Raw genomic sequence first — 57,082 nt, forward strand, 5'->3', positions numbered from 1 at the left:
GGCTGACCCCCGGCTAATGCGCGAACGAGGCGGCGGCGTCGCTGGCGAGCTGGAGCACGTTCACGTCGGCCATCTGCAGCAGGGCGGAGAGGCCGGGGAGCGCGTCGTGCGGGAGCAGGCCGAGCAGGAGCACGGCGGCGGCGCAGGCGCACAGGGCCAGGCCCTCGAAGAAGGTGGCCTTGCCGGGCTGGGCGTCGTCGCGCGGCGGGTAGAAGTACATGGTGGCGGGGATGCGCAGGTAGTAGCCGAGCGAGATGGCGGAGTTCAGCACCGCGATCACGACCAGCCAGACCAGCGACGAGCTTCCGGTGGCCAGGCCGCTCTGCACCGCGGCGCTGAAGACCAGGAACTTGCCGATGAAGCCGGCGGTGCCGGGCATGCCGAGCAGCGAGAACATGCAGATCGACATGGCGGCCGCGAGCGCGGGGCGGGTCTGCGCCAGGCCCGAGAGATCGTCGATGCGATCGAGCTCCGCGCCGTCGCGCGTCAGCACCGAGACCACCGTGAACGCGCCGATCGTCATGAACGTGTAGGTCAGCAGGTAGACCAGCACGGACTGCACGCCCGGCTCGCCGCCCGCGATCACGCCCACCAGCAGGTAGCCGGCGTGCGCGATGCTCGAGTACGCGAGCATGCGCTTGGTGTTGCGCTGGATCAGCGCCATCACGTTCCCGACCGTCATCGAGAGCGCGGCGAGCACCCAGAGCACGCCGTAGACCGACTCGGAGACGGGCGCGAGCCCGACGTTCAGCACGCGGAGCAGCGCGCCGAACGCGGCGACCTTGACGGCCGTCGCCATGAAGGCGGAGACCGTCGTGGGCGCGCCCTCGTAGGTGTCGGGCGCCCACTGGTGGAACGGCACCGACGAGATCTTGAAGCCGAGCCCGATCAGCACCAGGCCCGCGCCGACCAGGTCGAGCGCGTTCTCGGGATCGAAGCTGGTGGCGATCTCGGAAAGCTCCAGCGACCCCGTCGCGCCGTAGAGCAGCGACGAGCCGTAGAGCAGGATGCCGGACGCGAACGAGCCTATCAGGAAGTACTTCACCGCCGATTCGTTCGAGCGCAGCGACGCGCGCCGGAAGCCGGCGAGCGCGTAGACCGGAATGCTCATCAGCTCGAGCGCCAGGAACAGCATGATCAGGTCGCTGGCCGCGACCAGGAACATCATCCCCGTCACCGACGAGAGCACGAGCACGTAGAACTCGCCCCAGTTGGAGTGGATGTGCTCGAGGTACCGCGCGGATGCGAGCACCGTGAGCATGCCGCCGATCAGCACGATCGACATCAGGAACAGCGCCACGCCGTCCATCTTCACCATCTCGAAGTCGGGATTGAAGACGCGCGGCGGAGCCGAGAAGGCGTTCAGCGTGAGCAGGAGCGACGCGGCCAGGAACAGGACGCTCGCGCTGGCCAGGTAGGTGCCGCGGCGCGCGGCCGAGACGCGCTGGCCGAGCAGCTCGGGCGTGGCGCGGAGCGCGGTGTCGAGCATGGGAAGGCAGAGCACGCCCAGCGCCACCGGGATCATCGGCGCGACGGCGGCAACGTCGATCGCGGGAATCATCGCGACGTCTCCAGCTCGGCTTCGGCCGCGAGTCTCGGCTCGTCGGCCGCGTCCCTGCCCTGCCACGCCGCCAGGTCCGCGCCGCGCCGGGTCATGGTCTCGAGCAGCTCGGTCACCGCGCGGTCCATCGGGTTGGTGAACGTGGACGGGTGCACGCCGATCCAGATCATCGGGATCACCAGCGCCACCGCGACCAGCTTCTCGCGCAGGCCCAGGTCGACCAGCGTCTTGTTCGCCTCGTTCGCGAGCGGCCCGAAGAAGACGCGGCGCATCGCCCAGAGCATGTAGACCGCGGAGAGGATCACGCCCGAGGTCGCGATCACCGTCGCGCCGGGCAGAGTCTGGAACGCGCCGAGCAGGATCAGGAACTCGCCGACGAATCCGTTCAGGCCGGGAAGCCCGACCGAGCTGAACGTGGCGATCGCGAAGAACGCTGCAAAGACCGGCATCGCCTGCGCCAGGCCGCCGAACGCGTCGAGCTCGCGCACGTGGCGGCGCTCGTAGATCATTCCGACCAGGATGAAGAGCGCCCCGGTCGAGACGCCGTGGCTCACCATCTGCAGCACCGCGCCCGAGACGCCCTGCGGGTTCAACGCGAAGAGCCCGAGCACGATGAAGCCCATGTGCGAGACCGACGAGTACGCGACCAACTTCTTCAGGTCGCTCTGCACCCAGGCGACGAGCGCCCCGTACACGATGCCGATCACCGCGAGCCCCACGATCCAGGGCGCGAAGTCGAGCGCGGCCTGCGGGAAGAGCGGCAGCGCGTAGCGCACGAAGCCGAACGTGCCGAGCTTCAGCAGCACGCCCGCGAGCACCGCGGAGCCGGGCGTCGGAGCTTCGACGTGCGCGTCGGGTAGCCAGGTGTGGAACGGGAACATCGGCACCTTGATCGCGAACGCGAGTGCGAAGACGCCGAACAGGAAGCCCTGCCGCTGCCACCACGGACCGCCCGCGTTCGGGATCGACAGATCGAGGATGCCGGTGCCGCCGTTTGCGCCGTAGTACTCGAAGCTCGGCGAGCCGAACTGGCTCTGGTGCAGCCAGGCCAGCACGAGGATGCCGACCAGCATCAGCAGGCTGCCGACCATCGTGTAGATGAAGAACTTCAGCGTCGCGTAGATGCGCCGCGGCCCGCCCCAGATGCCGATCACGAAGTACATCGGGATCAGCATCAGCTCCCAGAACACGTAGAAGAGGAACAGGTTCAGCGCGAGGAACGCGCCGAGCATTCCGGTCTGCAGCGCGAGCATGAAGAACAGGTACGACTTCACGCGCGCGTGGATGTCGGTCCACGAGGCGAGCAGCACGACCGGCAGCAGGAAGCTCGTGAGCGCGACCAGGAGCAGCGCGATCCCGTCGATGCCGAGCGAGTAGTGGATGCCCCAGCTCGGGATCCACTCCGCGCGCTCCACCAGCTGCATTCCGCTCGACGCGGGGTCGAAGCGCTGCCAGAGCGCGAGCGCGAGCAACAGCCCCACCAGCGACGACGCGAGCGCCGTGTAGCGCCAGATCGTCTCCGGCAGGCGGAACAGGCCGTCGGCCAGCGCGAGCAGGAGCACCGTGGCCAGCGGCAGGAAGACGATCGCCGAGAGCAGGTGGTCGGCGAGAAGCGTGTCGAGGCTCGTCGCCATCAGCTTCCCCGCACCAGCCAGGCGACCAGAAGCACGCCGCCGAGAAGCATCGCGACCAGGTACGACTGCGCGAAGCCGCTCTGCAGGTACTTGAGCGCGCCGTCGGCGCTGGCGCGCACCAGCTTCGCGGTGCCGTTCACGGCCAGGCCGTCGATCAGGCCCTGGTCCACGCCGCGCGAGAGCAGGCTGCTCGAGAGCGCGCGCAGCGGGCGCACGATCGCGGCGTCGTAGAGCTCGTCGATGCGGTACTTGTCGCGCACCAGCGCGTAGAGCGGGCGGATCGCGGCGGCGAGCTTGGCCGCGAGGTCGCGGCGCCAGAAGTACATGACGGTCGCGAGCGCGATCCCGGCCAGGCCCACGCACGTGGTGAGCGCGGCGAGCCGGAACTCGGTCGCGTGCGAGATCTCGTGCTCGGCCGAGTGCACCACCGGCTGCAGGAAGTGGTGCAGGCTGTTCGAGCGCTGCACGCCGAACAGATCGCCGTACGCGTCGGGCAGGCCGAAGAAGCCGCCGATCACCGAGAAGAGCGCGAGCACGCAGAGCGGCACCAGCACCCACTTTCCCGACTCGTGGATGCTCGCCTGCGTGTGGTGATCGGCGCGGCTCTCTCCGCTCCACACCAGGAAGTAGAGCCGGAACATGTAGAACGCGGTCAGGAACGCGGTCGCCATGCCGATCGCCCAGAGCGCCTGGTGGCCCGGAATGGCGTGCGCCTGGTTCGCGGCGAGGAGGATCTCGTCCTTCGAGAAGAAGCCCGAGAACGGCGGCACGCCCGCGATCGCGATCACGCCGACCAGGAACGTCGCCCAGGTCACCGGCATGCGGCGGCGCAGCCCGCCCATCTTGGTGATGTCCTGCTGGTGGTGCATGCCGAGAATCACCGAGCCCGCGCCCAGGAAGAGCAGCGCCTTGAAGAACGCGTGCGTCATCACGTGGAAGATCGCCGCGCTGTAGGCCGCGACGCCGGCGGCCAGGAACATGTAGCCGAGCTGGCTCACGGTCGAGTACGCGAGCACCTTCTTGATGTCGGTCTGCGCGAGCCCGATCGTGGCGGCGAAGAACGCGGTGAGCGCGCCCGTCCACGCGACCGTCGCCTGCGCGCCGGGCGCGAGCGAATACGCGAACGACATGCGGCAGACCATGTACACGCCGGCCGTCACCATGGTCGCGGCGTGGATCAGCGCGGAGACGGGCGTCGGCCCGGCCATCGCGTCGGGAAGCCAGACGTAGAGGGGGATCTGCGCGGATTTTCCGCACGCGCCGACGAACAGGCACAGGCACGCGAGCGTGAGCAGCCCCCAGGTCGGGAAGCCCGGCAGGAACGAGAGCCAGCCGGGAAGCGCGACCGTGCGCTCCGCGAGCAGGCCGACGTTCGCAGACATCTCGCGGAACTCGACCGTGGGCAGGCCCGCCTGCGCGAAGGACCAGAACAGCAGGAAGATGCCGAGCAGGAAGCCGAAGTCGCCGATCCGGTTCACCACGAACGCCTTCTGGCCGGCGGCGGCATTCGCGTCGTCCAGGTACCAGAACCCGATCAGAAGATAGGAGCAGACGCCGACGCCCTCCCAGCCGACGAACATGACCAGCAGGTTGTCGCCGAGGATCAGCATCAGCATCGAGAACGTGAACAGGTTCAAGTAGGCGAAGAAGCGCTGGAAGCCGCGGTCCTCGCGGTGGTCGTCGTCCATGTAGCCGACCGAGTAGATGTGGATCAGCGAGCCGACGCCCGTGACGACAAGCACCATCACGGCCGAGAGCGGGTCGAGCAGGAACGCGAGCTCCGCGTGGAAGTCGCCCGCGGAGATCCACGTGTACAGGTTGTCGCTGTAGTACGGGGCGTCGGGCGGCAGCGCGGTCTCGAGCGCGAGCTTGAAGACCTGCACCACCGCGATCGCGAACGACGCGATCGGCGCGCCGCAGGCCAGCGCGATCACCGCCACGCGCGGCAGCGCGCGCCGGCCGAAGACGAGCCAGGCCCCGGAGAGCGCCGCCGCGATCAGCGGCAGCAGCGGGATCCAGCGAAGCGCGGTGTTCTCGTGCTCGGTCACGTCTTCCCTACCACTTCATCTGGCTGGTGTCTTCGATGTTCACGGTGTCGCGGTTGCGCACCAGGCTGATGATGATGGCCAGCCCCACGGCGACCTCGACGGCCGCCACCACCATGACGATGAACGCCAGGATCTGCCCCTGGTCGTTGCCGATCTCGCGGCTGAACGCGACCAGCGACAGGTTCGCGGCGTTCAGCATCAGCTCGATCGACATGAACATCACGATCATGTTCCGGCGCAGCATCACGCCGAGCGCGCCGATCGCGAAGATCAGCGCGGCGACGACCTGGAAGTGGAACGGCAGCACGTCGCCCATCAGTCGATCTTCTTCTTGGCCAGCACGACCGCGGCGATGATCCCCGCCAGAAGCAGCACGCCGGCGACCTGGACCGAGAGCACGTAGTCGGTGTAGAGCGCCTCGCCGATCGCGCGCGTCGTGCCGTAGGTCGGGTCGACCTCGGGCCAGGGCGCGCGGCTCGCGGCCAGCCGGCGCACGAGCCAGAGCACCGCCCCGACGGCGACGACCGCGCCCGCGGCCTTTCCGATCGGACGGCTCTCCGCGCTGCCCGCGCCGCTGCCGCGCAGGTTCAGCAGCATGATCACGAACAGGAACAGAACGACGATCGCGCCGGCGTAGACCATCACCTGGATCAGCCCGACGAACTGCGCTTCGAGCAGCACGTACAGGCCGGCGAGCGCGAGCATCGACAGGACCAGCGACAGCGCCGAGTTGATCGGGCTGCGCAGGCTGCCGACCACGCCGAGCGCCGAGCCGACCGCCATGACCGAGAAGATCCAGAACAGCGCCGTGCGCATCAGCGCGTGACCTCCTGCACGATCAGGATCCCGAACGCGGTGATCACGATGTTCGCCAGCGACAGCGGCAGCAGGATCTTCCAGCCCAGGTTCATGACCTGGTCGTAGCGGAAGCGCGGCATGCTCCAGCGGATCAGCATCTGGAACCAGATCAGGGCGACGACCTTGATCAGGAACACGTGCACCGCGAGCACCATCGCGATCAGGTTCGCCATGTTCTCGCCGAACGACGGAGTGAGCGCCGAGATCATCCCGCTCTCGGAGACCCACGGCAGCGACCAGCCGCCCAGGAACATCGCCGTGAGCAGCGCCGAGATGACCACGACCTCGATCCACTCGCCCATCATGTACAGGCCGAACTTCATGCCCGAGTACTCGATGAAGTAGCCGGCCACGATCTCCGACTCGCCCTCGGGCGTGTCGAACGGCGCGCGCTTGTTCTCGGCCATGAGCGCGGTCAGGAACATGAAGAAGGGCAGCGGCTGCAGCACGATCCCCCACATCGGGATCCGGATCCACTCGAGCCACGCGGTTCCGGCGGAGACCAGATCCAGGTGCTCGAGGAAGCCGAACAGCCGGAACGTCTCCTGCTGCATCACGCCGATCTCGGTCAGCCGCAGCGTGCCGAAGATCATGAACAGCCCGACGACGGTGATGCCCAGCGCGACCTCGTACGAGATCATCTGCGCCGAGACGCGGATCGAGCCGAGCATTCCAAAGTTGTTGTTGCCGGCCCAGCCGGCCAGCATGGAGCCATAGGTCGCGATCGAGCCGATCGCGAACACGTACAACACGCCGTAGTCCAGGTCCGCGACGCAGAGCGAGACGTTCGCGCCCCACATCTGGTACGTGCCGCCGTACGGGATCACCGCGAAGCTGATGATCGCGGGCACCACGGCGATGAACGGGCTCACCAGGTGCAGGAAGCGGTGCGCGCCCGTCGGCACCATGTCTTCCTTCATGATCATCTTGATCGCGTCGGCGAGCGGGTGGATCAGGCCGAGCGCCTTGATCCCGAACACCTCGGCGCGGTTCGCGCCGATGCGGTTCTGCATCAGCGCGCTCTGCTTGCGCTCGACCCAGGTCATGATCGGCGAGAAGACCAGCAGCACGAGCACGAACAGGAACAGCGCGACGAAGACGGTGGAGGTCTCCATCTACGCGATCCCCGCGGCCGCGGCGATCTGCGCCAGAGCGTCGGACTCGGACCAGGCCTCGATCGTGGGCTCGACGACGGCCGAGAACGACTGAACCAGCCCGCGGCTGTTCGTGAACGCGCCCGACTTCTCGAGGAACGTGCGCGCGGGCAGCGCCACCGTCGCGCGCGCCGAGAGCGCGGACTCGTGCGTGTCGATCAGCACGATGTTTCGCACGTCGCCGAAGACCTCGGCGGTGAGCGTGTGCCCGAGCACCAGCGCCAGGTCCGCGCGGCCGAGCTGCTCGTTCGACTCGACCATGCCCAGCGCGCGACAGCCGGCGGCGTTCGGCGCCTTCTCGGCCTCGATCAGGATCGCGTCCGACTCCCCGCGCGGCACCGAGAAGCGCGCCGGCCCCGCGCCGAGCGCCGCGAGCAGATCGCGAAACGCCGCGAGGTCCGCGTTCGACGCGAACGGAGACGCCACGCCGACGATCTTTCCCTTCGCATCGAGCGCCGCGCGCACGAGCTCTCCGGCGCGCTTCACCGCGTCGGTGTAGCTCGCCTCGCGCCCGTCGGCGCGCGGGGCGGTGAGGCGCCCGGTCGAGTTCTTCTTGTACGACATGCGCCCGTGGTCGCAGATCCAGGTGTCGTTCACTGCGTCGTTCCGGCGCGGCAGGAAGCGGTAGACCTTGTTGTTCGAGCGCGACGCCAGGATGTTGCAGCCGCGCGAGCACTGGTTGCAGACGCTCTCGACGTCGTCCGTGAACCAGACGCGGATCTTGAAGCGGAAGTCGCGCGTGGTGAGCGCACCCACCGGGCAGATGTCGGCCACGTTCATCGAGTAGGGGTTGTCGAGCTCGCTTCCCGGAAAGAGCTCGAGCAGCGACTCGTCGCCGCGGTTCACGACGCCTAGCTCGCCCGTCTTGGGAATCTCGCGGCAGAAGCGCACGCAGCGCCGGCACAGGATGCAGCGCTCCTGGTCGAAGACGATCGTCGGACCCAGGTCCACCGCCTTCTTCGCCGGGCGGCGCGGCTCGGTCGTGCGCGCGGCCGGCACGCCCCAGTCGAAGGCGTGGTCCTGCAGCTTGCACTCGCCGGCCTGGTCGCAGATCGGGCAGTCGAGCGGGTGGTTGATGAGCAGCAGCTCCATCACACCGCGACGCGCAGCGATCACGCGGTCGCTCTTGGTGTGGACCTTCATGCCGTTCGCGACCGGCGTGTTGCAGGCGATCTGCAGCTTCGGCACGCCCTCGATCTCGACCTGACAGAGCCGGCAGGAGCCGTCGACGCTGAGCTTGGGGTGCCAGCAGTAGTGCGGAACCTCGACGCCGTTCCCGAGCAGGCCCAGATCGTCCAGCACCTGCAGGATCGTGCGGCCCTCCGGCACCTCGTACTCGACCGAGTCGATCGCGATCTTCGGCATGGCTAGAGCTCGAAGCTTTCGGGGAACGGGCACTTCTGCTCGCGCAGGTGCGCTTCGAAGTCGTCCCGGAAGTGCCTCAGCAGGCCCTGGATCGGCCAGGCCGCGGCGTCGGCGAAGGCGCAGATCGTCTGGCCCTCCATGAGCTTGGGCACGTCGGAGAGCAGCGCGAGGTCCGCGTCGCTCGCGCGGCCGCGCTCGATCTTCTGGCAGAGCTTGTGCACCCAGGCGGTGCCCTCGCGGCACTGCGTGCACTGGCCGCAGGACTCGTCGCGGAAGAAGTACGAGACCACCGTCGCCACGCGCACCATGCAGACGCTCTCGTCCATGACCATGACGCCGCCGGTGCCCAGATGCGTTCCGCGCTGCGACAGGAACTCCTCCGCCATGGGCACCTCGAGCTCGCTCGGCGGCAGCACCGGCATCGAGAGCCCGCCCGGCATCACGCCCTTCAGTCTGCGGCCGCCGCGAACGCCGCCCGCGTGCCCGAGCACCTCGCGCAGCGGCGTGCCGAGCGGCAGCTCGAACAGGCCCGGCCGCTCGACGTGGCCGCTCACACCGAAGAGTGTCGTGCCGGGGCTCTTCTCGGTGCCGCGGCTCTTGAACCACTCGACCCCGCGATCGAGGATGAACGGCACGTGCGCGAACGTCTCGATGTTGTTCACCGTCGTCGGCAGACCGAACGCGCCGTGCTGCGCCGGGAACGGCGGCTTCTTGCGCGGCTGGCCCTTCTTTCCCTCGAGCGATTCGAGCAGGCCCGTCTCTTCGCCGCAGATGTACGCGCCGGCGCCGGAGTGGACCACGATGTCGAGGTCGAAGCCCTTCACGCCGAAGGTGCTCTTGCCCAGGCGCTTCTTGCCGTAGAGCTCCTTCACCGCGGCTTCGAGCGTGCGGATCGCCCTGGTGTACTCGCCGCGCACGTAGATGTACGCGCGTTGCGCGCCCATCGCCCACGCGCCGATGATGATCCCCTCGAGCACCTCGAAGGGGCCGCGCTCCATGATCATGCGGTCCTTGAACGAGCCCGGCTCGGACTCGTCGCCGTTCACGACGATCACCTTCATGCGCTCGTTCGTCTTGGGCATGAAGCTCCACTTCAGCCCGGTGGCGAAGCCGGCTCCGCCGCGGCCGCGCAGACCCGACGCCTTCACGATCTCGACCACCTGCTCGGGCGTCTGCGCCAGCGCCTTGCGCAGCCCCGCAAAGCCCCCCTTCGCCTCGTAGCCGGCGAGCGTCTGGAACGAATCGTCGCCGTAGTGCTCCGACAGGTAGTTCTTCACGTACGGCTCGACGTTCACGACCTACTCCAGCCCGTCGATGATGCGCCGCGCGGCTTCGAAATCGAGATTCTCGTGGTACGTGCCGTCGACGCTCATCATCGGCGCGGTTCCGCAGGAGCCCAGACACTCCTCGTGGCAGATCGTGACCCGACCGTCCGCGGTCGTTCCGCCGCCGTGCACGCCCAGGTGCGCCTCGAGCTGCCTCAGCAGAGTGCGCGAGCCGCGCAGGCTGCAGGGCAGGTTCGTGCACACGTAGACGTGATGACGACCCTGCGGCTCGGTGTAGAACATGTTGTAGAAGGACAGCACCTCCAGGACCTGGATCGGCTGCAGCTCGAAGAGCGCCGCGAGCTCGCGCGTGCCTTCGGCGTCGACGTGCCCCTTCTCTCGCTGCAACAGGTAGATCGCGGGAAGCAGCGCGCCGCGCTTCTGCGGATAGCGCTCGAAGAGCGACTCGATCTCGGCGCGGGTCTCGGCCTTCATCTCGCTAGTCCCACTCGAGGCCGCCGCGCAGCCACTCGTAGGCGAGCCCGACCACCAGGATTGCGAGGAACGGCGTCATCACCGCGAGCCCGTACCAGCCCAGATCCTTGAACACCACCGCCCACGGAAACAGGAACACCAGCTCGACGTCGAAGATGATGAAAGAGACGGCCACCATGTAGAACTTCACGCTGAAGCGCTGGTTCGGTGACACGAGCTGGTGTTCACCGCACTCGAACGGCTCCTGCTTCTCCGCGAAGACGAGCTTCGGTCCCAGCAGCGTCGTCGCTGCCAGGAACCCGATCACGGCCAGCGAGCCGAGCAGGGCGAAGAGCCCGAGACCGGCGTATTCCCCCATCGGACCCCCCGAGACTCCCCCGCGAATTCCCTCGAAACTACCCGAATTTCCTGGTAAAAGGCGGCGCAAGCGTAGAAGGCGGCCCGCGCACTGTCAACCGGATGAAGGCGCGTCTATGCTTGGCGAATGAGCGTCGAGAACCCGGTCCGCTGTGCAGTCCTCGGCGCGGGCAGCTTCGGCACCTGCCTTGCGATCCTGCTCGCCGAGAAAGGTCACCAGGTCGACCTCTGGGCGCGCGACGCCCAGCTGGTCGACGCGATCGAGAAGGCGCGGCGCAATCCGCGCTACCTGACCGACTTCACGTTGCCTGATGCGATTCGCCCCACTACGTCGCTGTCGCAGGCGCTCGACGACAAGGAGCTCGTGATCTCGGTCGTGCCGAGCCACGCGGTGCGCGAGGTCTGGGGAAAGGGGCGCGAGCTGGTCCGCCCCGACGCCCTGATCGTCTCCGCGTCGAAGGGAATCGAGGTCGGGTCGGGCAAGCTCGTCTCCGAGATCCTGATGGAGACGCTGCCGCGCGAGATGCACGACCGGCTCTGCTTCCTGTCCGGGCCGAGCTTCGCCAAGGAGATCGCCGAGCGTCGGCCGACCGCGGTTTCGCTGGCGGCGCGAAACGAGACCTACGCGATCGCGGCCCAGACTCTGATCTCGTCGCCGGAGTTCCGCTGCTACACGACCGGCGACGTGGTCGGCGTGGAGCTCGGCGGGGCGCTGAAGAACGTGATCGCGATCGCGATCGGCGTGGCCGACGGCCTGGAGGCCGGTCTGAACTCGCGCGCCGCGCTGATCACCCGCGGCCTGGCCGAGATCACCCGGCTCGGTGTGGCGATGGGCGCCAATCCGGTGACCTTTCTCGGTCTCTCTGGAGTCGGCGACTTGGTGCTCACCTGCACGGGGGATCTGTCGCGAAATCGCCGCGTCGGCCTGGAGATCGGGCGCGGCAAGACCGTCGACGAGGTCCTCGGCGGACTCACCCAGGTGGCCGAGGGCGTGCGCACCGCGCGCTCCGCCTACGAGCTGGCGCAGAAGCTCGGCGTCGACATGCCGATCACCACCGGGGTGTACCTGCTGCTCTTCGAGGGCAAGAACCCGGTCGAGGCGGGGATCGAGCTGCGCTCGCGCCAGCTGAAGAGCGAATACGAGTAGTGCGGATGACGACCCGGCCCGCGCGGCTCTGCCTGGCTCTGCTCGCGCTGGTCGCGCTCGCGGGCTGCGGGCCGAAGTTCGTGCGCGAGCGCGTCTACGACAAGCCGAACATGCGCGTCGAGCTGCGTCATCAGAAGTCGGGCGACGCGCCGGTCGCGCGCGGCTACTCCCACCCGGTCACGATCGCCGACGTGCGCATCGCGCACATCCTCGCGAGCCTGTCCTACGAGGACGACGAGGGCAACCGCAAGCCCGCGATCCGCTCGCAGTTCGTCTACGAGCTCGGCGACGCGATCTCGGCCGCGCTCGCGAAGGCCGGGCCGGACGACGAGGTCGCCGCCGCGGTCTTCCCCGAGGACCGCAGGCTGCAGATCTTCACCGACACGCGCGTCACCGCGTTCCGCCTCTTCGTGCAGGGCGAGCAGATGCGCGTCGAGTTCTACGCGCTCGAGCAGGCGCTGGAGCCCGACGCGCGGCGCGCCGGCCCGCGCGAGTACGAGATCCCGACCGCGCTGCCGACACTGGAGCCGCGCTTCAAGCTCAGCATCGGACAGGCGCAGCGGAAGCTCGGCCCGCGCGGGATCGAGGTCGCCTGGCGCGACGCGTACTTCCGAAGACCGGTGAGCCTGTCGTTCCGCCAGGGAGAGGCGCGGCGCCGCACGGTGCTGATGGAGCTTCCGCCGGAGGCGGATCCCGCCGCGTCGCCCGACGCGCCGCTCCCGGGGAATCTGTCCGACGCGCAGCTGCGCGCCCTGGACGAGCTCGACTCCAGCCGCCGCAGCGGGCTGATCACCGAGTCCGAATACCAGCGCCGCCGCAAGCTCGTGCTCGAGAACGCGCTCGACGAGGCCGGCTACGGAAGCCAGCCGAGATGAGCGAGCGCTTCGACTTCCATACTCATACCGTCGCGTCGGATGGAGCGCTCTCACCGACCGAGCTGGTGCGCCGTGCTGCCGCGAATCGCGTCACGGCCTTCGCGCTCACCGATCACGATACGATCGAAGGCATCGCCGAGGCGCAGCAGGAAGGGCTGCGGCTCGGCGTCGAAGTGATCGCCGGGATCGAGCTCTCCGTGAACGACCGCGACGGCACGCGCTCGCTGCACGTGCTCGGATTGGGGATCTCGCCCGACGACGAGCGACTGCGCGCACGGCTCGACCTGGCGCGTCATGGCCGGCAGAGCCGCGCGGCGCGAATGGTCGCCCGGCTGCGCGCGATCGGGATCGGAATCGAGTACGCGCGCGTGGACGAGATCGCCACCGGCGGCTCGGTCGGCCGGCCACACGTCGCACGCGCGCTGGTCGAGCTCGGAGTCTGCGCCGACGCGGACGAGGCGTTCGTGAAGTACCTGCGGCGCGGCCGTCCGGGCTACGAGCCGAACGACGCGCTCTCCGCGGACGAGGCGATCGATCTCGTGCACGGCGCGGGCGGAGTCGCGGTGCTCGCGCACCCGCCGCTCTCGGGCGGCGTGGATCGGCCGGGCGGGATCGAGGCCTTCGTCGAGCGCCTCCTCCCCGACGGTCTCGACGGTCTCGAGATCTGGCATCCGGGTCACCGGCCGGGTCAGATCAAGCGACTGCGCCGTCTCGCACGCGAGCATCAGCTGCTCGAGACCGGCGGCAGTGACTTCCACGGCGACGAGCGGCCCGCCATCGAGATAGGCCGGGGACGTGCCGGCGGCCTGCACATCGGCCGCCCCTTCTACGACGCCCTGATGGCTCGGCTCGAGACGAGGCGAGGCGCTCGCGAATTGAACTTCCCCGGAGCCGAGAGTAACCTCGGCCGCCCCTCATGAGCAGTGAGCGCGACAAGACCGGGCAGTCCACGCGCGCGGTCCACGCGGGTGAGCGCGGTCCGCGGCCACGCGTCGGCGATTCGATCACGGTTCCGATCGTGCAGAGCGCGACCTACTGGTTCCGCGACACCCAGGAGGTGATCGCCTACCAGGAAGGCCGGCACGCGAGCTTCGAGTACGGGCGCTACGGCAATCCCACCACGCGCGCGCTCGAGGAGAAGCTGGCCGGGCTCGAGGGCGGCGAGGACTGCGTCGTCTCGGCGTCGGGGATGAACTCCGTCACGACGCTCCTGCTCGCGCTGATGCCGCAGAACGGCCACCTCGTGACGACCCACGACTGCTACCGGCGCACGCGTCAATTCATGCAGACGCTGCTGCCGAAGATGGGCATCCGCACCACCGTCGTGGACCCGTCCGACCTGGCCGGGATCGAGCGCGCGCTCGACGCGGGCGCCACGCTGTTCTTCTCCGAGTCCCCGACCAATCCCTACCTGCGCGTCGTCGACATCCCGCGCGTGGCCGAGCTGTGTCGCGATCGCGGCGCGATCAGCGTGATCGACTCCACGTTCGCCACGCCGGTGAACCAGCAGGCGCTCTCGTTCGGCGCGGATCTGGTGCTGCACTCCGCGACGAAGTACCTCGGCGGGCACAACGACGTGCTCGGGGGCGCGCTGGTCGGACGCGCCGATCTGATCCGGACCATCCGCGACCTGCACGGCGTGCTCGGCGGCGTGATCGACCCGCACACGTCCTATCTGATCCTGCGCGGCGTCAAGACGTTGGCGCTCCGCGTCGAGCGCGCGAACCGCAATGCGGAAGCCATCTCGCGCTTTCTCGAGCAGCACCGCCGGGGGGAGCGCGTCCACTACCCGGGCCTCGAGAGCCACCGCGACCACGCGGTCGCGAAGCGCCTGATGAAGGGCTTCGGCGGCGTGATCAGCTTCGAGGTGCGCGGGTCGCTGGAGACCGCGTCGAAGTTCATCGACGCGCTGCGCATTCCGTACATCGCGCCGAGCCTGGGCGGGGTCGAGTCGCTGGTCGAGCAGCCGACGGTGGTGTCGTACTGGGACAAGACGGTGGAGGAACGCGCCGCGCTCGGCATCCGCGACAACCTGGTTCGCTACTCCTGCGGAGTCGAAGACACCGACGACCTGATCCGCGACATCGAGCAGGCGCTCGACCGCGCTTAGGATCTAGAGCAGCACGCCGGTGGAGGCGCGCTCGAGCGCGAGCAGCCGACGCTTCACGTCGAGTCCGCCCGAGAATCCGCCGAGGCGTCCCTGCGCGGCAATGACGCGGTGGCACGGGACGAGGATCGGCACGGGATTGTTCCCGGTCGCGGTACCGACGGCGCGGACCGCGCGCGGCCGACCGGCAGCGTCGGCGATTCCTCCGTAGGTGCGCATCTCGCCGTACGGGATCGCCGCGATCTCGCGCCAGACCGAGAGCTGGAATTCGGTTCCGTGCAGATCGAGCGGCACTTCGAATTCGCGACGGCGTCCGCCGAAGTACTCGATCAGCTCCTGCGAGAGCTTGTCGAGCAGCGGCAGCCAGGGCACGCGCTCGGCATCCGCGAAGGAGCTGCGCAGCCAGCCGGCGAAGCCGGGACCGCTCGAGCGCGGCAGTCCGATCCGCGCGACACCGGCTTCCGACACCGCCAGACGCAGAGCGCCGATCGGCGTCTCGACCACCGCGGTCGCGAGCTTCACCCCCATCGCCGTCGAGCCTATCACCAACCGCGCGCGCCCCGCAGCTGTATTCGTCGCCCAGAAACAGGCCTGGGGGACAGCTCGCGCTGCCCCCCAGCCTTTACGTCCAACCTCTGGACCGAGAAACGACTTCGCTAGCCGCGGCGGCGCGTGGTGCGACCCGCCTTCTTGCGAGCCGTCGCTCCGCGGCGGGTCGACTTCTTCGCGCGCGCCGTCGTCTTGCGCGCCGTGCTCCGTCGCCGGGGAGCCGCGCGTCGCGCGGTCTTCTTGCGGCGACCGGCTCCGCCTCGCCGCGCCATCTTCGTGCGGCAGACATCGCCCTTCTTGTCGATGAAGTAGAGGAAGCCGTCCTCTCGCTTCACGCCGGCCTTTGCGACTTTCTCGGGCTTGTTGCGCGCCTGGCGTCCACCGCCGCGCGCCATGGCGACGCGAGAAACGTCACCCTGCTTGTCGAGATAGTAGAGAAAGCCGGCTTCACGCTTCACGCCGACCGTTGCCACTTTGCTTGCTGCCATCGTTCCCCCCACACGTTCCGGTTACGGAACGGCGCAAGGGTATGGAACGAAATCCGAGCTTGTAAAGGCCTGAAGGCCGGAATTTGCGCTTTTTCTCGTCGCTGAGCGCTTCACGCGAGGCGGAGATTCCGACGGATTCGAGCGAGTGGCTCGTCGGTGGAGGGCACGAACTCGCGGCCGGTGATGCGCTCGAAGGTCTCGATGTAGCGGCGCGCCGCTTCGCAGCGCACGTCGTCGGGCAGCGTCGGTGGCGGACCCTCGCCGCGGTACCCCTTTTCGACGAGCCAGCGGCGCACGTACTCCTTGTCGAGAGACTTCGGATCCTCGCCGCGATCGAACGCCTCGGTGTAGCCGTCGGCGTACCAGTAGCGCGACGAGTCGGGGGTGTGGATCTCGTCGATCACCACGAGCCGGCCGTCGGAATCCAGACCCAGCTCGTACTTGGTGTCGACGAGGATCAGCCCGCGCGTCGCCGCCCAGGCTTGACCGGCCGCGAAGAGCGTGGCCGCGATCCGCGCGCCCTCGTCGTAGTGAGCCTCCGAGATCACCCCGGAGGCGATCAGCTCCTCGCGGGACGTGAGCGCGTCGTGCTCGCCGTGCTCGGCCTTCGTCGTCGGCGTCAGCAGGGCCTCGGGCAGCCGCTGGTGCTTGCGCAGCCCGTCGGGCAGGCGGTGTCCGCAGTAGAGCCGCTCACCCGCCTCGTATGCGCGCCAGATCGACGTGCTCGACACGCCGGTCAGGTAGCCGCGGTAGACGAACTCGACCGGCAGCGGGCGACACTCCCTGGCGACGGTCACGCACGGGTCGGGCACCGAGAGGACGTGGTTGGGCGCGACCGACGCCGTCTTCTCGAACCAGAACTCGGCGATCTGGTTCAGCACCTGCCCCTTGAACGGGATCGTGCCGACGACCACGTCGAAGCAGCTGATCCGGTCGCTCGCAACCAGCGTGCGGCGGCCGGCTTCGACGTAGCAGTCGCGGACCTTGCCCTCGATGCGTCGGCCGAGCCCGACGAAGTCGGTCCGGCCGAGGGTGTGCTTGCACTGCCGGGCCAGAACGACCGGATCGATTCCCATGCGCTTCATCCCCCGAGAGCGCGATGACGGCGCTCCACTGCGTCTAGAACCTGCCGCTCCAGCACCACGCCGTCGAGGCGGTTGATCTCCTGGATTCCCGTGGGGCTGGTGACGTTGACCTCGGTCAGCCAGCGCCCGATCACGTCGATTCCCGCGAAGACGATCCCGAACTCGCGCAGCATCGGTCCGATCCGCGCGCAGATCTCGCGGTCGCGCGGCGTGAGCGCCGACTTCACCGCCGTTCCGCCGACATGGAAGTTCGCGCGCGTCTCCCAGTGCAGCGGCGTGCGCAGCACCGCACCGACCGGCTCGCCCTCGACCACGATGATGCGCTTGTCGCCGTCGCGGATCTCGGGCACGTAGGCCTGCGCGATCTGGAACGTGCTCCCGTGCCGGGTGCCGAGCTCGAGGATGGCCGTGACGTTGCGGTCCTCCGCGGTCAGGTGGAAGACACCCTCGCCACCGCAGCCGTCCAGCGGCTTGATCACCATCTCGCCGCCGAGCTTGCGCCGGAACTCGAGCAGCTCGGGAATGCTCCGGCTCACCAGGCTCTCGGGGCAGAGCTCGGGAAAGCGCAGGATGAACAGCTTCTCGGTCACCTCGCGCAGCCCTCGCGGCGCGTTCACGACCAGGGTGGTCGGCGGGACGAGGTCGAGTATGTGAGTGACGAAGAAGTAGTTCAGGTCGTACGGCGGGTCCTTGCGCATCCAGACCACGTCGAACTCGCCGAGCTCGCCCGCGCCGGGAGCGCCGAGCTCGAACCAGTCGCGACCCTCGCGAACGCGCGTCTCGACCCAGCGCGCGCGCGCCCCGCCGCCGGGTCCGATCGACAGCTCCGCCACGCCGCAGGTGGCGAGCGCGTGTCCGCGCCGCGACGCCTCGCGCATGAAGGCGACGCTGGTGTCCGCGTCGGGGTTCAAACCGGGCACCGGATCGACGATAAAGAGGTGCCGCATGCGGCGGATGCTAGGGTGGTCCGTCGCGCACTGTCAAAGGAACGACCTCTGCGGTAGGTTCGGCTCCCGGCGCCGCGGCCTTCCGATTCGAATCGAGGAGCGCGCTTGAGACGCCTCGCAAAGCTGATCCTGGCACTCGGCATCCTCGCCGCGCTCGGAGTCGCCGCGGGAGCCCTGGCATTCTGGCTCTTGATCCTGCGCGATCTGCCCGAGATCAAGAGCCTGCGCGACTACCAGCCGAAGCTGATCACGCGCGTGCTCGACGTGGACGGCAACGAGGTCGCGAGCTTCGCCACCGAGCGGCGCATCATCATCCCGATCGAAGAGGTGCCGCGCCCCGTCGTCGACGCGTTCGTCGCCGCGGAAGACGCGGAGTTCTACGAGCACCAGGGTCTGGACTACCCCGGCATCGCCCGCGCCGCGTTCAAGAACCTGGTGCAGGGCCGCAAGGCACAGGGCGCGAGCACGATCACGCAGCAGGTCGCGAAGACCTTCCTGCTCAGCTCCGAGCGCAGCTACACGCGAAAGCTCAAGGACATGGTGCTCGCGCGCCGGATCGAGAAGTCGCTCTCGAAGAACGACATCCTGTACCTGTACCTGAACCAGATCTACTTCGGCGCGGGCGCCTACGGCCTCGAGGCCGCGGCGCAGACGTACTTCGGGAAGTCGGCGCGCGAGCTGCAGATCCACGAGGCGGCGGTGATCGCGGGGGTCGTGCCGCGCCCGGCCGAGTGGAATCCGCACGTCTCGCCCGAGACCGCCCGGCGCAAGCAGCTGCTCGTGCTGGAGCGGATGGCGGAGAACGGCTTCATAGACGCAGCCGCCGCCGAATCCTGGGCGGCGCAGCCGCTGGTCTACACGCACGCGACCTGGCAGGAGCGCGAGTCGGCGAGCGCCTTCTTCGTCGAGGAGGTGCGCCGCTACCTGATGACCCGGTTCGGCGGCGAGCAGGTGCTGACCGGCGGACTGACGGTGCACACGAGCCTCGACCTCGACGATCAGATCGCCGCCTGGCGCGCGCTGCGGAAGGGCCTCCGCGACCACGACCGCCGGATGGGCTACCGCGGGCCGATCCGGAACGTGCCGAAGGGCGAATGGCCCGCGGTTCTCGCCGAGATCGCCGCGAGCAACGCCGCGATCGCGCCCGCCGAGGACGCGCTGGTCCAAGGACTCGTGATCGAGGTCGACGACGACGCGCAGAAGCTCACGCTCGCGCTCGGACCCGACGAGCGCGCTTCACTCGGAATCGCCGACGTCGATTGGGCGGGGCCGCTGAACCCGGCGCGCGACGGGGTGGTCGCGCGCGTCTCGCGCGTGGGACAGGCGCTCCACGCGGGCGACCTGGTCTACCTGGAGCGCGTCGAGCCCGAAGGCGAGGCGGCACAGTTTGCGCTCTACCAGCGACCGCTGGCCGAGGGCTCGCTGATCGCGGTCGATCTCGAGAAGGCCCAGCTCAAGGCGATCGTGGGCGGCTACAGCTTCGCGCAGAGCGAGTTCAACCGAGCGCTGCAGTCGCGCCGCCAGCCCGGGTCGGCGTTCAAGCCGATCGTCTACGCGGCCGCGCTCGCGCGCGGCTACACGCCCGCGACGATCGTGCAGGACACCGCGATCGTCTACGAGGACTACTCGCGCGGCTTCGCCTGGAAGCCCGAGAACTACTCCGAGGATTTTCTCGGGCCGATCACGATGCGCACCGCGCTGGCAAAGTCGCGCAACGCCGCGACGATCCGGATCCTCTCGGACATCGGGCTGGCCCCGGTTCGCGACATGACGCGCGCGCTGGGCATCGCCTCGAAGATGGAGATGAACCTGGGGCTCGCGCTCGGCAACAGCGAGGTGACGCTCGCCGAGCTGGTTCGCGCGTACACGGCCTTCGCTTCGGGCGGGAAGCTGATCGACCCGGTGTTCATCCTCGAGGTGCGCGACCGCAGCGGGCGAGTGATCGCGCAGAACGTGCCGCTCCTGGCCAACCTCGACGGCGCCGAGGCGCCTGGCGTCGGCCAGGGGCCCGACGACGCGGCCGGCGCGGAGGAGAGCGGCGACTCGCTCGAGCGAATCATGGAGAAGATCCGCAGCGAGACCGAGGCGAAGCAGGGCGAGGAGCTTCCCTCCGACTACCAGCTCGATCCGGTGAGCGCCTACCTGATGACCGAGATGCTTCGCGCGGTCGTGCAGGAGGGCACGGGCGTGCGCGTGAAGGCGCTCGGCCGGCCGATCGCGGGCAAGACCGGCACGACGAACAACCTCCACGACGCCTGGTTCATCGGCTACTCGCCGGAGATCGCGACCGGAGTCTGGGTCGGCTACGACAGCGCGCACAGCCTGGGCACGAACGAGACCGGCGGGCGCACGTCGGCGCCGATCTTCATCGACTACATGCGCCACGCGCTTCGCGACCGGCCGGTCCAGGACTTCCCGGTGCCCGAGGGAGTGGTCTTCGCGCGCGTCGATCGCGCGTCCGGCCTGCTCGCGCGGCCCGACAGCGCGGACACGCTCTTCCTGCCGTTCCGCGAGGGAACGGCGCCGCTCGAGCTGAGCCCCGAGGCCGGCGCGCCGGGCGGCGCCCTGCGTCCGCTGCGAGTCGACTAGGGCGAGCGTGACGAGTCCGCGCGCCGAATGACACGTCGGGTGCTGATCGTCGGCGGCGGACACAACGGGCTGGTCTGCGCCGCGTATCTCTCGCGCGCGGGTCTTGCGGTCACTCTCCTCGAGCGGCGCGAGCTGCTCGGCGGTGCGTGCGTGACCGAGACGCTCTGGCCAGGCTACCGAGTGTCTCGCGCGGCCTACGTGCTGTCGCTGTTCCGACCCGCGATCTCGCGCGAGCTCGAGCTCGAGCGGCACGGGCTGCGGCTGCTGCCGCGAACGCCCGCATCGGTCACGCCGCTTGCCGACGGTCGAGCGCTGGTGCTCGGCGCGGGCACCGCGCGCGACGTCGAGCAGATCGCGCGATTCTCGCGCCGAGACGCCGAGCGCTGGCCCGAATTCGAGCGCCGGCTCGAGCGCGTCGCGGCCGCGGTCGAGCCGCTTCTCGACCATGCTCCGCCTGCGTTCGCGCGCCTCGGTCCCGCGAACCTCGCGCGCTGGGCGCGGCTCGGCCGGGCCGCGCTCCGGCTCGGCGGCTGCATTCCCGAAGCGCTCGCGCTCCTGCTCGGTCCGGCGCGCGCGGTCCTCGAGGAGTACTTCGAGAGCGAGCCGCTTCGCGCGACGCTCGCGACCGACGCGATCATCGGCGCGTTCGCCGCGCCCTCGATGCCAGGCACTGGCTACGTGCTCTTCCACCACGTGATGGGGACACTCGGCGGAAGGCGCGGCACCTGGGCCTACGTCGCGGGCGGAATGGGCGCGCTCTCCGAGGCGCTCGCGAGCGCCGCGCGCGCGGCGGGAGCAGAGCTGCGCACGAACGCGGAGGTGGTCGCGATCCGCTCTCGCGCGGGTCGAGCGAGCGGCGTCGCACTCGCGAGCGGCGAGACGCTCGACGCCGATCTCGTCGTCTCGGGGATGGACCTGCCGCGCACCGCGGCGCTGATGGACGACGCGGCGCTCGCGCGCGCGTTCCCCCGCTCGGACTCGCGCAGCCCGGTCGTGAAGCTGAACCTCGCGCTCGGCGCGCTGCCGCGGTTCGGCGCGCGGGAGGGCGAGGCGACGCCGCTCTCCGGCACGATCCACATCGGTCCGATCGACCTGGACGGGATCGAGCGCGCGTATGGCGACGCCGCGTCCGGCCGCGTCTCGGAGCTCCCCGTGGTGGAGCTGACGTTGCCGTCGACGCTCGACCCGTCGCTCGCGCCGGCGGGAAAGCACGTGGCGTCGATCTTCGCGCAGTACGCGCCGGTGCTGCCGCCCGGCGATGCGCGCTGGCCGGGCCTGCGCGACGCGATGCGCGATCGCGTGCTCGCAGCGGTGGAGAGCCTGGCGCCCGGGTTCACGGCCTCGATCGAGCAGCTCGAGGTGCTCGCGGCTCCCGACCTCGAGCGCATCTTCGGGCTCAGCGGCGGGAACATCTTCCACGGCGCGATGACGCCCGATCGCCTGCTGTTCATGCGGCCGAGCGCGGCGCTCCTGCCCTACCGCTCGCCGCTCGAGGGTCTCTGGCTCTGCGGATCCGCGACACATCCCGGTGGCGGCGTGATGGGAGCGCCGGGACGCAATGCCGCGCGCGAGATCCTGCGCTCGCTCGGCCGCACTTAGCGAAGCCCTGATCGGCTCGCCGCGAACGCAGCCTCGACTTCGGCGCGGAGCTCGGCGTCGCAGAAGAAGTCGAGCGCGGTCATCGCCAGCGCCTTCGCGCCGTCGAGCACCGCGCGATCGCCCGATTCGGAGCCAGCGAAGCGCGCGAACTCCGCGTTGTGGATCGCCACGTGCGGCGGCGAGACGGCGATCATCGGGTGGATCGACGGCACGCGGTGGCTGACGTTGCCCATGTCGGTGCTGCCCTGCACGCCGGGCGGCAGCTTCTCGTAGGGGAAGAAGCGCAGGCCCAGCGACTCCGCATTCGCCTGGTAGCTGCGCGCGAGCGGCCACGAGGTGTTGAGATCCAGGTAGTCGACGTCGCCCCAGACCAGCTCGAGCGAGGCGCCGGTCGCCTCGGCCCCGGCGCGGAAGCAGCCCTCGACGCGGGGCTTCAGCTCGGCGAGCTCGGGAGCGTTGGCAGCGCGCACGTAGAACAGACCGGCGGCGCGCTCCGGCACGATGTTGGGCGCCTGGCCGCCGTCGGTGATGATCCCGTGCAGGCGCTCGGTCGGACGGATGTGCTGGCGCAGCGCCGCGATCGCCTGATACGCGATCACCAGCGCGTCGAGCGCGTTCACGCCCCGCTCCGGCATGGCCGAGGCGTGCGAGGCCACACCGCGATAGCGGACCTCGAGCTCGGCGATCGCGATGCACGGCATGGTCGCCAGGTTCACGCCCGACGGATGCACCATCAGCGCGGCGTCGACGCCCTCGAAGGCGCCGTTTCGCGCCATGATCTCCTTGCCGCCGCCGCGCTCCTCGGCCGGCGTTCCGAGCCAGCGCACCCGACCCGGGAGCCGCGCGCCGAGCGACGCGAGACCGAGCGCCGCGCCGAGCGCGCTTGTCGCGATGATGTTGTGCCCGCAGGCGTGACCGATTCCCGGCAGCGCGTCGTACTCCGAGAGCAGCGCGACGGTCGGCGAGGCGGCCCCGATCTCGGCCAGGATCGCGGTCTCGAGCCCGAACGCGCCGAGCTCCGCGTCGAGTCCGGCCTTTCGCGCCGTGTCGGCGAGCAGGCGCGACGCTCTGTGCTCCTCGAACGCGAGCTCGGGGTACGCGTGGATCTCGCGCGAGACCGAGAGCAGCTCGAGCGCCAGCGCGTCGATCGCGTCGCGAACCTGGGCCTTCAGGCGTTCCAGCATCGAGGCAGTATACGCGGCAAACGCCGCTCAGCGGCGCACTCCTTCGATCAGCGCGACCGGCATCGTGAAGTCGTACCCGGTCGCATCCGAGAGCTCGAGCGCCTCGCGCACCTCGCGCGGCGCGGCGTCCAGGAGCGAGCGGATTCCCTCGGCGGGCGTACGCGGCGTGCCGATCCGCGCGAGCCAGGGCTCGAACTCGAGCCGAAGCCTCCACTGCGCGACCTTCTCGGCGGCGAGACCGGCCGCGGCGAAGCTCGAAAGCCACTGCGAGACGGACGCGTCGCGCACGTGCGACGGATCGCGAAGCAGCTCGAGCGCGTTCAAGTAGCTGTCCTGCACCGGGTCCTCGAGCGCGACGGAGTCCACGAGCAGGTAGCGTCCGCCCGCTCGCAGGACGCGCGCAGCCTCGCGGGTCGCGCGCGCGGGATCCGCGTAGTGGTGCGCGCAGAACCGCGACGTGACGAGGTCGAAGGCGCCGTCCGCGAAGGGCAGCTCCTCGGCGAAGCCGAGTCGGAACGAGACGTTCGCGAGCCCGCGCGCTGCGGCGAGCCGATCCGCCTCGTCGAGCATCTCGCGCGTCATGTCGAGCGCGACCACTCGAGCGACGTGGGGCGCGAAGGCGATCGCCGTGTGGCCCGCGCCGCAGCCGACGTCGAGTACGCGCACGTCGCCGCGCAGGGCCGCGCGCTCGGGCATCGCGTCCAGGTTCGGCCCGCCGGAGTGCACGCCGCTCGCGGCGTAGTTCGCGGCCGCCGCGCCGAACTGCTGCCTGATAGACTCGCCGAGATCCAGGCTCATAATTTCCTCCAGGTTATAGTTGACCATGGTTAATATCTGAGATGGCCCGGAAGCACAAGAAAGAAGATCCGCTTCATGCCGCGCTCGAGGCGCTGAAACGCGTGTCGGAGGCCTTCGCGCGCCGGCGTGCTCAGCTCGCGCGAGGCGCGGGACTCACCGAGGCCCAGTGGCGAGTGCTCGAGCAGATCGCGGCCGAGGACTTCATGCCGTCGCTCTTCGCGCGCCGACAGGAACAGACGCCGGCCGCGATCTCGAAGCTGATCCGGCAGCTCCTCGAACGGGGGCTGGTCGAGGTCTCGATCGCGACGGGCGACGCGCGCCAGCGCCGCTACGCGCTGAGCGCCGCGGGCCGCCAGGCGATGGAGATCGTGCGCAAGGATCGGCAGCGCGCGATCGATCGCATCTGGTCCGGGCTCGATCCGCGCGATCTGGCCACCTTCTCGGCCTTTGCCGCAGATCTGGCCGAGCGGATGGAGCGCTACGAGAAGTCCGAAACGAGAAGAAAAAGCGAAAATTCGCGGCCAGAAAAAACCCACCGAGGCGGGGCAGGTGTTCGAAAGTGATCGGGATTTTCTCACGGACCCGCCTCGAGCGTCAAGCGTTTTCTCGGCGTTTCGCTCCATCTCGATGAAATGGCGACGAACGGCTGAAAAACCGCCCGGAACTCCGACTTTGCGGGGCCGAACTGCCGTTCAGACGGCGCCGGACGGGGCGCCCGGCGGCGGCGCCAGCCCGGCCAGATGCGCGCTGCAGTTCAGCAGCGCGATCTCGTGCGGCGGGCGCGCGCCGATCACGGTGAGCGAGGTGTTCTCCCAGACCTCGGGGACGGCCACGCCTTCCGGCCGCACGACCAGCCGTTCGACCACGGAGCGGCAGACCAGGCCGTGGCTGATCACCGCGAGGTCGCCTTCCAGGCTCGCCGCGCGATCGCGGAGCTTCTCGAAGGCGCGCGCGACCCGCGCGTGGAACTCCGGCCAGGTCTCGCCCCCGGGTGGAGCGAAGTCCGGCGCGAAGATGTCTACGCCGATCTCCGCGTAGGACCGACCGCGAAGCTCGCCGAAGTTCCGCTCGCGCAGCTCCGGCCAGATCTCGAGCGGCGCGTTCGTGGCGGCCCGAACCTGCTCCGCGGTGTCGAGCGCGCGCGCGTAGTCGCTCGCCACGATCTGCGCGACGTCGAGCTTCGAAAGCCGGGCGGCCAGTAGCGCGGCCTGCGCTCGCCCGCGCTCCGAGAGCGGCGCATCCGGAACCTGCACCACGCGCGCGGCGTTCGAGGGCGTCTCTCCGTGTCGAACCAGCAGGATCGCCATCGCCCGAAACCTAGCAGAGGTGGTAGCTTCTGCGTCGATGCAGGCCTACCTCGAGCTGCTCCGCCACGTCCGCAGCCACGGCTTGCGCAAGCAGGACCGCACCGGCACGGGGACGCTCAGCGTCTTCGGCTGGCAGTCCCGCTACGACCTGCGCCGGGGCTTCCCCGCCGTCACCACGAAGCGGCTGCACCTGCGCTCGATCTTCCACGAGCTGCTCTGGTTCCTGCGCGGCGACACGAACGTGCGTTACCTGCACGAGAATGGCGTCTCGATCTGGGACGAGTGGGCCGACCGCGACGGAGAGCTCGGCCCGATCTACGGCGCGCAGTGGCGCGCCTGGCGCACCGCCGACGGCCGCGTGATCGACCAGCTCGCGAACGTCGAGGAGCAGATCCGACGCGATCCGGATTCGCGGCGCCTGATCGTCTCGGCCTGGAACGTGGGCGAGCTGGAGCGGATGGCGCTGCCGCCCTGCCACCTGCTGTTCCAGTTCTACGTCGCCGACGGCCGGCTCTCCTGCCAGCTCTACCAGCGCAGCGCCGACATCTTCCTCGGCGTCCCGTTCAACGTCGCGTCGTACGCGTTGCTGACGCAGATGATGGCGCAGGTGACGGGGCTCGAGCCCGGGGAGTTCGTGCACACGCTCGGCGACGCCCACCTGTACCTGAACCATCTCGAGCAGGCGGATCTGCAGCTCTCGCGCGTTCCCTACGAGCTGCCGCGGCTGGAGCTGCGGCCGGACGTGAAGTCGATCGCCGACTTCAGCTACCCCGACATCCGACTGGTCGACTATCGTGCGCACCCGGCGATCGCCGCGCCGATCGCGGTCTAGGCGCACGCCGTGCTCTCGCTGATCGTCGCCGTCGCCGAGAACCGGGTGATCGGAACGCGCGGCGGGCTGCCGTGGCGGCTCCCCGACGAGCTCGCGCATTTCAAGCGGACGACGCTCGGTAAGCCGGTGCTGATGGGCCGGCGCACCTGGGAATCCCTCGGCCGGCCGCTGCCGGGCCGCGCGAACGTGGTGCTGTCCCGCGACCCCGGGTTCACGGCGCGCGGCGCGCTGATCGCGCGCGACCTCGACGAGGCGATCGGAATGCACGCGGCCGCGCCCGAGCAGTTCGTGATCGGCGGCGCCGCGCTCTACGCCGAGGCCCTGCCGCGCGCCGAGCGGATCTACCTGACGCGCGTGCACGCGCGGCCCGCGGGCGACGTGTTCTTTCCCGAGCTCGAGAGCGGCGAGTGGGGCGAGTCGCTGCTCTCGGAGCACCCCGCCGATTCGCGCCACGCGCACGGCTTCTCGATCCATCTGCTGATGCGTCGCGGCCGGGTTCAGAGAAGCGCGTAGCCGGCGGCGGAGGCGAGCGCCTCCTGGTCGATCAGGGTGATGATCCCGCGCTCCGCGCGCAGCACCCCGGCCCGGGTCCAGATGCGCATGTGCTTGTTCACGCTCTCGCGCGTCGCGCCGACGAGCTCGCCGAGCGCGTGCTGGGGGAGCCGAAGATCGATGCGCGTGCCTCCGGCCACGGGCTTGCCGTGATCCTGCGCGAGCGAGAGCAGCTTCTTCGCGAGCCGCCCCGAGATCGAGAGCAGCATCGCGTCCTCCATCGCGTCCGAGAGCGTGCGCACGCGCTGCGCGAGCGCGGTCGCGAGCTGGATCGCCACCTTCGGGTGCTGCTCCAGAAACGGCAGCAGGTCGCGACGGTGCAGGGTCAGAAGCTCCACCGGCTCGAGTGCCGCGATCGTCGCGGAGCGGGGCTGCGAGTCGAGCAGGGCGATCTCGCCGAAAACCTCTCCCGGCTCCAGGAACCTGAAGATGACCTCCTTGGAATCCGCGCCCGAAAAAACGCGCAGCCGCCCGCGCAGAACGCCGTACAGCGTCGCGCCCTCGTCTCCCTTGCGAAACAGCACTTCGCGCGAGCGCAATCGGCGCGTTCCGGTGATGGCGTAGAGCAGGTCGAAATCCCGCCGGCCGAGCCCCGCGAACACCGGAATGCGTTCGATCAGGGCACGCCCGTCGATCGCGGTGGAGAGCGCCATGAGCCGCAGGATAGTCCAGACCCACGGTCCGACACCGGCCGCGAAAATCTCGCTCTCGGAGTGAAACGCTTCACAGTCCGTTCGCAGCGCCCGAGCCACTCTGTCGGTGTAGCGAGAGCGGAACGCTCTCTCGGAGGAAGGGAATGACGCGGATCGGCCTCGACGGCGAGCGGACTTCCTCCGGAATGTCGCAGAACGGTTCGAGAGCGGGCGCAGGTCACGAGGTCGAGCAGCCTACCCCGCCCCCGGTCGTGGCCACCGACGGCGTAGACACGGACCCCCTCCCCGTCTACCTGCCGCCGCGTCGAGCCACGCCGAGGGCGACGGTGAGCGGAGGTTGGCGCGCAACGCGCTGAGCTTCGAAGCCGCTCGACCTCGTGCCTGCGCTCGTCGCTCCCCGCGGCGAGCGAAGGGCGCTGACCCGGCCGCCGGATTGAGCGAGAATCCGCCCATGCCCGTGCAGCTCGGCGCGCACCTCGGTCAGCAGAATCTCCCGATCGCCGAGATCCGCGCGCTCTGGCGCCGTTTCGATTCGGCGGGCCTGGACTGGATCTCGATCTGGGACCACTTCTACGAGGCCCCGCCCGCGGGCGGCACGCAGCCGCACTTCGAGGCCGTCTCGCTTCTCGGCGCGCTCGCGGTCGAGACCACGCGCGCGAGGATCGGCTGCCTGGTCTTCTACCCGGGCTACCGGAACCCGGCGTCGCTCGCGAAAGCCGCGACGACGCTCGACCACCTCTCGGGCGGCCGCTTCGTGCTCGGGCTCGGCGGCGGCTGGCACGAGTGGGAGGCGCGCGCCTACGGCTACGAATTCCCGCCGATCGCGACGCGGCTCTCGATGCTCGAGGAGGCGTGCCAGATCGTGCGCGGCCTGCTCACGCGACAGCGCACGACCTTCAGCGGTAAACACTTCCGTGTCGAAGATGCGTCCTGTCTGCCGGCGCCCGTACAGGCGCGGCTGCCGATCTGGATCGGCGGCGTCGGCGAGAAGCGCACCCTTCGGATCGCCTCACGCCACGCCGACGGCTGGAACGCCGCGTACGTCTCACCGTCCGAGTTCGCGCGGCTCTCGGGCGTGCTCGACGACTGGTGCGCGAAGGCGGGACGCGACCCGGCGGAGATCGCGCGGACGGTGAACCTCTCGTTCCACCTCTCGGTCGACGAGAAGACCGCCGCGCACGAGGCAGCGCGCCTGCGCTCGACCTGGGGCGCGGCCGCCGAGCGCATGCTCTCGGGCGCGCTGATCGGAACGCCCGAACGCGCGATCGAGACGCTCGAGGCCTACGCCGACGCGGGAGCGCAGGGCATCAACATCGCGCTTCGCGCGCCCTGGGACCGCGAAGCGCTCGACGCGTACCTCGAACGGGTCGTGCCCGCGCTTCGCCGGCGGACGACGGGATGACGGCGCCGCGATTTCGCGCGCTGTCGGGCGTGCTCGGCGCGCTGCTGCTGCTCGGAGCGACGCCGGAGCCGAACGTGTGCTCGGCTCCAGAGGTTCCGCCGCTCCGGAGCCCGGCGAGCGAGCGCGATCGCGAGGACCAGAAGATCCGGCACCAGCTTCGCGCCAAGCAGTGCGAGCTCGAGGCGCGGCGGCGCGCCGATCCCGGCGGCATGCAGAGCTGCTACTTCGGCCCGGAGTTCGTGCGCATCTCGAACGAGCGCTACGAGGAGATCCGCCAGGCGCACAAGGCCGATCCCGTCGAGCTCTGGCACGCGATCCTCTCCGAGCCCGAGGATCCGAACCTGCCCGCGCTCGAGATCGTCGTCACCTCGAAGAGCGGGCCCAACTGCAAGAACGACTACGAGCGCCAGCTCGAGGCCGAGATCGAGGCGCTCGCGAAGCAGCTCAACGTCCGCTGATCAAGGCTCTCGAGCGACCCCCGTCGCCACCGCCTTCGCCCAGCGATAGTCGGGCTTGCCCGACGGCGAGCGCTCGACCTTCGCGACCAGATGGAGCTCGCGCGGCACCTTGTAGCCGGCGATTCGCGTTCTGCAGTGCGCCTGGATCGAATCGAGCGTGGGCGCGCGACCCTCGCGCGCCTGCACGACGGCCGCCACGCGCGAGCCGAAGCGCTCGTCCGGAACCCCGACGACGATCGCGTCCCAGCAGTCGGGGTGGGACTTGATCGCGGACTCGACCTCCTCCGGGTAGATCTTCTCACCGCCCGAGTTGATCGACACCGATCCGCGACCGAGGAGCGTGATCGAGCCGTCGGGCTCCACGGTCGCGAAGTCGCCCGGGATCGAGTAGCGCCGGCCGCGCGTGTCGGTGACGAAGGTCTGCCGGGTCTTCTCCGGGTCCTTGTAGTACTCCAGCGGTATGTTGCCGCCGCAGGCGACCCGTCCGACGACGCCGGAGCCCGGCTGCACCGGCTCGAGATTCTCGTCGAGCACCACCGTCTCGGCGACCGCCCGCACCGTCGGGCCGCCGCCCCTCATCGCGGTGCTGCCCTTCTTCACCATCAGGATGCCGTTGGTGCCCGACTCCGAGGCTCCGACCGCGTCGGTCATGATCAGGTTCGGGAAGTGCCGGAAGAAGTCGTCCTTCAGCGACGGCGAGAACACCGCGGCGCTCGACGAGAGCACGACCAGCGACGAGAGGTCGTAAGACGCGCCCGGCTCGTCGAGCGCTTCGATCAGCGGCCGCGCCATCGCGTCGCCCGTGATCATCAGGCCGTTCACGCGCTCCTGCTCGACCAGACGCCAGACCCGCTTGGGGTCGAACTTCGCGACGAGCACGTTCCTGCGGCCGATGAAGCTGCCGCCCATCACCGCCCACTGGGTCGCGCCGTGCATGAGCGGCGCGATCGGCAGGAACGTCACGCCGCCGGCCTTGCCGCGTTCGGCCATCTCCTCCGGCCGCTCGGCGCGCTTGCCCGTGAGCGGGTCGACGCCTCCGCCGAGCGCGAAGAACACGTCTTCGTGTCGCCAGACGACGCCCTTGGGAAGGCCGGTCGTCCCGCCCGTGTACAGGATGTACCGGTCGCCGCCGGAGCGCTTGGCGAAGTCGCGCTCCTTCGCGCCGGAAGCGAGCGCGGGCTCGTACTCCTGGGATCCGAGTGAAGCGCAGTCCGCTCCGCTCCCGTCCTCGATCACGAGCGAGAAGCGCAGCTTCGGCAGCGCGTCGCGGACGCCCGCGATCCGCGGCGCGAATTCGCGCGCGTAGATCAGCCCGACCAGGTCGGCGTTGTCGAACAGGTAGCGGAGCTCGTCCTCGACGTAGCGGTAGTTGATGTTGATCCAGACCGCGCGCAGCTTGAAGATCGCCCAGAGCGCCTCGACCCATTCGACCGAGTTGTAGGCGTAGATCCCGACGTGGTCGCCGGGACGTACGCCCTGCGCCCGCAGGTGATGCGCGAGCCGGTTCGCGCGCTCGTCCATCTGCGCGTAGGTGCGGCGCTTGCCCTCGGCGACCAGATACTCGCGGTCCGGAAACGCGTCGACCGAGCTCTCGAAGAGATCTGCGAGGTTGAACTCCACGGCTCGAGTCTACACGCGCGGGCACTGTCGTGTGCAGGCTGCATTGACGACGCCCGGATGCGGAGCCACGATCGCAGGAGCGCGAGGCATTTCGCCCGCGCGTATGCCCCGCGGGGAGCGAATCCGCCCCCGCGAGAGGAGTTGGAAATGCACCGACGACACCATTGGCACGCCCGGCGGCGCTTCGGCTGCTGGGATCTCGCGCCCGCGTTCGCTTGGGCCGGCGCGGACGGAGAGAGCGGCCCGCGCGGCGCCGACCTCTCGTTCGCTTCCCGACACGGCGACGGCGACGAGGACGCGCTCGGCTCGGCCGGCCTCGGCGTGCGCCGGCCGCTGCGCTTCCTGGCCTGGAAGCTCGGCCTCTCGAGCGATCAGGTCGCCTCGGTCGCGCGAACCCTCGAGCGCCTGAAGATCGAGCGCGCCCAGGCCGAGGTCGAGCAGCGGCGGGTCGCCGCCGCGCTCGCCGACGCGCTGGAAGGCGAGGTCTTCGACGCGGCGGCGGCCTCGGTCGCGGCCGACCACCGCAGTGACTCGGCGCGCTCCGTGCAGCAGGCCGTGGCCAGGGCGCTGGCCGAGCTGCACGCGGCGCTCGAGGCGGATCAGCGCCGCAAGCTCGCGACGCTGATCCGGACCCGCGCGATCGCGTTCTGATCGCCGACGGCGACTACGCGAGATCCCAGTCCTGGAATGCGGCGTCGAGCCGCTCGGCTCGGCGCCGCAGGATCTCGCGCTGCTCGGGGTGCGTGAGGATGTAGAGATCGCCGCGCTCGATCGCGCGGACGACGCGGCGCGCCAGCTCCTCGGGCTGGATCGTGCTTCCGACCATCGCGGGCGCGTCGCCTCCCGTCGCGGGGGGATCGGCTGCGCCGGCATTGCGCAGCGCCGCGGGGCGCATGCGCTGCGAGTTCTCGTTGATCTGCGTCTGCACGATCATCGGACACAGCACCGAGACGCCGATGCCCTGCGGGCGAAGCTCGCGCTGCAGAGACTCGGAGAGCCCCACGACCGCGAACTTCGACGCGCAGTACACGCCGAGCCAGCTCATGCCGGTGAGGCCGGCCATCGAGGCCGTGTTCACGACGTGACCGCCTTGTCTTTGGGCGATCAGACGCGGCACGAACGACTGAACCCCGTGGACGACGCCCCAGAAGTTCACGTTCATGGTGAACTCCCAGTCCTTCGCGGTCGAGGTGGCGATCGGGCCGAAGGTCGCCACGCCCGCGTTGTTGCAGACCACGTGCGCGGCGCCGAACCGGGACAGCGTCGCCTCGGCCAGCGCCTCGACGCTCTCCGGCTTCGTGACGTCGGTCGGCACGCCGAGCACGCGCGCGCCATCGGCCTCGAGCCGTCGTGCGACGACGTCGAGGTTCGCCGCGTCGAGATCCGCGAGCACGATCTTCGCGCCGCGCGCGGCGAACGCGCGCGCGAGCGCCGAGCCGATCCCGCCCGCTCCTCCAGTCACCACCGCCACCCGGTCGTTGAAGGCATCCATGCCGCGATCATACCGCCGGATGGCGGAACACGACGTCGTCGCTTCGGACTCGTTCCCATGCGAAATCGGCCAGCAGCTCGCGCGGGGTCGCGGGCCGGGCGTTCGCGCGCAGGCCCGAAATCTGCGCGAGGCGCCCGCAGAACCCGGGACCGTCGCTTCTCGAAGCGATCTCGCGCCAGCCGACGGAGCCGTGCAGCTTCGCGAGCTTTCCGCCGCTCTCCTCGAGCAGCAGGAAGTGATGGCGGTAGCTCGGCGTCGGCACGCCGAGCGCGCGTTGCAGCACGACGTGGATCGCGGTCGAGCTCGCGAGGTCGCGGCCGCGCACGATCCGGGTGACTTCCGAAGCCGCGTCGTCCACGACCACCGCAAGGTGGTAGGCGATGGCACCGTCGCGTCTGCGCAGCACCGGGTCGCCCATCTCGCGCAGCGGGTCCTGCGACAGATCGAGACCCGATTCGTCCCGCAGCTCGACTCGTCCTTCCGGCAGGCGCAGCCGCAGCGCGCCGTCCGCCTCGCGCCAGCCGCCAGGAGGAAGCGCGCGCGCGCGACAGCGTCCGGTGTAGCGCCAGCCGCCGTCCGCTGCGTGCAGGCCGTTCCGCGCGACCTCGCTTCGAGAGCACGTGCAGGGATAGAGCAGGCCCGATGCCGCGAGCCGGTCCAGAGCCGCCTCGTGCGCTTCGCGCCTCTCGCTCTGCAGAGAGTCCACGTCCCAGTCCAGCCCGAGCCAGCCGAGCGCCGCTCGCATCTCGCGCGCGTGCTCGGGCGTGCAGCGCTCGGGGTCGACGTCCTCCAGCCGGAGCTCGAAGCGAGCCCCACGGCTGCGCGCGTCGAGCCAGGCCAGAAGGCCCGCGACGAGCGTGCCCGGGTGCGCGGGCCCGGACGTCGTCGGTGCGAAGCGCGAGCGGTCCACCGGGGCGCATCTTGACCTATCGAACGGATTCCTCAACCTCGGGATCTCCCCCCCGGGAGAAGCGAATGGCCGCGGACCCGTCCGCCCGAAAGAGCTCCGATCGCAAGCCGGTCGCCTACGACGAGAGCACGATCCAGACCCTGGACGCGCTGGAGCACATCCGCCTGCGCACCGGCATGTACATCGGCCGGATCGGCGACGGCACGCACCCGCTCGACGGCGTCTACGTGATGCTGAAGGAGGTGATCGACAACGCCGTCGACGAGTTCATCATGGGACACGGCCGGAAGATCGAGATCTCGCGCGACGGCAACGAGCTCACCGTGCGCGACTTCGGCCGCGGCATCCCGCTGGGCAAGGTGGTCGAGTGCGTGTCGCAGATCAACACCGGCGGCAAGTACAACGACGACGTCTTCCAGTTCTCGGTCGGCCTGAACGGCGTAGGCACCAAGGCGGTGAACGCGCTCTCGTCGGCGTTCGAGGTGATCTCGTACCGCGAGGGCAAGTTCCGCCGCGCCACGTTCGCTCAGGGCAAGCTCCTCTCCGACAAGCAGGGCAAGGACGCGACCGAGCCGGACGGAACCCGGGTCCGCTTCACGCCCGACCCCGCGATCTTCAAGACCTGGTCGTGGAACGAGGAGTTCATCGCGCACCGGCTCTGGTACTACGCGTACCTGAACGCTGGCCTGTCGCTGGTCTACGACGGCAAGAGCTTCCACAGCAAGGGGGGGCTCTCCGACCTGCTCGTGAAGGAGATCGGCGACGAGCCGCCGCTGTACGAGATCGTGCACGGAAAGCTCGATCGGCTCGAGTTCGCCTTCACCCACACGCACCAGTACGGCGAGACGTACTTCAGCTTCGTGAACGGCCAGTTCACCAACGACGGCGGCACGCACCAGGCGGCGTTCCGCGAGGGGCTGCTGCGCGGGGTGAACGAGTTCTCGAGCAAGGACTTCGCGGGCGAGGACGTGCGCGACGGAATCGTCGGCGCGGTCGCGGTCAAGATCCAGGATCCCGTCTTCGAGAGCCAGACCAAGAACAAGCTCGGCTCCACCGACGTGAAGCCGTGGATCACCAAGGAAGTGAAGGAGCAGGTGATCCTCTGGCTGCACCGCAACCCCGAGGCGGCCGAGGCGCTGCTCGAGAAGGTGCGCACCAACGAACGCATCCGCAAAGAGCTCGCGTCGATCAAGAAGCAGGCGCGCGAGCGAGCGAAGACGGTCGCGATCCGGATCCCGAAGCTGATCGACTGCAAGGTGCACTACGACGAGATCGCGGACCTGCGCCGCGACGAGACCACCATCTTCCTCACCGAGGGAAACTCCGCCGGCGGCGCGATGATCAAGTCTCGCGACGTGTTCACGCAGGCGATCTACACGCTGAAGGGAAAGCCGCTGAACTGCTACGGCCTGCAGCGCGACGCGGTCTACAAGAACGAGGAGCTCTACAACATCATGCGGGCGCTCGGCATCGAGGACGGCCTCGACGGCCTGCGCTACGGCCGCGTCGTGATCGCCACCGACGCCGACGTGGACGGAATGCACATCCGCAACCTCCTGCTCACCTACTTCCTGCGCTACTTCGAGGAGCTCGTGCTGAAGGGCCACCTGTACATCCTGGAGACGCCGCTGTTCCGGGTGCGAAACAAGAAGCAGACGCGCTACTGCTACAGCGAGCGGGAGCGCGACGAGGCGATCGCGGAGCTTTCCGGCAAGCCCGAGATCACGCGCTTCAAGGGGCTGGGCGAGATCTCGCCCGACGAGTTCGGGCAGTTCATCGGCGCCGACATCCGCCTGGTCCCCGTGTCGCTGGGAACGCTCGGCGAGGCGTCGGCGAGCCTGGAGTTCTGCATGGGCAAGAACACTCCCGCCCGGCGCGAGTTCATCGTCGACAACCTGATCTACGACGTGACCTAGCATGGCGAACCTCGAGCCGCTGATGCGGCGCAACTTCCTGGAGTACGCGAGCTACACGATCCTCGATCGCGCGCTCCCGGACCTGCGCGACGGCTGCAAGCCGGTGCAGCGGCGGCTTCTGCACACGCTCTTCACGATGGACGACGGCCTGTTCCACAAGGTCGCCAACGTGATCGGCGAGACGATGAAGCTGCACCCGCACGGCGACGTATCGATCGGCGACGCGCTGGTGGTGCTCGCGAACAAGGACTACTTCGTCGAGCGGCAGGGAAACTTCGGGAATCCCGTCACCGGCCATCCGGCTGCGGCCGCGCGCTACATCGAGTGCCGGCTCACGCCGCTCGCGCGCGAGACGCTCTTCAATCCGAACCTGACCGAGTTCGCGCCGAGCTACGACGGGCGCAGGCTCGAGCCGGTGTTCCTGCCCGCGAAGCTGCCGGTCACGCTCCTGCTCGGCATCGAAGGCATCGCCGTGGGCATGGCCACGCGCATCCTGCCGCACAACTTCGTCGAGCTGCTGCGCGGGCAGATCGCGATCCTGTCTGGCGAGAAATACAAGCTCGTGCCCGACTTTCCGACCGGCGGCCTGATGGACGTCTCCGAGTACGACAAGGGCCGCGGCAAGGTGAAGGTGCGCGCGAGGATCGAGGCGCGCGGCGAGAAGACCGTCGTGATCCGCGAGATTCCGTTCGGCACCACGACCGAATCGCTGATCGCCTCGATCGAGGACGCGTCGCAGAAGGGCCGAGTGAAGATCACCGGCATCGACGACTTCACCACCGACAAGGTCGAGATCGAGCTCTCGCTTTCGCGCGGGGTCTACGCCGAGGAGGTGATCCCGCAGCTCTACGCGTACACCGAGTGCGAGGTCTCGCTCTCGTCCTCGCTGCTCGCGATCCGCGGGCAGAAACCCGTCGAGCTGACCGTGAACGAGGTGCTCGAGGACGCGACCGCGCGCCTGCGCGAGCAGATCAAGGCCGAGCTCGAGTGGGACGAGAGCCGACTCGTCGATCGCCAGCACTGGATGACGCTCGAGCGCGTCTTCATCGAGAACCGCGTCTACAAGAAGATCGAGACCGCGAAGACCGAGGAGAAGGTCTTCGAGGCGGTCCACAAGGGCATGGCCGAGTTCCGCGCCGACTTCGTGCGCGAGATGAACGACGACGACGTGAAGCGCCTGCTCGAAATCCGCATCCGCCGCATCTCCGCCTACGACATCGAGAAGCACGCAAGCGAGCTCGAAGCCGTGCTCTCCGAGCTGACGGAGGTGCGCAGAAAGCTCAAGCACCTGACCAAGACGGTGATCGCCTGGCTCGAGGGCCTGATCGAGAAGTACGGCGAGAAGTACAAGCGCCGCACCAAGGTCACGTCGATCGACGAGATCGACAAGAAGGCGGTGGCGACCGCGAATCTGCGCCTCTCCTACGACGACGAGACCGGCTTCTTCGGCTCCGACGTGCGCGGCTCCGAGTTCGCGCTCGCCGTCTCGGAGTACGACCGCGTGCTGGCGGTCTCGAGCGACGGCACCTACCGCGTCATGCAGGCGCCGAAGAAGGTGCTGCTGCCGCGCAAGGTGCTCTGGGTCGGCGTCTTCGATCCGGAGCAGGGGAAGGACTTCACGCTGGTCTGGCGCGACGCCGAACGCAACGCCTTCGGCAAGCGCGTGCACATCTCGAGCTACATCCGCGACAAGGAGTACCGCTTCTTCAAGGACGAGCAGGGCAAGCTCGACCTGCTGCTCGAGGACGACTTGCGGCCCGGGCGCGTGCACCTGCAGTTCGTGGCCGCGAAGCGGCAGCGCCAGAAGGAGTGCGATTTCGATCTGGGCGAGCTCGAGTTCGCCGGCCTCACCGCGCGCGGGCAGCGCCTGGCGCCGAAACCGGTCGCGCGCGTAAAACACGTTCCCGTGAAGTGAAGCGGGGAGTACACTTCACCGCATCATGGGGCGAAGACTCGGATTCGCGCTCGGAGCCCTGTTCGGCCTCGCATTCCTCGCCGTCGCCTACGTCTCGGTAGGTCTGTTTCTCGCGCATCGGCAGATTCGCAATCTCGACCCGGAGCTTCCCGAGGTGGACGCGATCCTGGCGTTCGACCCCGCCGCGGATCTGCCGGTGAGCCTGTCGTGGCTGAACACTGCGAGTCAGAAGATGCCACGCTCCGCGGTGCTCGAGCCGTCCCTGGATCCGACGCCTGACGCGTCCTACACGATGGCCCATGCCTCTTTCGTGCTCGAGTGGTCGGACGGGAGGATCTTCCTGGTCGACGCGGGAATGGATCGCGACGCCGCGCTCGATTTCGGAAAGCCGCTCGAGCTCCTGGCCGGCGCCGAACCGATGGTTCCGCTCGGCTCGATCGCCGAGAAGCTCGGAGCTTCGCTGCAGCGTGTCGAGGCGATCGCCTTCACGCACGAGCACGCCGACCACACCCAGGGCGTCGCCGCACTGTGTCGCCTGCACACGAAGCCGCTGCGGCTGATCCAGAATCGGCTGCAGTTCGAGCAGTCGAACTACACGACGCGCGGGGCGCAGAAGCAGATCGCGGAAGCGCCGTGCCTCGAGCGCGAGGTCGCCGAAGGCGGCCCGCTATTCGCCGTGCGCGGGTTCCCGGGGCTCGCCTTCTTCGCGGCGGCGGGCCACACCCCCGGCTCGCAGGTCTTCGTTGCGCACGTGCGGGGAAGCGCGGGCGTGCGGACCTACCTGCTCACGGGGGACGTCGTGAACCAGATCGACGGCGTGCGCGGGAACATCCCCAAGCCCCGGCTCTACGAGATGCTGGTCGTGCCGGAAGCGCCCGAGCGCCTCGACGCGCTGCGCCGGCTGCTCGCCGAGCTCGAGCGCGATCACGGCGCCTCGCTGCTCGTCTCGCACGATCAGCTCTCGCTCGAGGCGAGCGGCGTTCGCGGCGAGTAGCACGCGGTATCCTGCGCGCGAATGTCGATCCAGGTGCTTCTCGTGGCGCTGCTCGCCCAGACCTGCGGGGGGCTCGCGCCGATCCTGACCAAGCTCGCGCTCGCGGGGATGGGGCCGTGGACCATGGTCGCCGCGCGTCAGATCCTCGGCGTGCTCGTACTGATCGCGATCGACCGGGCGACGCAGGGCGGCACGCGGAAGCGCGAGGCGTTCACGCGGCGCGACTGGGGCCTGCTGCTGCTGCTCTCCTGGGCCGGGTTCGCGCTGCCGCAGATCCTGCTCGCGAGCGGCATCGCGCTCTCGACGGGGACGAGCGGCGCCCTGCTCTCGCCGCTCGAGCCGATCGGCATCCTCGCCGGCGGCTGGCTCTTCCTGCGCGAGCGGCTCTCTCCGCTTCGCATCGCGTCGGTCGTGATCGGGGCGATCGGCGCGCTGCTGATCATCCTGCAGGGAGCCGTCCGGCCCGAGCTCGGCGACCCGCTCGGAGACGGCCTGATCGCGCTCGGACACGTGGCCTGGGCGATCTACACCCTCGCGGCGAAGCCGCTGCTCGCGCGCCACGACGCGATGCGCGTCTCGCTCGCAGCGGTGCTGCTCTCGATTCCGCCGCTGCTTCTGCTCGCGCTCGGCGAGGACTTCTCGCTCGAGCGCGCGCTGCCGGCGCTCGTCTGGGTCGTCGCGCTGGCGCTACTGGCGACCGCGCTGGGCTCGTGGTCGTGGAACTGGGCGCTCGGTCGGATGAGCGCTGGAACCATGGCGGCGTTCATCTTCGTGCAGCCTGTCGTCGGCCTCGCGGCCGGTCACTTCGCGCTGGGCGAGCCGGTCGGCGCGCTCGCGCTGGTGGGGGCCGCCGTGATCCTCGGCGGTGTCACGCTCGAGGCTGCACGCGGGGGCGCCTGAGCGCGCCGCGGCGCCACAGACCGCCGGTCCCGAAGGACTCCCAGCCGAAGCGCAGCCAGCCGAGCAGCGCGTGCGCGAGCCAGAGCGCCCAGGCCAGCATCGCGAGCCGGTACACGAAGAGCGGCACCGAGAGCGCGAACGCGCCCGGAAGCTCGGCCGCGGAGCGGTCCTGGTACCAGCGCAGCAGCTCGCGCGTCGACCCGTTGCCGCGGATCTGCATCTCTGGCGAGCCGAGCAGCCCCTGCTGGATCGCGAAGATCAGGCCCCCGAGCGCGAGGAGCGTCCAGCCGACGAGCGCGACCTGAAGCGTGACGAAGGCGACGTCGCCGTGAGGCGGGTGCGCGCGACGCCAGCCGAGCAGAAGCAGCCAGCCGACGATCGCGAGCGCGAGCCACACCTCCACCTGCGTGAGTCCGACGAGGAGCAGGATCCAGCTCGTGACTCCGAGCGGCGTGAGCTTCGTTTGCGCCAGGCCGAGCGCCAGCAGCAGCGCGACCGCGAGCATGCTCCAGAACAGAACCGCGGGACCCAGACGGGGCCCGCCGAGCACGAGCACCCAGCGGTCGAGCGGAAGCTCGAGCTCGAGCTCGACGTTCACGGCGTGCGATCCGACACCGACCGGTGGCATGCGCCAGAGAAAGGAGATTCCCATGGGCGTTCGCCAGGCGAGCTCCGCCGCGTGCGCGCCGGGCCGGATCGGCAGCACCACCCGGCTCCCGAGCTGGCGCAGCGGCTGTACCTCGCCGTCGATCGTCACGCTCGAAAGCTCCGCGCCCTCCGGCAGGGTGACTTCGTGCTGCGCGCCGCGGCTCGCGCGCACGCTGAGCGCGAGCTTCGCGTCGCTCGCGCGCAGACCGGGCGTCACGCGCAGCGCCGCGCGGTCGATCGTGAGCGTCGGCCCGGGCACGGCCTCGGGCCGCGTCACTCGTAGCTCGATCGCCTCGCCGGGCCAGGGCCGGAACTCGCGCGCGCGCGGCGCGGCCAAGCCCTCGCCTTGGATCGCCGGAATTCCCGTTGCATCGACGTGCCAGATCGGCGAGGCGTCCACGCGCCACACCTCGAGCCAGAGATCGCTCTCGGGCGCCGCGAGCGCGATCCGATCCGTCTGCGCGAGCGAGGAGCCGAAGACGACCTCGGCTGCGTCGGGCGCGAAGCTCACCTGGGCGCGGCCGTCGACCACCCGCACGCCCGCGCTCGTCACGGACTCGCCCGCGAGAAGCGGAACTTCCAGGAACAGGGCCTTCCCTGCGGGGGTCAGGCGCGCGACGCGCGTCTCGACCTGCCAGACGATCCCGAGCGAGAGCTCGCGCTCGATGCGAACGAAATTCGGGAGCTCTCCGGGCTCGAGCGCCTTCGGTCCCTCGCCTGCGGCGCGCGCGATCCGCGCCAGCTGCAGGCTCGAATCCGCGCGGCCATCGTCGTGAAGGCCGTGCACACGCCAGCCCGAGACCTGGACCTCGACCCGGTGCGGGCGCAGCGGCAGCGGCAGCTCGACCGCCTCGCGGTCGGGAAGCGGACCCTCCAACACCACTTGGTGGACCCCAGGCTCGAGTCCGAGCCAGAGCACACCGTCGGCATCGCGCGCGAGTGCGCTCGCGGGCGCGCCGTCCACGCTCACGAGCTCAGGCGTCCAATCGGCCGCCCCGCCCGGAAGCGGCACGGCCGTGCGCGCTGCCGCCGCGATCTCGATTCGCGCGCGCATCCGCAGCGCGTCGATCTCGAGCCGCATTCGCGGGCTCTCGGCACAGGTCGGCGCGCAGGAGGGAAGCTCGAGCAGTCGGGCTCGGAGCTGCTCGAGCAGATCGGCCGGCGGGAACTCGCTCGCGCGCGCGGCGCCCGTCGGCGCGAGCAGGAACGCCAGCGCCGCGAGCGAAGCGGCTGCCGCTCCGCGCCGTGCGCGCAGCCACGCGCCGAGGCGGTCGTCGAAGTCGCTCGCAGCCGCGAAGAGCGCGATCAGAAGCGCCACCCGCAGCCAGCCGAGCGCGAAGTTCAGAGCGGGCGGAACGAGCCAGAGCCGAAGCTCCTGCATGCGCTCCACCGGTCCGTTCCAGCCGAGCCGGACGCTGCGCCAGGTCCACGAGGGCAGGCCCGGCCCCGTCGAGACGAGCGCGCCGGGCTCGGGCGCGTAGTAGCTCGAGCGCGCGCGCTTTCGCGCCGCCTCGCGCGGCCTTCTCTCGTAGGCCCGGCCCTCGTCCGCTTCGCTCGTGGCGAGCGGCTGCTCGGCAAGCTCCCCTTTCGCGAGAACGGCGGACGCCGGCGCAAGCGACGCCGGAAACGCGAGCGCGTCGGGCTGCTCGAGCGCGGGGTACACCGCCATGCGTAGCTGGCCGATCGCGAACGGCACCGCGATCGCGACCAGGAGCACGAAGGCCGCGAGCCGCAGTCCGAGAAGCAGCGTGCGGAGCCGGCCCTCGGCCAGCAGGCGCACGAGCGCTTGTGCGGCCAGGAGCAGGAGCCACGCGTAGCGCGGCGCGCCGGATTCGGGCCAGATCAGCGCGAGCGCGACGGCCGCGACCGCACCCCAAGCGCGCGAGCGCAGCCGCGAGATCGCGAGCGCGATCACGAGCACCAGGAACAGGTCGAGCAAAGTCCAGGAACGGATCCACGTCTCGGAGACCGAATCCACGCCGCTGGCGTGGAGGATGCGCCAGCCCGGCGGCAGCTGCAGCGTTGCCGCTACGCTCGCGAAGTCGTGGTCCCAGCCGACCGCGGGAAGCGCGCGAAGCACGCCGTCGAAGCGGCCGTCGGCCTCGATCGCCGCGCTGCCCTGGCGAAGCTCGACGCCCGGGGCCGAGCCCTCGCCGACGCGCCCGATCAGCTGATCTACGCCGTCGACCGAGACGCGGCCGAGCTGGGACGGCTGCGGCATGTCGAGCCGCCAGCTGCGCGAGAGCCTTCCCGAGATGCGATCGTGGAAGGTGTAGCCGGTGCCGGCGAAATCGAGCCAGAGCGTTCGCTCGAGCGCGAGCTCGTCGGCCGCTGGATCGGCGTCGCCGCGGTGCTTCTCCGCGAGCGTCATCGCGCTCTCCTGCACGACGGCATACGCCGGAAGGTGTCGCCACTCGGCGGGAAGCGTGGTCTGCTGCGGATCGACCGCCGGCACGCCCTGGACCTCGACGGCGCGAAGTCTCGGCTCGGCCTCGAACGCCCAGATCTCCGTTTCCGGCCAGGGCGGCGCGGCGGCCGCCGGCCCGAGCGACGACACGGGCGCGACGCTGCGCGCGCGCACGCTCACCAGCCAGTCCCCGGGGCTCACCTGCACGCGAAGAAGGCCGTCGCTCTCGAGCCGCGCCGGAAGCGCGCTCTCGAGCTCGAGCGGGACCAGCCCGGCCGGGAGCACCGGCCCGAGCGAGACCTCGCGGGCCGTCCCCGAGACCCGCAGCTCGATTCGCGTCTCGAGCTCGAGCGGGATCGAGTCGCGCACTAGCCGGTTCACGACGAGATCGATCCGACTCTCGGCGGTGTCGGGAGTCGACCTCTCGCGCAGCCAGACGCGTCCGTCCGGATCGCGTCGCGGACGTTCGATCCCAGCGCCCGCGACGCGCAGCGAGAGCAGCGCCGTGTCGGGCGGGACCACGATCCCTTCGGGCAGCGTCGAATAGCCGAAGGCTCCCGTCGCGACGTGGCGACCGGCTTCGAGCCAGACCGAGGGCGAGCCTTCGCGCAGCAGGACGCTCGCGGGCGCCCCGTCGACCTCGACGTCCTGCGGCCAGAGCGCGGCGTCGCCGGGCAGGCGCAGCCACGCCGCTACGTCGAGCCGAACCTCGCTTCGAAAGCGCCCGGCGAGCGCCCCCATGTCGAGCTCGACGCGCGCCGGAAATGAACACAGTCGAGTGTCGGTCCTGCCGAGCACCAGCGCGCAGCCCGCGTCCTCCGAGCCGCGCAGCACCCAGTCGATCCATGGTGCCAGCGGCTCCGGCACCTGCGAGCGCAGCAGCGGCTCGCCCGCGGAGAGCATCGGAATCGAAACGAGACTCGAGCCCACCAAGAGCCAGAGCCGAAGGCTCCGGCGAATCACGCCTCGCATTCGACTCAGTCTAGCGGGCTTTCAGGCTCTCGCGTCCCGCCACGAGTCCAGGCTGTACAGGCCGACCGCGATCCAGATGCAGGCGAACGCGAAGGCGCGCAGGCGCGTGAACGGCTCGCCATACACGAGCACCGCGAGCAGGAACGAGAGCGTAGGCGAGAGATACTGGAAGATCCCCAGCGCCGAGAAGCTGAGCCGCCGGGCGGCGCTCGCGAACCAGATCAGCGGCAGCGCGGTCACCACGCCGGAGAAGACCAGCAGCGAGCTGGTCCGCAGGTCGGCGGTTCCCAGATGACCCTCGCCGGTGTCGCCCAGGACGAGGATGTACCCGAGCGCGAGCGGCGAGAGCAGCGCGGTCTCGAGGGCGAGCCCGGCGAGCGACGAGACCGGGGTCAGCTTCCGCACCAGCCCGTAAAGCCCGAAGGTCGCGGCGAGCGAGAGCGGCAGCCAGGGCGCCGCGCCCGAGCCGAAGCCGAGCGCGAGGACGCCGAGCGCAGCCACGCCGATCGCGATCCGCTGCACGCGGGAGAGGCGCTCGCCGAGCAGGAGCACGCCAAGCCCCACGTTCACCAGCGGGTTCAGGTAGTAGCCGAAGCTCGCCTCGACCAGGCGGCCGACCGAGACCGACCAGATGAAGATCCCCCAGTTGATCGCGATCAGGCTGCCGCTCGCGAGCAGCGCGAGCCGGTGGCGCGGCGAGCGCAGCGCCGCGCGAAGCTCCTGGCTGCGGCCGAGCGCGGCCACGAGCGCCAGCGTGAAGAGCAGCGACCAGACCACGCGGTGCGCGAGGATCTCCGCGGGCGTGACGTTTCCGAGCGCCTTCCAGTACGCGGGAAGCACGCCCCAGAGCGAATACGCCGCGAGCGCGAAGCCCGCGCCAGCTAGCCCCAGATCGCGGGTTTCTTCGCGCGCCACGGCCGAGCCGCCTCGAGCTGTGCCGCGACACGGAAGAGCGTCGCCTCGTCGCCGTAGCGACCGGCGAACTGCATGCCGATCGGGAGTCCCGTCGCAGACCAGTGCAGCGGAACCGACATGGCCGGCTGTCCGGTGAAGTTGAACGGCGGCGTGAACGGGAACGCGGCCGACTGGCGCTGGCCGACCTCGCGAGGGGTGAGCCGGACCGGATCGATGTGTCCGACCCGGGGTGGGGGCGTCCCCATCACCGGCGTCAGGTACACGTCCCAGCTCTCGAAGAACCCGAGCAGCTCGTGCGTCATTCGGCGCAGATCGCGGAGCGCGCGCATCACCGCCTCGCCGGAGAGCTTGCGGCCGGCGCGGATTCCCGCCCAGGTGAGCGGCTCGAGCTCGTCCTCTTCCGGCTCGCGGCCACGCCGCTCGGTCTTCTCCGCGATTCCCGCCGCGGAGCTCGCCGCGCCGAGCACGCCCTGGACGCGGTAGAGCGCGCGGTAGTCGATTCCCAGTCCCTGCTCGTGCACGTCGTGGCCGAGCTCCACCAGGAGCTTCGCGGCGTCCTCGAGCGCGCTTCGCACCTCGGGGTCGATCGGGCGGCCGCTCGGCGTCTCCGACGAGAACGCGACGCGAAGCCGTCCCGGCGGCACGCGAAGCTCCGCGAGGTACGACTTCGACCGCTGCGGTGCGGCGAACGGCATCGCCGCCTCCGGGTGACTCGTGGCGTCGAGCATCGCCGCGCTGTCGCGCACGCTGCGCGACACCACGTGACTCACCCCGAACCCGAGCACGTTCGCGCCGACGTCGAGCCCGCCGGGGTTCCGGTCGCGCGTGACCTTCAGGCCGAAGAGACCGCAGCAGGCGGCGGGGATTCGGATCGATCCCAGGCCGTCGCTCGCGTGCGCGAGCGGCACGATTCCGGCGGCGACGGCCGCGGCCGATCCGCCGCTCGATCCGCCCGAGATGTGCTCGGGGTTCCAGGGATTCCGGCACGGCCCGAGCCGGCGCGACTCGGTCGTGCCGGTGATGCCGAACTCGGGCGTGTTGGTCTTGCCCAGGATCACGAGCCCAGCCGCGCGCTGGCGTTTCACGAGCTCGCTGTCCTGGCCGGACACTTCGTCGGGCGCGAAGTGGCTGCCGTCGCTCATCGGCAGCCCTGCGACCTCCATGTACAGATCCTTCACCAGGAAGGGGACGCCGCGGAACGGCCCGTCGGGAAGCCCGCCGCGCGCCTCGCGGCGCGCCTGCTCGTAGGCCTTGGTGACCACCGCGTTCAACACCGGGTTGTGACGCTCGATCCGCAGGATCGCCTCTTCGACCAGCTCCGCCGCCGAGACCTCGCCGCGGCGCACGAGCTCCGCCAGTCCCAGCCCGTCGTACTCGCTGTACTCCGCGAACGCCATTGCCGCCCTCCTTGGCGTATTCTATGCGCATGGCAGATCAGAATCGTCAGTGGCTGTTGCGCGCGCGGCCGTCGGGAATGGTGAAGCCTGGCGACTTCGAGCTGCGCGAAGCGCCGCTGCGGGCGCTCGCCGACGGCGAGGCGCGCGTTCGCGTGCTCTACCTGTCGTTCGATCCGGCCATGCGCGGCTGGATGGAGGACCGCCCGAGCTACATCCCGCCGGTCCAGATCGGCGAGGTCATGCGCGCGGGAGCCGTAGGCCAGGTCGTCGAGTCGCGCAGCCCCGACTACGAGGTCGGCGACTTCCTGCAGGGGACGTTCGGCTGGCAGGACTACGCGATCGTCGCGCGCGGCGGGGTCATGCCCGCCGCGGTTCTGCCGAAGGGAGTCCCGCTCACCTGGCCGCTCGGCGTCTGCGGCATCACGGGGCTCACGGCGTACTTCGGCCTGCTCGACCTGGGCAAGCCCAAGGCCGGCGAGACCGTCGTGGTCTCGGGCGCGGCCGGCGCGACCGGCTCCGTCGCGGGCCAGATCGCGAAGCTGAATGGCTGCCGCGTGATCGGCATCGCCGGCGGCGCGGAGAAGTGCGGCTGGCTCACCGGAACGGCGCACTTCGACGCCGCGATCGACTACAAGCGCGAGAACGTCGCGCGCCGCCTGCACGAGCTCTGCCCGAAGGGCCTCGACGTGTACTTCGACAACGTCGGCGGCGAGATCCTCGACGCCGCGCTCGGCAATCTCGCCCAGCGCGCGCGCGTGGTGCTCTGCGGCGGGATCTCGGCCTACAACGAGGCCGCGCCCCCGCCCGGCCCGCGCAACCTGATGAACCTGGTGATCACGCGCTCGCGAATGGAGGGCTTCATCGTGATCGACTACCTCGCGCGCTTCGGCGAGGCCGCGGCGCAGCTCGCGAAGTGGGTCGCGGAGGGGAAGATCGCGCACGCCGAGGACATCCAGCACGGGCTCGAGAACGCGCCGCAGACCTTCCTTCGCCTGTTCCAGGGCAAGAATCTCGGCAAGCAGCTCCTGAAGGTCGCCGACCCGCCGATCGCGGGCTGAGCGCGCGCGTGAGTTTGGAGTTGCAAGCGAAGCGCGCAGCGAGGCGCAGCCGAGCGAAGGCGGGTGGCGCGCGGCCGCCCGCGCGCCGGGTCCCGTGAGAACCGATGTCCTGCTGATTCCGTTCGGCGCGAGCTGGCCCATGCTTCGCGTCGCCGCGCTCCGCGCCGAGGACGCCGGCTACGACGGCGTCTGGCTCTGGGATCATCTTCGCGGCGGGGGCGAGACCGGCCCCGCTCCGGTGCCAGAGTGCTGGACAGTGCTCTCGGCGCTCGCGGCGGTGACCTCGCGCGTCATGCTCGGTCCGCTGGTGCTGAACGCCGCGAACCGAAATCCCGGCGTGCTCGCGAACATGGCCGCGACGCTGCAAGAGGTCTCGGGCGGGCGGCTGCTGCTCGGGATCGGCGCGGGCGGCAGCCGCGCCACGCCGTACGCCGCAGAGCAGGACGCGATCGGCCTGCCCCCGGGCACCGACACCGAACGGCGTAAACGGGTAATCGACGTGATCGCGGCGCTTCGCCGGATCTGGTCCGGCGATCCGCCCGGCTTCCTGCGCCCTGCCCCGCCCCCGCCGATCATCGTCGGCGGCTTCGGCCCGCGCATGGCGCAGGTCGCGGGCCGCTACGGCGACGGCTTCAACTGCGCAGCCGGCCACCCGATGCTCCCCGAGCTGGTCCGCGACGCGCGCCAGGCGCACCGCGACTCGGGCCGCACGACACCGTTCCACGTCACCGCCTTCGGCGGCTTCCCGGGCACCGAAGCCAGCCGCAAGCGCCTCGCGGGCCTGGGCGTCGAGAGGCTGATCCTGCTCTTCGCCCCGCCTTACGCGGAGCTCGCGCTTCCGGGGCACTCCGCCCGGACGTAGACCAGGCTGGCGATCCAGAAGCGGCGCTGCTCGACCGTCTCGGCCCGGGCGAAGCCGGCGTCGCGCATCTGCGCGGTGAGCGCGTGGCTCGGGCCGCCGAAATCGAGCAGGTGCAGGCGCCCGCCCGGCCGGAGCACGCGCAGCAGCTCGCGCAGCACCGCGGGCTTCTGCTCGAGCGGCAAGTGGTGGAACATGAAGGAGGAGAGCGCGCGGTCGAAGCTGGCGTCGGCGAACGGCAGCGCGTCGCCGAAGCCCTGCTCGAACGCGATGTGGAGCCCGGCGCGCGCGGCCTTGGCGCGCGCACGCGCGAGCGCCTTCGCGTCGGGATCGAGGCCGACGATCTCGCAGCCGGGCTGCGCGCGCCTGGCCTCGAGCGCGAGCGCCCCCGTGCCGCAGCCGAGGTCGAGCACCCGCTGGCCGGGCGCGAGCTCGGCCTGCTCGAGCAGCCTTCGCAGCGCGGAGGGCGCGCCGAGCAGCCGCGTGAGCGGATCGTAGAGCGGCAGAAGCCAGTGAGCGCCGGCGGCGGGAAGGAAGTGGTGATGTGACTCGGCCATTCGTCTCACTCCGGCGCGGCCAGGCCCAGATCCTTCGCCAGAAGCCGCGTCACCATGTTGTCGGTCTCGAACTTCGAGTCCGCGGGAAGCACGCCGTAGTGCACCATCTGCTGCGCGATCCGGCTCATGATCACCGCGAACCGGTAGCCCGCGAAGATGCCGTAGAACTCCTGGTGCTTCGCCGCGCGGCCGGAGAGCTCCTCGTAGCGCGCGATCGTCTCCGGGTAGCTCGGAAAGCCCGGCAACCTCGGCACGCCGAGGCCCTCGCTGTGGTGGCGGTCGACGAAGATCGCCCAGGCCAGGTCCTGCTCGCCGTTTCCGTGCGTGGCCATCTCCCAGTCGAGGACCGCGAGCGGCTCGGCTCCGTCTGCGGAGAAGATGACGTTCCCGATCCGCGCGTCGCCCCAGACCAGCGAGTCACTCTCGTCGGCGGGCTGGTTCCGCACCAGCCACTGCCAGGCGGCCTCGATGGTCGGCTGCGGCCGCCCGCGCGCGACCCAGCGCATGTAGCGCTCCCAGTAGCGCATCTGCTGCTCGAGCCCGGTGCGGCCGAGCTCCGGCCGGTCCAGAAATCCCAGGCCCAGCCGGCGCCAGTCGAGCGAGTGGATCTGCGCCATCGACTCGATCCCGCCCCACCAGATCCGCGCCTGGCTCTCGGGCGCAAGCTCCTTCAGCCAGCCCTCGAGCGGGTACGGCGGCCGGTCGGACGGAACGCGTCCGTCGACGCGGCCCATCACGTAGAACTTCGCGCCGAAGACGCCCTCGTCCTCCGTCTCGAGCCAGTAGACGCGGGGCACCGGGACGCCGGCCGGCGCGAGAAGCCGCATGCACTCGAACTGAAGCGTCAGGTCGTACTCGGGAAAGACCGCGAAGCCGGTCGGCGCGATGCGCGCCACGAGCGACGCCGTGCGGTGTCGGCCCGCCTCGGTCCAGGCCAGGTCGAAGAGCAGCGTCTCGTTCGAGAAGCCCGAGCTCTGCGGCGCGACGAGCCGCGAGACCTCCACCTCCGTCGCGTTCGGGAGCTTGCCGCGCAGCCAGCGGGTCAGGCTCGCGCGGGCGGAATCGAGATCGCGCTCCCAGGCGGTGGGCACCCGGCTCCTTCGTCTAGCGCCGCGGCAGTCCCAGCACGCGCTCGGAGATGATGTTGCGCTGGATCTCGCTCGTGCCTGCGAAGATCATCGGCCCGCGGCTCTGCAGCAGCCGCTGCGCCCAGCGGCCCGCCTCGGGCGAGCGGTACGACTTGCGCTCGAGCTGGCCGAACGCGCCTTCCTGATCGCAGCCGAGCTTCGCCAGCCGGTGGCCCATCTCGGAGTAGTAGAGCTTCTGCAGCGACGACTCCGGCCCCGGCTTCACGCCCTGCGCGAGCGCCGTGAGCGAGCGCAGCGAGTTCAGGCGCAGCACCTCGAGCTCGATCGCCGCCTGCGCGACGCGCTGTCGGTACACGCCGTCGCGATTGCGCCGCGTGCGGCGCGAGTCGTCGACGAGCTGCTCGAACTCGCGCCGGTAGCCGGCGTAGCGCGAGAGCGTGGATGCGCCGCGCTCGTAACCCAGAACGGTGTTGGCGATCTGCCAGCCCTGTGTCGGCGCGCCGACCAGATTTGCGACCGGCACCTCGACGTCCTTGAAGAAGCACTGCGAGAAGCCGCGCCCGCCGGTGATCTGCACCAGCGGCGCGACCTCGATCCCGGGCGTCTTCATGTCGATCAAGAGGAACCCGATGCCCTCGTGCTTGTCCGCCTTCGGGTCGGTCCGCACCAGGCAGAAGATCCAGTCCGCGCGGTGCGCGAGCGACGTCCAGATCTTCTGTCCGTTCACGATCCAGCGGTCGCCGCGCAGCTCCGCGGTGGTGCGCAGGTTCGCCAGGTCCGAGCCCGCGCCGGGCTCCGAGTAGCCCTGGCACCACATCTCCTCCGCGCGAAGCATCGGGCGCAGGAAGCGCTTCTTCTGCGCCTCGCTGCCGTGGTGGATGATCGCCGGCCCGCAGAGCCCGATGCCCAGACCGTTCGTCACGGGCGGCGCGTCCTGCACCACGAGCTCCTCCTGCAGGAGCGCGTTCTCGACGTGGCCGCGGCCCTGTCCGCCGTACTCGACCGGCCAGGTCACGCCGACGTAGCCCGCGTCGTAGAGGTCCTGGTGCCAGCGGCGGACGCCCTCGAACATCGCGTCCTCTTCGTCGAACTCGTGCGCGTCCGCGTCGCGCCACCACGCGGGAACGTGCTCCCGGATCCACGCCCGCGCCTTCTCCCGGTACGCCTGCTCTGCATCGCTGAAGGTGAAGTCCATGGCGCCAGTCTACACGAGCCCGGTCACATCGAGCGCAAGTACCCCGATCCGCCGAGCCGGGCGATCGCGCGCTCGATCCGCGCGGTGCGGGTGCGCAGGTAGGCCGACGGGCGGTCGGCGTGCAGGAGGCGCGGCGCGGGAAGCACCGCGGCGAGCCGCGCCGCCTCTTCGCGGTCGAGGGCTCGCGCGGGCTTGCCGAAGTACCGCGCGCTGGCCGCGCCCGCACCAAACACACCGGGGCCGAACTCGGCGACGTTCAGATACACCTCGAGGATGCGCCGCTTGGGCCAGAGCGACTCGAGCAGCACCGTGAAGTACGCCTCGATCCCCTTCCGAGCGAAGCTCCGGCCCGGCCAGAGGAACAGGTTCTTGGCCACCTGCTGCGTGATCGTGCTCGCGCCGCGCATCGGCTCGCCATCCGCGGAATCCTCGAGCGCGTCGGCGATCTCTGCGAAGTCGAAGCCTGCGTGCTTCGGGAACCGCTGGTCCTCCGACGCCACGACGGCGATCGCGAGCTCCGGCGAGATCTGCTCGTAGTCGACCCAGCGATAGTCGGTGCGGTAGCCGCGCTCGCCGCGCGCCGCCGCCGCGATCCGAGACTCGATCATGAACGCGCTCGTCCACGGATCGACCCAGCGCATCAGCGCGACCGCGGCGACCGACACGGCGACGAAGACCGCGAGCGCCCGCGCAGACAGGACGAGCCCGCGCCGCGCGAGCGGGGCGAGGCTCCGCGCCTTTCGCGACACGCGCCGGTTCCCGCGCGATCTCCGCCTGTTCCTCGACTTCGAGCGCAAAGGACCGGCGATCGTATCGGAGATCCCCGTTCGCTCCAGTGCCCTCGGTTCGCGCGGTCCGCTGCGTCGGGGGTCGGAGGAAAGGCGCGGGCCGTGCGTCAGTCGCTCCGACCGAAGCCGATCCGCCGCTTCGGGCTCGCCTCCGCGATCATCAGCTGCCGGATCGCGGTGAACACGGTGCCGAACTGCGCATCGTACTTGCGCTCCAGGACGTCGAGCTTTCGAGCGAGCTGCTCGTGGCTGGCGAGCAGTCTTCGCAGCCGGACGAAGGCGCGCATGATCTCCACGTTCACGCGCACGGCGCGTCGACTGCGAAGCACGCTGGAGAGCATCGCGACCCCCTCTTCGGTGAACGCATAGGGCCGGTGTCGTCGACCGCCGCTTCCGTTTGAGATCACAAACTGTGATCTCAAACGAGTGAACTCGGCCGTCGAGAGCTGGAACATGAAATCCGCGGGGAAACGTGCCGGATTGCGCTTCACCGCCTGGATCAGCACGCGCGTCTCCACCGCGTAGAGAGAGGCGAGATCCTCGTCGATGATCACGCGATGGCCACGGATCCAGAAGATCGCCTCCGCGATCCTCCGGCTCGGGACGACGCTGCGCTTCTCTGCCACGGGTCACTCCCCGCGGGACCGAAGCGAATCGATACCGCAGAGATCACCCGCGGAAAAGACGGTGAACCGCGAGTCACATCGGAGACCGCCGCGCAGCCTACCGACCGGTGAACTTCGCCTTCTTCTTGCCGAGGAACGCGGCGGTTCCCGCGCGGAAGTCCTCGCTGCGGCCGGTGTACATCATGGCCTCGGCTTCCAGGTCGAGCACGTCGCGCAGGTTGCCGTGCTCGGCCAGGTTCAGGTGGCGCTTCATGTAGCGGTACGAGAGCGGAGGGCCTTCGGCCAGGCGATCGGCGAGCACGTCGACCTCCTTGCGGAAGACGTCCGGCGCGAACACGCGGTAGAGCAGACCGATGCGCAGCGCCTCGGCCGCGTCGAAGCGATCGCCGAGCAGGTACAGCTCGCGCGCCTTCGCGGCGCCCAGAAGCTTGGTCGCGAAGTACGAGCCGCCGAAGTCGCCCGAGAAGCCGATGCGCGCGAACGCGGTCGTGAACACCGCCCCGTCGACGGCGACGCGCAGATCGCACGCCATCGACATCGAGAGCGACGCGCCCGCCGCAGCGCCGTTGATCGCGGCGATGGTCGGCTTGGGCATCGTGTGCAGCAGGAACGACGACTCCTGCATGCGCTTCAACCCGTCGAACGATTCCTCGAGCGTCTGCCGCCCGCTCGCGTGCCGCTCGGCCGGGCCCGGCGCGCCCGGCGGCGCCAGGTCCGCGCCCGCCGAGAACGCGCGCTCCCCCGCGCCGGTGAGCACCACCACGCGCACCGACGAGTCGTCGGCGACCTCGCGAAGCTTCTCGGCGAGAAGCGCGAGCAGCTCGCCGGTGAGCGAGTTCATTCGATCGGGCCGATTCATGGTGACGGTGGCGACGCCGTTGACTCTGCGCTCGACGAGGATGGGCTGGGTCATGTCGCGATCCTACACCGCGCCTAGTCGCGCTGCGCGTTCCGCCGCGCGCTGCGGAGCGCGCCGATCGCGGCCTCCCACGCGCCCTCCCGGCAGAGCCCGCGCATGGACGCGTCCTCGTACTCCGTGAGCAGAGCCTCGAAGCGCACGAAGAGCTCACGCTCCTCGAAGCGGACGTGCCGCTCGAGAAGCGCCGCGAACTCGGCCAGCACCGGCGCGCTCGCCGCGTCACGGACCAGCTCGCGAAGCCGCGCGTGATCCGCGCGCGTGCGCTCCACAAGCCGGGTCTCGCCCGACTCCTCGAGCCGCGGCAACATCCAGCGCTCCTCGGTCGCGAAGTGCGGCTCGAGCTCGGCGGCAAACGCCCGGACCACGTCCCGCCACTGCGCGTCGAGCGCGCCCGCGTCGTCACCGCCGCGCTCCGCCGCTCGCCGCGTGCGGCGCGCGAGCACGAGCGCCGTGTGGTGATCCTCCGAGAGCGGCCGCAGGTCCGGGTGCCGCTTCACTTCGCGCTCCCGGCCCCGCCGACCTCGTAGCGCCCGATCTCCGCCCCGCCTGTCTCGGTACACCCGAACTCGGCGCGAATCAGGAATGGAGTCATGCAGCCCGCACTATACCGCCGTCGGGCAACCTCTATCCGGGCTTTGCCAGGAATCCTGCCAGCTGCTGCAGCAGCGCTTCGCGGCGGATCGGCTTGCTCGCGTAGTCGTCGCAGCCGATCGCGAGGCAGCGCTCGCGGTCGCCGGACATCGCATGTGCGGTGAGCGCGAGGATGGCGCCGCGGTATCCGGCGCTGCGAAGGCGCTTCACGGCGGCGTAGCCGTCGAGCACGGGCATCTGCATGTCCATCAGGATCACGTCGTAGGAATCGCCGCAGGCGAGCGAGTGCAGCGCGAGCTCGCAGCCCGCGGCGCCGTCGGAGGCGAGCTCGACCTCGAGCCCGGCGCGGCGCAGGATCGCGCTGATCAGGCGCTGGTTGTCTGGCCCGTCCTCGACGAGCAGAACACGGCCGGAGAGCCGCGTCGTGGTCGGCGCGACGGGCGCGCGCTCGAGCACCGCGAACTCTCCGACGCTCGCGGCCGGAAGCACGCGGACACTCGCGAGGTCGCCGCAGGGAACGCGCAGGCTGAAGCGGCTGCCGAGGCCGAGCTCGCTCGAGACGTCGACGTCGCCGCCGAGCATTCGCGCGAGCTTGCGCGACAGGCCGAGCCCCAGACCCGTACCCTGGTGCGCGCGCGTGACCGAGCCGTGCACCTGCGTGAACATCTCGAAGACGCGCTCGATCTGATCCGGCGCGATTCCGCAGCCGCTGTCGACGATCGCGAACTCGAGCCCGTCTTCGACCAGGCCGACCTCGATCCGAACGCGTCCCTGCGCGGTGAACTTGATCGCGTTTCCGACCAGGTTGATCAGGATCTGGCGCAGACGCGTGCGGTCGCTCTCGATCTCTTCCGGGATCCGGCCGACCGCGACCGCCTCGAGCGCCAGCCCCTTCTCGTTCGCCTGCACGCCGAGCAGGCTCGCGACCTCCGCGACGATGGCGATCGGCGAGAACCGCTCGCGCACGACTTCGAGCTTGCCCGCCTCGATCTTCGAGAGGTCGAGAATCCCGTTGATCAGCGAGATCAGGTGCGCGCCGTTGCGGCGGACCGTCGAGAGCGCGGCGCGGATCCTCGGGCTCGCGTAGGCGCTCTCCAGCTCGAGCTCCACCTCTTCGGCGAAGCCGAGGATCGCGGTCATCGGCGTTCGGATCTCGTGGCTCATGTTGGTCAGGAACTCGGATTTGAGCCGAGCCGACTCGAGTGCGCGTTCGCGCGCGTCGCCCAGATCCGCCAGCAGTCGCAGCTGGTCGCGCGCGAGCGTCGCGCCGAGCCACGCCATCGCCAGGCACATCACGCCGAAGCTGAATACGTCGACTGCGCGGTCGCTGGGCACGAGCCAGAGCGAGAGCGCGTAGAGCGCGGCCGTGGCCCCAGCGAGCGCGTAGGTGAGCCGAGGCCGCACCGGCGCGAGCGACGCGAAGGCGAGCGGCGTCATGGGAGCGAGCAGCGCATACGGCTTGTAGTCGAGCAGAAGGTGCGAGGGAGAGAAGATCACGCCGCCGCTGGCGAGAAGCGTCGCGGTGAACATCACAGGCTCCGGCCAGAGCTCGCCCGTGCGCCCGCGCGCGAGCCACCACAGCGCGACGAACCCGGACTCCAGGATCGCGAGATACAGAAGCGACGGCTCGAGCGGCGCGATTCCCGTCGCGACCGGAACCACGCAGAGCGGCGGCACGATGATCGCGAGAATTCGGGTGACGCTGCGCGCGCTGCGCACGAGCAGCTCGTAGACGCTCGCGCTCGCGGGGCTTGCGGACGACGTCGTCTCTTCCACACGCAACGACAACTCGTTCGCCCGCCTCCTGATACGAAATCGGATCCCGGGCAACGGAACTTGCGGTGGGGGAGCTAGCCGCGGGGCTCCACGCGCCAGTAGCGGGTCGACGGCACGGCGGTAGAGCTCGGTGTCTCGGGAAGCGCGTACTTTGCGGTGTAGGCCGCCCGCAGGCGCTCGAGCGTCGCCGCGTCGTCGAGCGGCACGAGCCGAACCTCGTAGACGTTCTCGCCGATTCCGACCCGCACCTCGGGATCGCGGTCGGCCCACGCCGGCCAGCGCTTGCTAAGCGGGTCGCGCGCGCCCAGATAGAGCACTCCATCCAGCGATGCACACCAGACGGTGACGGAATGCGGAATCAGGTACGGCGTGCGGACCTCGACCGCGATCTCGGCGTGCGCGTCGCTGAACGTCCAGTCCGACGGCAGCTCCGACACGACGTTCCCGCCGAGCCGCGTGCCGGGTCGGCGGTCCGAGGGGTCGATGCATGCCGCGAGCGCGGCGACGAGGATCGAAACGCTGGCCAGGGCTGTCCGCATCGTGGCATCGTGGCAACTCGAGGACGGCCCGTCTACGGTTGCGCGCCGTCGTCCAGCACAGAGGGGGCTCCATGAGCGATCGAATCCGAACTGCCATCCTGGCCGCGGCGCTCGGCCTGGCCTTCGCAGCGCCCGCGCGGGCTGCGGATCCGAAGCCCGAGGCGTCCGCCGACTACTCGCCCTACACCGGGCGCAGCCTGCCGACGCGCCCGCTCTTCGGCGACACCCACCTGCACACCTCGTTCTCGATGGACGCGGGCGCGTTCGGCGCGCGGCTCGGGCCGAGCGACGCCTACCGCTTTGCGCGCGGCGAGGAGGTCGTCTCGTCGAGCAAGCAGAAGGTCCGGCTGCAGCGGCCGCTCGACTTCCTGGTCGTCGCCGACCACTCCGACAACATGGGTTTCTTCCCGGATCTGTTCGCCGGCAAGCCGGAGCTGCTCGCGGATCCGACCGGCCGCAAGTGGTACGACATGATCCGGTCCGGCCGGGGCGCGGATGCCGCGATGGAGATCATCGTCGCCTTCTCGCAGGGGACCTTCCCGCAGACCCTGATGTACCGGCCGGGATCGCCCGCGTACCGCGGGGCCTGGCAGGAGACGATCGCCGCGGCCGAGCAGTACAACGAGCCGGGCCGCTTCACCGCCTTCATCGGCTACGAGTGGACCTCGAACACCAGCGGCAACAACCTGCACCGGAACGTGATCTTCCGCGACGCCGCCGACAAGGCGAGCCAGGTCGAGCCGCTCACGGTGTACCCGCCGGTGGGCAGCGACAACCCGCGCGATCTGTGGAAGTGGATGGCCGCGTACGAGAAGAAGACCGGCGGGCAGGTGCTCGCGATCGCGCACAACGGGAACCTGAGCAACGGGCGCATGTTCCCGATCATCGAGTCGTTCACCGGCAAGCCGATCGACCGCGAGTACGCCGAAGAGCGCGCGAGGTGGGAGCGCCTGTACGAGGCCAGCCAGACCAAGGGCGACGGCGAGACGCATCCGTTCCTGTCGCCCAACGACGAGTTCGCGAACTTCGAGCGCTGGGACGCGGGCAACCTGGACGGCAGCGTCGCGAAGACCAAGGACATGCTCGAGTTCGAGTACGCGCGCTCGGCCTACAAGAACGGTCTCGCGCTGGAGGCGAAGCTCGGCGTGAACCCATACAAGTTCGGCCTCGCCGGCGGCAGCGACGCGCACACCGGTCTCACCGCCATGGAGGAGGACAACTTCTTCGGCAAGACCGTGCCGCAGGAGCCGGGCCCGAAGCGCATGACCAGCGCCTTCATGTCCAACGAGAAGTCCGGCGTCCGGGTCATGGAGTGGCAGGTCTCGTCGTCGAGCTACTGCGCGGTCTGGGCCAGCGAGAACACGCGCGAGGCGATCTGGGACGCCATGGAGCGCAAGGAGACCTACGCACCACGGGCCCGCGCATGGCGCTGCGCTTCTTCGGCGGCTGGGACTTCGCCGGCTCCGACGCCGCGGCTCCGAACCCGGCGCTGGCGGGCTACGCCAAGGGCGTGCCGATGGGCGGCGACCTGAGCCGCGCGCCTTCCGGCAAGGCGCCCACGTTCCTGGTCGGCGCGCTGAAGGACCCGATCGGCGCCAACCTCGACCGCGTGCAGATCGTGAAGGGCTGGCTCGACGCGAAGGGCGAGCTTCACGAAAAAGTGTACGACGTCGCCTGGAGCGGCGCGCGCA

At 70.0% G+C, this 57,082-nt stretch carries 50 protein-coding genes and 1 pseudogene (1 of these 51 cut by a window edge); 19 read left to right on the plus strand and 32 right to left on the minus strand.

All coding sequences use genetic code 11. The annotated features are described in order from the left end of the window. Nucleotides 1-13: 13 nt before the first annotated feature. The 10 genes from FJ108_04380 to FJ108_04425 are packed head-to-tail and all read right to left on the minus strand — an operon-like array spanning nucleotide 14 to nucleotide 10,738. A complete protein-coding gene (locus FJ108_04380) occupies nucleotides 14-1,561 on the minus strand; it encodes an NADH-quinone oxidoreductase subunit N (GenBank protein ID MBM4335136.1) in 1,548 nt (515 codons plus the stop codon). Next, nucleotides 1,558-3,195, minus strand: coding sequence for an NADH-quinone oxidoreductase subunit M (locus FJ108_04385; protein ID MBM4335137.1), 1,638 nt, complete (start codon nucleotides 3,193-3,195; stop codon nucleotides 1,558-1,560). Before FJ108_04385 ends, FJ108_04380 begins: the two co-directional genes overlap by 4 nt. After that, a complete protein-coding gene (gene nuoL, locus FJ108_04390; GenBank protein ID MBM4335138.1) occupies nucleotides 3,195-5,243 on the minus strand; it encodes an NADH-quinone oxidoreductase subunit L in 2,049 nt (682 codons plus the stop codon). Before nuoL ends, FJ108_04385 begins: the two co-directional genes overlap by 1 nt. A gap of 7 nt (nucleotides 5,244-5,250) precedes the next feature. Then, a complete protein-coding gene (nuoK, locus tag FJ108_04395; protein MBM4335139.1) occupies nucleotides 5,251-5,550 on the minus strand; it encodes an NADH-quinone oxidoreductase subunit NuoK in 300 nt (99 codons plus the stop codon). Nucleotides 5,551-5,558: 8 nt separating this feature from the next. Then, entirely contained in the window at nucleotides 5,559-6,059 is a 501-nt protein-coding gene (locus FJ108_04400; GenBank protein MBM4335140.1) for an NADH-quinone oxidoreductase subunit J, read from the minus strand. Next, nucleotides 6,059-7,216: an NADH-quinone oxidoreductase subunit H gene (locus tag FJ108_04405; GenBank protein ID MBM4335141.1), complete on the minus strand. Its 1,158-nt coding sequence runs from the start codon at nucleotides 7,214-7,216 to the stop codon at nucleotides 6,059-6,061. The genes FJ108_04400 and FJ108_04405 overlap by 1 nt, the downstream gene beginning before the upstream one ends. Continuing rightward, nucleotides 7,217-8,620: a 2Fe-2S iron-sulfur cluster binding domain-containing protein gene (locus tag FJ108_04410; protein MBM4335142.1), complete on the minus strand. Its 1,404-nt coding sequence runs from the start codon at nucleotides 8,618-8,620 to the stop codon at nucleotides 7,217-7,219. Nucleotides 8,621-8,622: 2 nt separating this feature from the next. Then, nucleotides 8,623-9,897: an NADH-quinone oxidoreductase subunit NuoF gene (gene nuoF / locus FJ108_04415; protein MBM4335143.1), complete on the minus strand. Its 1,275-nt coding sequence runs from the start codon at nucleotides 9,895-9,897 to the stop codon at nucleotides 8,623-8,625. A 21-nt stretch (nucleotides 9,898-9,918) separates the two neighbouring features. After that, nucleotides 9,919-10,380, minus strand: a complete 462-nt coding sequence (gene nuoE / locus FJ108_04420; GenBank protein ID MBM4335144.1) for an NADH-quinone oxidoreductase subunit NuoE — start codon at nucleotides 10,378-10,380, stop codon at nucleotides 9,919-9,921. A gap of 4 nt (nucleotides 10,381-10,384) precedes the next feature. Further along, nucleotides 10,385-10,738, minus strand: a complete 354-nt coding sequence (locus FJ108_04425) for an NADH-quinone oxidoreductase subunit A (GenBank protein MBM4335145.1) — start codon at nucleotides 10,736-10,738, stop codon at nucleotides 10,385-10,387. A gap of 126 nt (nucleotides 10,739-10,864) precedes the next feature. On the opposite strand from FJ108_04425, the gene FJ108_04430 reads away from it, so the two are divergent. From FJ108_04430 to FJ108_04445, 4 genes are read left to right on the plus strand one after another with little or no spacing between them, the layout of a single operon-like run. Further along, nucleotides 10,865-11,884 (plus strand): NAD(P)-dependent glycerol-3-phosphate dehydrogenase, encoded by a 1,020-nt coding sequence (locus tag FJ108_04430; GenBank protein MBM4335146.1) that lies wholly within the window; start codon nucleotides 10,865-10,867, stop codon nucleotides 11,882-11,884. A gap of 5 nt (nucleotides 11,885-11,889) precedes the next feature. Beyond that, nucleotides 11,890-12,759: a hypothetical protein gene (locus tag FJ108_04435; GenBank protein ID MBM4335147.1), complete on the plus strand. Its 870-nt coding sequence runs from the start codon at nucleotides 11,890-11,892 to the stop codon at nucleotides 12,757-12,759. Continuing rightward, nucleotides 12,756-13,679 carry a PHP domain-containing protein gene (locus FJ108_04440; protein ID MBM4335148.1) on the plus strand — a complete coding sequence of 308 codons (924 nt, stop codon included), beginning with the start codon at nucleotides 12,756-12,758 and terminating at the stop codon, nucleotides 13,677-13,679. Before FJ108_04435 ends, FJ108_04440 begins: the two co-directional genes overlap by 4 nt. Further along, on the plus strand, nucleotides 13,676-14,869 hold the full coding sequence (locus FJ108_04445) for an aminotransferase class I/II-fold pyridoxal phosphate-dependent enzyme (protein MBM4335149.1): 1,194 nt from the start codon (nucleotides 13,676-13,678) through the stop codon (nucleotides 14,867-14,869). The genes FJ108_04440 and FJ108_04445 overlap by 4 nt, the downstream gene beginning before the upstream one ends. A 3-nt stretch (nucleotides 14,870-14,872) precedes the next feature. Here the strand turns inward: FJ108_04445 and FJ108_04450 are convergent, their stop codons facing one another. The 4 genes from FJ108_04450 to gshB form a co-directional block, all read right to left on the minus strand. Next, complete coding sequence (locus FJ108_04450; GenBank protein MBM4335150.1) at nucleotides 14,873-15,394, minus strand: methylated-DNA--[protein]-cysteine S-methyltransferase; 522 nt, start codon at nucleotides 15,392-15,394, stop codon at nucleotides 14,873-14,875. Between the two features lie 128 nt (nucleotides 15,395-15,522). After that, a complete protein-coding gene (locus FJ108_04455) occupies nucleotides 15,523-15,888 on the minus strand; it encodes an ATP-dependent acyl-CoA ligase (protein ID MBM4335151.1) in 366 nt (121 codons plus the stop codon). 125 nt (nucleotides 15,889-16,013) lie between these two features. Further along, nucleotides 16,014-16,979 (minus strand): phosphoribosylaminoimidazolesuccinocarboxamide synthase, encoded by a 966-nt coding sequence (locus FJ108_04460; GenBank protein MBM4335152.1) that lies wholly within the window; start codon nucleotides 16,977-16,979, stop codon nucleotides 16,014-16,016. Nucleotides 16,980-16,984: 5 nt separating this feature from the next. Beyond that, a complete protein-coding gene (gene gshB / locus FJ108_04465) occupies nucleotides 16,985-17,935 on the minus strand; it encodes a glutathione synthase (GenBank protein MBM4335153.1) in 951 nt (316 codons plus the stop codon). Nucleotides 17,936-18,040: 105 nt separating this feature from the next. On the opposite strand from gshB, the gene FJ108_04470 reads away from it, so the two are divergent. Both FJ108_04470 and FJ108_04475 read left to right on the plus strand, forming a co-directional pair. Then, complete coding sequence (locus FJ108_04470; protein MBM4335154.1) at nucleotides 18,041-20,524, plus strand: PBP1A family penicillin-binding protein; 2,484 nt, start codon at nucleotides 18,041-18,043, stop codon at nucleotides 20,522-20,524. A 27-nt stretch (nucleotides 20,525-20,551) separates the two neighbouring features. Continuing rightward, nucleotides 20,552-22,123, plus strand: coding sequence for an NAD(P)/FAD-dependent oxidoreductase (locus FJ108_04475; protein ID MBM4335155.1), 1,572 nt, complete (start codon nucleotides 20,552-20,554; stop codon nucleotides 22,121-22,123). On the opposite strand, the gene FJ108_04480 is transcribed toward FJ108_04475, so the two are convergent. Both FJ108_04480 and FJ108_04485 read right to left on the minus strand, forming a co-directional pair. Further along, the gene (locus FJ108_04480) at nucleotides 22,120-23,307 is read right to left on the minus strand and encodes a M20 family metallopeptidase (protein MBM4335156.1); all 1,188 of its coding nucleotides are present in this window, start codon (nucleotides 23,305-23,307) and stop codon (nucleotides 22,120-22,122) included. The two genes, FJ108_04475 and FJ108_04480, sit on opposite strands and share 4 nt — an antisense overlap. Nucleotides 23,308-23,334: 27 nt before the next feature. Further along, on the minus strand, nucleotides 23,335-24,105 hold the full coding sequence (locus FJ108_04485; GenBank protein ID MBM4335157.1) for a methyltransferase domain-containing protein: 771 nt from the start codon (nucleotides 24,103-24,105) through the stop codon (nucleotides 23,335-23,337). 41 nt (nucleotides 24,106-24,146) lie between these two features. Here FJ108_04485 and FJ108_04490 point away from each other — a divergent pair, with 41 nt between their 5' ends. Then, the gene (locus FJ108_04490) at nucleotides 24,147-24,668 is read left to right on the plus strand and encodes a MarR family transcriptional regulator (GenBank protein ID MBM4335158.1); all 522 of its coding nucleotides are present in this window, start codon (nucleotides 24,147-24,149) and stop codon (nucleotides 24,666-24,668) included. 129 nt (nucleotides 24,669-24,797) lie between these two features. Here the strand turns inward: FJ108_04490 and FJ108_04495 are convergent, their stop codons facing one another. Continuing rightward, nucleotides 24,798-25,412: a histidine phosphatase family protein gene (locus tag FJ108_04495; protein MBM4335159.1), complete on the minus strand. Its 615-nt coding sequence runs from the start codon at nucleotides 25,410-25,412 to the stop codon at nucleotides 24,798-24,800. Between the two features lie 37 nt (nucleotides 25,413-25,449). On the opposite strand from FJ108_04495, the gene FJ108_04500 reads away from it, so the two are divergent. Both FJ108_04500 and FJ108_04505 read left to right on the plus strand, forming a co-directional pair. Beyond that, nucleotides 25,450-26,244: a thymidylate synthase gene (locus tag FJ108_04500; GenBank protein ID MBM4335160.1), complete on the plus strand. Its 795-nt coding sequence runs from the start codon at nucleotides 25,450-25,452 to the stop codon at nucleotides 26,242-26,244. Nucleotides 26,245-26,253: 9 nt separating this feature from the next. Then, entirely contained in the window at nucleotides 26,254-26,757 is a 504-nt protein-coding gene (locus tag FJ108_04505) for a dihydrofolate reductase (GenBank protein ID MBM4335161.1), read from the plus strand. On the opposite strand, the gene FJ108_04510 is transcribed toward FJ108_04505, so the two are convergent. After that, entirely contained in the window at nucleotides 26,742-27,449 is a 708-nt protein-coding gene (locus FJ108_04510; protein MBM4335162.1) for a Crp/Fnr family transcriptional regulator, read from the minus strand. The genes FJ108_04505 and FJ108_04510 overlap by 16 nt on opposite strands. Nucleotides 27,450-27,906: 457 nt before the next feature. Here FJ108_04510 and FJ108_04515 point away from each other — a divergent pair, with 457 nt between their 5' ends. Both FJ108_04515 and FJ108_04520 read left to right on the plus strand, forming a co-directional pair. After that, on the plus strand, nucleotides 27,907-28,851 hold the full coding sequence (locus FJ108_04515) for a TIGR03560 family F420-dependent LLM class oxidoreductase (GenBank protein ID MBM4335163.1): 945 nt from the start codon (nucleotides 27,907-27,909) through the stop codon (nucleotides 28,849-28,851). After that, nucleotides 28,848-29,309, plus strand: a complete 462-nt coding sequence (locus tag FJ108_04520; GenBank protein MBM4335164.1) for a hypothetical protein — start codon at nucleotides 28,848-28,850, stop codon at nucleotides 29,307-29,309. The genes FJ108_04515 and FJ108_04520 overlap by 4 nt, the downstream gene beginning before the upstream one ends. On the opposite strand, the gene FJ108_04525 is transcribed toward FJ108_04520, so the two are convergent. Beyond that, nucleotides 29,310-30,929: an acyl-CoA synthetase gene (locus FJ108_04525; GenBank protein ID MBM4335165.1), complete on the minus strand. Its 1,620-nt coding sequence runs from the start codon at nucleotides 30,927-30,929 to the stop codon at nucleotides 29,310-29,312. Nucleotides 30,930-31,076: 147 nt separating this feature from the next. Between FJ108_04525 and FJ108_04530 the strand changes: the two genes are divergently transcribed. Beyond that, entirely contained in the window at nucleotides 31,077-31,580 is a 504-nt protein-coding gene (locus FJ108_04530) for a hypothetical protein (protein ID MBM4335166.1), read from the plus strand. Nucleotides 31,581-31,593: 13 nt separating this feature from the next. On the opposite strand, the gene FJ108_04535 is transcribed toward FJ108_04530, so the two are convergent. Further along, nucleotides 31,594-32,421 carry an SDR family NAD(P)-dependent oxidoreductase gene (locus FJ108_04535; protein MBM4335167.1) on the minus strand — a complete coding sequence of 276 codons (828 nt, stop codon included), beginning with the start codon at nucleotides 32,419-32,421 and terminating at the stop codon, nucleotides 31,594-31,596. A 7-nt stretch (nucleotides 32,422-32,428) separates the two neighbouring features. Further along, nucleotides 32,429-33,331 carry a hypothetical protein gene (locus FJ108_04540; protein ID MBM4335168.1) on the minus strand — a complete coding sequence of 301 codons (903 nt, stop codon included), beginning with the start codon at nucleotides 33,329-33,331 and terminating at the stop codon, nucleotides 32,429-32,431. 65 nt (nucleotides 33,332-33,396) lie between these two features. On the opposite strand from FJ108_04540, the gene FJ108_04545 reads away from it, so the two are divergent. Genes FJ108_04545 through FJ108_04560 form a run of 4 tightly spaced genes read left to right on the plus strand, consistent with a single transcriptional unit; the run spans nucleotide 33,397 to nucleotide 39,056 of the window. Continuing rightward, entirely contained in the window at nucleotides 33,397-35,247 is a 1,851-nt protein-coding gene (locus FJ108_04545; GenBank protein MBM4335169.1) for a type IIA DNA topoisomerase subunit B, read from the plus strand. Between the two features lies 1 nt (nucleotide 35,248). Beyond that, entirely contained in the window at nucleotides 35,249-37,162 is a 1,914-nt protein-coding gene (locus tag FJ108_04550; protein ID MBM4335170.1) for a DNA topoisomerase IV subunit A, read from the plus strand. 25 nt (nucleotides 37,163-37,187) lie between these two features. Beyond that, nucleotides 37,188-38,156, plus strand: a complete 969-nt coding sequence (locus tag FJ108_04555; GenBank protein ID MBM4335171.1) for an MBL fold metallo-hydrolase — start codon at nucleotides 37,188-37,190, stop codon at nucleotides 38,154-38,156. 21 nt (nucleotides 38,157-38,177) lie between these two features. Next, nucleotides 38,178-39,056, plus strand: a complete 879-nt coding sequence (locus FJ108_04560; GenBank protein ID MBM4335172.1) for a DMT family transporter — start codon at nucleotides 38,178-38,180, stop codon at nucleotides 39,054-39,056. Here FJ108_04560 and FJ108_04565 read toward each other — a convergent pair. After that, nucleotides 39,025-43,074: a hypothetical protein gene (locus FJ108_04565; protein MBM4335173.1), complete on the minus strand. Its 4,050-nt coding sequence runs from the start codon at nucleotides 43,072-43,074 to the stop codon at nucleotides 39,025-39,027. The genes FJ108_04560 and FJ108_04565 overlap by 32 nt on opposite strands. Nucleotides 43,075-43,104: 30 nt before the next feature. Next, nucleotides 43,105-45,426: an EamA family transporter RarD gene (rarD, locus tag FJ108_04570; protein MBM4335174.1), complete on the minus strand. Its 2,322-nt coding sequence runs from the start codon at nucleotides 45,424-45,426 to the stop codon at nucleotides 43,105-43,107. On the opposite strand from rarD, the gene FJ108_04575 reads away from it, so the two are divergent. Both FJ108_04575 and FJ108_04580 read left to right on the plus strand, forming a co-directional pair. Further along, nucleotides 45,425-46,453 (plus strand): NADP-dependent oxidoreductase, encoded by a 1,029-nt coding sequence (locus tag FJ108_04575; protein ID MBM4335175.1) that lies wholly within the window; start codon nucleotides 45,425-45,427, stop codon nucleotides 46,451-46,453. The genes rarD and FJ108_04575 overlap by 2 nt on opposite strands. 94 nt (nucleotides 46,454-46,547) lie before the next feature. Then, entirely contained in the window at nucleotides 46,548-47,315 is a 768-nt protein-coding gene (locus FJ108_04580) for an LLM class flavin-dependent oxidoreductase (protein ID MBM4335176.1), read from the plus strand. Here FJ108_04580 and FJ108_04585 read toward each other — a convergent pair. From FJ108_04585 to FJ108_04625, 9 genes are all read right to left on the minus strand, one after another. Further along, nucleotides 47,273-47,869, minus strand: coding sequence for a class I SAM-dependent methyltransferase (locus FJ108_04585; GenBank protein ID MBM4335177.1), 597 nt, complete (start codon nucleotides 47,867-47,869; stop codon nucleotides 47,273-47,275). The genes FJ108_04580 and FJ108_04585 overlap by 43 nt on opposite strands. A 5-nt stretch (nucleotides 47,870-47,874) precedes the next feature. Then, the gene (locus tag FJ108_04590) at nucleotides 47,875-48,960 is read right to left on the minus strand and encodes a phosphotransferase family protein (GenBank protein MBM4335178.1); all 1,086 of its coding nucleotides are present in this window, start codon (nucleotides 48,958-48,960) and stop codon (nucleotides 47,875-47,877) included. A 13-nt stretch (nucleotides 48,961-48,973) separates the two neighbouring features. Continuing rightward, entirely contained in the window at nucleotides 48,974-50,152 is a 1,179-nt protein-coding gene (locus tag FJ108_04595) for an acyl-CoA dehydrogenase (protein MBM4335179.1), read from the minus strand. Between the two features lie 23 nt (nucleotides 50,153-50,175). Further along, entirely contained in the window at nucleotides 50,176-50,901 is a 726-nt protein-coding gene (mtgA, locus tag FJ108_04600) for a monofunctional biosynthetic peptidoglycan transglycosylase (GenBank protein MBM4335180.1), read from the minus strand. A 146-nt stretch (nucleotides 50,902-51,047) separates the two neighbouring features. Then, nucleotides 51,048-51,566: an ORF6N domain-containing protein gene (locus FJ108_04605; protein ID MBM4335181.1), complete on the minus strand. Its 519-nt coding sequence runs from the start codon at nucleotides 51,564-51,566 to the stop codon at nucleotides 51,048-51,050. A gap of 97 nt (nucleotides 51,567-51,663) precedes the next feature. Then, nucleotides 51,664-52,479 (minus strand): enoyl-CoA hydratase, encoded by an 816-nt coding sequence (locus FJ108_04610; protein ID MBM4335182.1) that lies wholly within the window; start codon nucleotides 52,477-52,479, stop codon nucleotides 51,664-51,666. A 20-nt stretch (nucleotides 52,480-52,499) separates the two neighbouring features. Continuing rightward, complete coding sequence (locus FJ108_04615; protein MBM4335183.1) at nucleotides 52,500-52,982, minus strand: hemerythrin domain-containing protein; 483 nt, start codon at nucleotides 52,980-52,982, stop codon at nucleotides 52,500-52,502. A gap of 127 nt (nucleotides 52,983-53,109) precedes the next feature. Then, nucleotides 53,110-54,858: a response regulator gene (locus FJ108_04620; GenBank protein ID MBM4335184.1), complete on the minus strand. Its 1,749-nt coding sequence runs from the start codon at nucleotides 54,856-54,858 to the stop codon at nucleotides 53,110-53,112. Between the two features lie 68 nt (nucleotides 54,859-54,926). Further along, entirely contained in the window at nucleotides 54,927-55,391 is a 465-nt protein-coding gene (locus tag FJ108_04625) for a DUF2255 family protein (protein MBM4335185.1), read from the minus strand. 71 nt (nucleotides 55,392-55,462) lie between these two features. Between FJ108_04625 and FJ108_04630 the strand changes: the two are divergent. Beyond that, nucleotides 55,463-57,082 (plus strand): annotated as a pseudogene (locus FJ108_04630) (DUF3604 domain-containing protein); it runs 281 nt beyond the window's last position.

This window comes from Deltaproteobacteria bacterium (assembly GCA_016875225.1).
GTDB lineage: Bacteria > Myxococcota_A > UBA9160 > SZUA-336 > SZUA-336 > VGRW01.

Excerpts from the sequence above, each read along its gene's own strand:
- FJ108_04380 (MBM4335136.1), bottom strand. The coding sequence starts at position 1,561 with ATGATTCCCGCGATCGACGTTGCCGCCGTCGCGCCGATGATCCCGGTG.
- FJ108_04385 (MBM4335137.1), bottom strand. The coding sequence starts at position 3,195 with ATGGCGACGAGCCTCGACACGCTTCTCGCCGACCACCTGCTCTCGGCG.
- FJ108_04400 (MBM4335140.1), bottom strand. The coding sequence starts at position 6,059 with ATGCGCACGGCGCTGTTCTGGATCTTCTCGGTCATGGCGGTCGGCTCG.
- FJ108_04405 (MBM4335141.1), bottom strand. The coding sequence starts at position 7,216 with ATGGAGACCTCCACCGTCTTCGTCGCGCTGTTCCTGTTCGTGCTCGTG.
- FJ108_04410 (MBM4335142.1), bottom strand. The coding sequence starts at position 8,620 with ATGCCGAAGATCGCGATCGACTCGGTCGAGTACGAGGTGCCGGAGGGC.
- nuoE (MBM4335144.1), bottom strand. The coding sequence starts at position 10,380 with ATGAAGGCCGAGACCCGCGCCGAGATCGAGTCGCTCTTCGAGCGCTAT.
- FJ108_04425 (MBM4335145.1), bottom strand. The coding sequence starts at position 10,738 with ATGGGGGAATACGCCGGTCTCGGGCTCTTCGCCCTGCTCGGCTCGCTG.
- FJ108_04430 (MBM4335146.1), top strand. The coding sequence starts at position 10,865 with ATGAGCGTCGAGAACCCGGTCCGCTGTGCAGTCCTCGGCGCGGGCAGC.
- FJ108_04435 (MBM4335147.1), top strand. The coding sequence starts at position 11,890 with ATGACGACCCGGCCCGCGCGGCTCTGCCTGGCTCTGCTCGCGCTGGTC.
- FJ108_04440 (MBM4335148.1), top strand. The coding sequence starts at position 12,756 with ATGAGCGAGCGCTTCGACTTCCATACTCATACCGTCGCGTCGGATGGA.
- FJ108_04445 (MBM4335149.1), top strand. The coding sequence starts at position 13,676 with ATGAGCAGTGAGCGCGACAAGACCGGGCAGTCCACGCGCGCGGTCCAC.
- FJ108_04450 (MBM4335150.1), bottom strand. The coding sequence starts at position 15,394 with ATGGGGGTGAAGCTCGCGACCGCGGTGGTCGAGACGCCGATCGGCGCT.
- FJ108_04460 (MBM4335152.1), bottom strand. The coding sequence starts at position 16,979 with ATGGGAATCGATCCGGTCGTTCTGGCCCGGCAGTGCAAGCACACCCTC.
- gshB (MBM4335153.1), bottom strand. The coding sequence starts at position 17,935 with ATGCGGCACCTCTTTATCGTCGATCCGGTGCCCGGTTTGAACCCCGAC.
- FJ108_04475 (MBM4335155.1), top strand. The coding sequence starts at position 20,552 with ATGACACGTCGGGTGCTGATCGTCGGCGGCGGACACAACGGGCTGGTC.
- FJ108_04480 (MBM4335156.1), bottom strand. The coding sequence starts at position 23,307 with ATGCTGGAACGCCTGAAGGCCCAGGTTCGCGACGCGATCGACGCGCTG.
- FJ108_04485 (MBM4335157.1), bottom strand. The coding sequence starts at position 24,105 with ATGAGCCTGGATCTCGGCGAGTCTATCAGGCAGCAGTTCGGCGCGGCG.
- FJ108_04490 (MBM4335158.1), top strand. The coding sequence starts at position 24,147 with ATGGCCCGGAAGCACAAGAAAGAAGATCCGCTTCATGCCGCGCTCGAG.
- FJ108_04495 (MBM4335159.1), bottom strand. The coding sequence starts at position 25,412 with ATGGCGATCCTGCTGGTTCGACACGGAGAGACGCCCTCGAACGCCGCG.
- FJ108_04500 (MBM4335160.1), top strand. The coding sequence starts at position 25,450 with ATGCAGGCCTACCTCGAGCTGCTCCGCCACGTCCGCAGCCACGGCTTG.
- FJ108_04510 (MBM4335162.1), bottom strand. The coding sequence starts at position 27,449 with ATGGCGCTCTCCACCGCGATCGACGGGCGTGCCCTGATCGAACGCATT.
- FJ108_04520 (MBM4335164.1), top strand. The coding sequence starts at position 28,848 with ATGACGGCGCCGCGATTTCGCGCGCTGTCGGGCGTGCTCGGCGCGCTG.
- FJ108_04530 (MBM4335166.1), top strand. The coding sequence starts at position 31,077 with ATGCACCGACGACACCATTGGCACGCCCGGCGGCGCTTCGGCTGCTGG.
- FJ108_04535 (MBM4335167.1), bottom strand. The coding sequence starts at position 32,421 with ATGGATGCCTTCAACGACCGGGTGGCGGTGGTGACTGGAGGAGCGGGC.
- FJ108_04545 (MBM4335169.1), top strand. The coding sequence starts at position 33,397 with ATGGCCGCGGACCCGTCCGCCCGAAAGAGCTCCGATCGCAAGCCGGTC.
- FJ108_04550 (MBM4335170.1), top strand. The coding sequence starts at position 35,249 with ATGGCGAACCTCGAGCCGCTGATGCGGCGCAACTTCCTGGAGTACGCG.
- FJ108_04555 (MBM4335171.1), top strand. The coding sequence starts at position 37,188 with ATGGGGCGAAGACTCGGATTCGCGCTCGGAGCCCTGTTCGGCCTCGCA.
- FJ108_04560 (MBM4335172.1), top strand. The coding sequence starts at position 38,178 with ATGTCGATCCAGGTGCTTCTCGTGGCGCTGCTCGCCCAGACCTGCGGG.
- FJ108_04575 (MBM4335175.1), top strand. The coding sequence starts at position 45,425 with ATGGCAGATCAGAATCGTCAGTGGCTGTTGCGCGCGCGGCCGTCGGGA.
- rarD (MBM4335174.1), bottom strand. The coding sequence starts at position 45,426 with ATGCGCATAGAATACGCCAAGGAGGGCGGCAATGGCGTTCGCGGAGTA.
- FJ108_04585 (MBM4335177.1), bottom strand. The coding sequence starts at position 47,869 with ATGGCCGAGTCACATCACCACTTCCTTCCCGCCGCCGGCGCTCACTGG.
- FJ108_04595 (MBM4335179.1), bottom strand. The coding sequence starts at position 50,152 with ATGGACTTCACCTTCAGCGATGCAGAGCAGGCGTACCGGGAGAAGGCG.
- FJ108_04610 (MBM4335182.1), bottom strand. The coding sequence starts at position 52,479 with ATGACCCAGCCCATCCTCGTCGAGCGCAGAGTCAACGGCGTCGCCACC.
- FJ108_04625 (MBM4335185.1), bottom strand. The coding sequence starts at position 55,391 with ATGCGGACAGCCCTGGCCAGCGTTTCGATCCTCGTCGCCGCGCTCGCG.